A 57,671-nucleotide genomic window follows, 5' to 3' on the forward strand; every position below is an offset into this window, starting at 1 on the left:
GCCAGCCCGAAAACCTGTTTAGCCCATGAATAGCAGTCAGAAAGTAACATTTTAAAATCAAGAATGAGAGGAAATATAAAGAAAGATCAACAGACAGAGAAAAAGTTCAAAAAAATCCCCAACGAATAGGTCGGGGACTTGTGTATAAGAGACAGGTTGAAAAACGGGGTCCAGCCCTTAAGCCGAGAGTTAGCCTGTGAGTAAAAACCTGGAGCCCCGTTTTCATGGGGATGACGAGAGTAGTCACCCGTTGAAAACGGGGTCCAGTCCTTAAGCCGAGAGTTAGCCTGTGAGTGAAAACCTGGCTCCCCGTTTTCACGGGGATGACGAGCAGAGTAATTAACGCCGCTAGTTATAAACTCAGCCAGCATTTATCATCAATTTCAACAAAATAATTTCACTTAAAATGCGCCTATTTCGTCTATTAGTCAGTCAAATAGCGACAATCCTAGTTGCGATTGGTTATGATGGCGACTATGTTTTTACTATACGCGCAGTAAAGTGCGCTGCCGTCTTTAATGGAAGTGAATATGTTGTGGTTTAAAAACTTAATTATCTATCGTCTTAGCCGTGAAACTCACCTGTCTGCCGATGAAATGGAGGCGCAGTTAAAACCATTAACCTTTAGCCCTTGCGGTAGCCAAGATATGGCTAAAACAGGTTGGGTTTCACCAATGGGTTCTCATAGTGATTCACTGACCCATAGCGCTGGCAATCAGATCATGATTAGCGCTCGGAAAGAAGAAAAAATATTACCGGCTCCGGTGATTAAGCAAGCCCTTCAGGCTCGCATCGAAAAACTGGAAGCTGAACAACATAGAAAACTGAAAAAAACTGAAAAAGACGCGCTGAAAGATGAAGTTCTTCACTCCCTACTGCCCCGCGCCTTTAGTCGTTTTAACCAGACCAACGTATGGATCGATACGGTTAATGGCCTGATTATGGTTGATGCAGCCAGCGCCAAACGCGCAGAAGATACGCTGGCATTATTACGTAAAAGCTTAGGATCGCTGCCTGTTGTTCCGCTTACGTTAGAAAGCCCGATTGAGCTGACGCTAACCGAGTGGGTGCGTTCAGGTCAGTTGCCAACCGGCTTTATTTTGCAAGACGAAGCCGAACTAAAAGCGATTCTTGAAGGCGGTGGTGTTATCCGCTGTAAAGCTCAGGAACTGGTTTGTGATGAAATCGCCGCGCATATTGAAGCCGGTAAACTAGTGACTAAGCTGGCACTGGAATGGCAAGAACGCATTCAGTTTGTATTAGCCGACGACGGTAGCCTAAAGCGGCTCAAATTTACCGAGACCGTACGTGACCAAAATCAGGATATCGATAAAGAAGATTTCGCAGCCCGTTTTGACGCCGACTTCACGTTAATGACCGGAGAGTTAGCGGCGTTAATTAAAGATTTAGTTGATGCACTAGGCGGCGAGCAGACGGCTTAGCAGCAAAACGCTAGGGAGGGAGTATCCATTATCCCTCCTCTGGTAATAATAACCTCTCGTTATTTTTATACTTAAATCTCATTTTCACCTGTAAGTTGGCATATTAATGTGTAAAATAGGCTGGAAATTAGTTAAAAATATCATTTGTTTGTTGAGTTACGGGGGGAATGATTGCATAACTATATTATAAATGATCGGGTGCTGTTTAATACGTTCTCAGGCGAATTAAGCCGGTTAGACGATCCCAAGCAACTGATCATTCTAGATAATAATGCTAAACGGCTGTTCCTGCGCCTGATTGATAGTGGCTATCAAATAGTCCCCTTTGAGTATTTGTTATCAGACATTAAAGATAGTCATACCCCGGCCAATACGGCTAAATTAATCACCGCAGAGCTAGACCATATCGTCGAGGCTTTTCGCCATATTAACGAATTTGAACCCGTGCTTGTGACCTACTCTAATGGCGTTCAACTTTCTACCGACGTTGAGCTGAAAGTGGTCACCAGTTATCGAACCTTCGATAATAATAGTGAAGATAAGCCGCATATTGCCAAAGAGTCTCTGTTTAATCCGGCCCTCAGAGAACACAAAGATAACGCGCCTCAGGAACATCATGAGGTCAATCATTTTGTCTGGTATTACACCCGTATTGCGTTAGCCGTTTCCCTGTTTATCTTTGCCCTCTATTTTGCACTCAATCTATTTTCAACCAAGCCAAACTATTTCGCTGATTACCATCCTCAGGGGAAATATGGTGCGTGTAACGTCTTTATCCATAATCAAAAACCTACCGATCTGCCCCATTTAAAAATGCGGCTGGAAGAGTTTGCCATTTCTTGTGATACCCCCAAAAATATCTATTTAGGTTTACCCGCAGATGACAAACGTGAATCAATCCAGGTGTGTACCAGCGATCCTGACAATGATAAAACGCCTTGTACTAACTTCTATGTGGTGAAAGTGAAATGAAAAATAAGATGCTATATACCGTAGCGACGTTAGTTGTCACCGTCGTCTTTTTTAGCGGGCTGTATCTTTTTTATAGCGCACGGCAGCACAATTTTACCTGTTCTGCCAATGTGACATTCCTGTTTGAAAAACCGAATCAGGAGAATGAAGCTCTGTTGTACACCAACATGCGATTCAGCTTCAATAAAGAGAGAGGATTCAACATTATCACCGGGCACTTGGACATTGACGGTCGGGATTATACGGTTGACCGCAAGATACAGTTTAATTACACCAAGAATAAAAATAATAACTATGTGCTTGTGACCTCAGAGATCTTCCTGAATAACAGCGATAATTTACCTAAAGACTTAGCTGAACGTTATCTCTACCGTTTCAGTACCGAACGTCATGAATCTACCCATTTGACCATTATTAATCTGAACAATGGCAAAAAATTATTCTCAAGCGCTACGCTGCCTTACTTTATTTGTGAATAGCGCTATTTATCCGTCGTTTTATTGACCCCCGCCCCCTTTTGTCAATAACCACCGTAGGCCAAGGAAGGCTATCAATTCCCCCGGCCACTTATCCCGCTGACTCTAACCTTACTTATCATTACGTAACTTCCATATTTCCTTCATTATTTTTATAGCCGTACAGGCTATAATCATCCCAATATATACCCTTGATATTTAAAGCTGCATCAACCGTTGACCGTATCCACTGACTGCCTTGATGAAATGCCCATTATTGGGGGGTAACGATACTAATAACACAGTGTAATCGCCTGGTGATTTACTCTGCTTAAGTGAGCCTCTAACTATGACTTCCCCATTTAAACGTCTATTACGTCTGTTACCACTCACCGTAGTGACCATCGTTATAGTTGGTGCTTATATCTTGTATCGTGACGATACATCAAAAGATTCACCCGCAGCGATACCCGCCGCCGGGCAGCAAAAAACCGACAGCCCATCTTCTGGCCGACGCACCATGCCATTGCCGCCGGTTCAGGTTGCCACTGCGCTTAAGCAAGATATTCCGCGTTTTCTCAGCGGATTAGGCACGGTCACTGCCGCCAATACCGTCATCATACGCAACCGTGTTGACGGGCAAATTATGGCGATTCATTTTACTGAAGGCCAAGAGGTTAAAGCCGGTGACTTACTGGTTGAGATCGATCCCCGCCCTTTTGAGGTTCAACTGACGCAGGCCGAAGGCCAGTTGCTTAATGCTAAAGCTACCCTGACCAATGCCAAACGCGATCTGGCCCGCTATCAGCAGTTAGTCAAAAATAATTTGGTTTCCCGTCAACAGTTAGATGCACAGATCGCATTAGTCAGCCAAACGGAAGGAAGCCTGAAATCGGCGCAGGGTGCCGTTGACAGTGCCAATCTACAATTAACCTATAGTCGGGTAACTGCACCGATTTCCGGCAGAGTCGGGCTTAAACTGGCCGATGTCGGTAACTATGTCTCCAGCGGTGACAGTACCGGATTAGTTGTCATTACTCAAACTCACCCTATCGATGTTATTTTTACGCTGCCGGAAACCGAGCTATCTAGCCTGATACCGGCAGAAAAGGCTGACCAAAAGCTAACGGTTGAAGCATGGGACCGAGAAAATAAACAACAAATAGCCACGGGTTACCTGCTCAGTATGGATAACCAGATCGATGTAACAACCGGCACCATTAAGCTCAAAGCCCGCTTTACTAATGACGATAACCGGCTGTTTCCGAATCAGTTCGTTAACACTCAGGTTAAAGTGGCTACTTTAACCGATGCTATTACCATCCCGGCGGCCGCGGTCCAGACCGGCAACAATGGCAGTTTTGTCTGGTTGGTCAACGACGAAAATAAAGTCAGTAAGCAACCGATTACTACCGGTATTCGTTCCGGTGAAGTTATGGTGATCGTTCAGGGTATTGAGGCCGGGCAACGCGTTGTCACTGACGGTCTGGACCGTTTAAAAGAAGACAGTCAGGTTGAGATCGTGACGCCCCAGTCGCTAAATAGCTCAAAAACTGATGCCAACCAGACCCGGCGGGCAGCAAAATGACCGACGTTAAAACGCCATCAGGCGGAGGCCCTTCTCGGATATTTATACTGCGTCCGGTGGCAACAACCTTATTGATGGTCGCTATTCTGCTGGCCGGTATTATCGGTTATAAATTCTTGCCGGTATCCGCATTGCCTGAAGTCGATTATCCGACCATTCAGGTTGTCACACTCTATCCCGGAGCCAGCCCTGATGTCACCATGTCGGCTATCACGGCTCCGCTGGAACAACAGTTAGGACAAATGTCCGGCCTGAAACAGATGTCGTCTCAAAGCTCCGGCGGCGCGTCAGTGATTACCTTACAGTTTCAGCTCAGCCTAGATCTGGATGTGGCAGAACAAGAGGTTCAGGCGGCAATTAATGCCGCCACCAATCTGCTGCCTAACGACCTTCCTTATCCGCCGATTTACAGCAAGATTAATCCGGCCGATGCCCCCATTATGACGCTGGCCGTTACGTCGGATGCGCTACCGATGAGTCAGGTGAGAGATTTAGTTGAAACCCGGGTGGCGCAAAAAATATCGCAAGTGTCAGGCGTAGGGCTGGTTAGCCTGTCGGGCGGCGAGCGCCCGGCCGTTAGAGTTAAGCTAAATTCACAGGCCGTTGCCGCTTACGGACTCGATAGCGAAACCGTTCGTGCGGCCATCGCCGCCGCTAACGTCAACAGTGCTAAAGGCAGCCTTGATGGCCCGACCCGATCGGTAACCCTGTCGACAAACGATCAGATGAAGTCACCGGAAGATTACCGCCAGCTTATCGTGTTTTATAAAGACGGCTCCCCTATTCGCCTGAAAGATATTGCCACCGTTGAAGAAGGGGCAGAAAACGCCCGGCTTGCGGCATGGGCTAACCAGCAACAGGCAATTATTCTCAACGTTCAGCGCCAGCCCGGGGCTAACGTGATTACTAGCGCTGATGAAATTCGTCGGGTATTACCGGCATTAACTGAAAGCCTGCCCCATTCAGTGAACGTGCAAATTCTCACTGACCGTACCGTCACAATTCGCACTTCAATTAATGACGTTCAGATCGAACTGTTGCTGGCCGTCATGTTGGTGGTTATGGTGATTTACCTGTTTTTGCGCAACGTACCGGCTACGATTATTCCCAGCGTTGCCGTACCGCTTTCGCTGATCGGCACCTTTGCGGTGATGTACTTTCTTGATTTCTCAATTAATAACCTGACGCTCATGGCGATGATAATAGCCGCCGGCTTTGTGGTCGATGATGCCATTGTGGTTATTGAGAATATCTCCCGCTATATCGAACAGGGATATAAACCGCTGGATGCTGCGCTAAAAGGCGCTGGCGAGATCGGGTTTACCATTATTTCGTTAACGGTCTCTCTGGTAACCGTGCTTATTCCGTTACTGTTTATGGGCGATGTGGTTGGCCGTCTGTTCCATGAGTTTGCCATGACGCTGACAATCGCCATTCTGATCTCCGGCATAGTGTCATTAACCCTGACACCGATGATGTGTGCACGCCTGCTGAGCCATGAATCACTGCGTAAACAAAACCGCTTCTCTCTTGCCTGTGAACGCTTTTTTGATCGTCTGGTGTCAGGTTATGGCCATTACCTGACCATCGTATTAAGGCATCAATGGATTACGCTGTCAGTGGCATTTGGCACCTTAGCCATTACAGTACTGCTCTATCTGTTTATGCCGAAAGGTTTCTTTCCGGTGCAGGATAACGGGCTGATACAGGGTTCCCTTGAAGCGTCCCAGTCGATCTCCTTTTCCGCAATGGCAAAACGCCAGCAGGAAGTCACGGCTATTATTTTGCAGGATGCGGACGTTGATAATGTCTCTTCATTTATTGGCGTCGATGGCAGTAACTCAACGTTAAACAACGGTCGTTTGCAAATCAGTCTTAAACCATTAAATGAGCGCAGTGCCCGAATTCCGGAAATTATTACCCGGCTACAAAACAGCGTAAAAGATATCCCCGGCCTGACGCTATATCTGCAACCGGTTCAAGACCTGACCATTGAAGATCGGGTCAGTCGTACCCAGTATCAGTTCACGCTACAAACGATGTCGCTGGATGAACTGTCTGAATGGGTACCTAAATTGCTCACCAGATTAAAAGATCTGCCGGAACTGAGCGATGTCACCAGTGACTGGCAAGATCAGGGGCTGGTTGCCTTTGTTAACGTCAATCGGGATGATGCCAGCCGTTTAGGCATTAGCATGAATGACATTGATAATGCGTTATATAACGCATTTGGTCAGCGGTTAATCTCGACTATCTATACTCAGGCTAATCAGTATCGGGTCGTTCTGGAACAGCAAATAGATAAGAATCAGGTGATGGAGGCATTTAACGCCATTTACCTGAAAAACAGCAGCGGGCAATCTATTCGCCTGACGAATATCGCTAAGATTGAGGAGCGTTACGGGCCTTTATCAATCAACCGAATGTCTCAGTTTCCCTCAGCGACTATCTCATTTAACTTGCCTAAAGGGGTTTCACTCGGTGAGGCAACTAAGGCGATTACGCTGGCTGAACAACAGCTAAACTTCCCGACCGATATCTCCACTCAGTTTCAGGGGGCGACGCTGGCTTTTGAAAACTCACTCAGCAGCACCTTGTGGTTAATTCTGGCTGCCATCGTCACTATGTATATTGTGCTGGGCGTACTGTATGAAAGCTTTATCCATCCGATTACGATTCTGTCGACGCTGCCCAGCGCCGGCGTCGGTGCGCTGCTGGCGCTACTGATCTCCGGTAATGATTTAGATATTATTGCCGTTATCGGAATTATTTTACTGATTGGCATAGTGAAGAAAAATGCCATTATGATGATTGACTTTGCCCTTGCCGCCGAGCGAGAAGAAGGCAAAAGTCCTTACGACGCCATTTACCAGGCCTGTTTGCTGCGTTTTCGCCCTATTCTGATGACCACCATGGCTGCGCTATTGGGGGCATTGCCGCTGATGCTCAGTACCGGCATTGGTGCAGAATTGCGCCAACCATTAGGCATCAGCATGGTTGGCGGTTTGTTAGTCAGTCAGATATTAACCCTGTTTACCACGCCGGTTATCTATCTGCTATTTGACCGCCTCAGCCGTTCACTTAAGCGCAAAAATAGCCTTAGTGAAAATCCACAGGCAGGGCTGTGAACATGAGATTTTATGCTCTGTTTATTCACCGGCCGGTAGCAACAACGTTACTGACCTTAGCCATTGTGCTAAGCGGAATGATTGGCTTTAAACTGCTGCCGGTCTCCCCTTTGCCCCAGATCGATTTTCCGGTTATTTCTGTCAGCGCCTCATTGCCCGGTGCATCGCCAGAAACGATGGCGTCCTCAATTGCCACGCCGCTTGAGCGCTCGTTAGGTGCGATCGCCGGCCTTGATGAAATGACATCAAGCAGTTCACTTGGCAGTACCCGTATTATTTTACAGTTCAGTATGGACCGGGATATTAACGGCGCAGCCCGCGACGTTCAGGCCGCAATTAACGCAGCCCAGAATCTGTTACCCAGCGGTATGCCGAAACGGCCAAGCTATCGTAAAGCCAATCCGTCAGACGCACCGATTATGATTTTGACCCTGACCTCCGATGTTTACAGCCAGGGACAGCTCTATGACTTTGCGTCTACTCAGCTTGCCCAAAAAATATCTCAGTTAGACGGCGTTGGTGACGTCAGCGTTGGCGGTAGTTCTCTTCCGGCTGTTCGAGTCGAACTCAATCCTCAGGCGTTATTTAATCAAGGGGTATCCCTTAACGCTGTCAGTTCGGCCATCAGTAATGCCAACGTTCGCAGGCCGCAGGGTTCACTGAATCTGGACCAGCAACACTGGCAGGTTCAGGCTAATGATGAAATTAAAACCGCCGAGGGTTACCGCCCGATTATTGTGCATTACAACAATAATTCACCGGTACGCTTAAGCGATGTGGCAACAATAACCGACTCCGTTCAGGACGTTAGAAATGCCGGTATGGCCAATGGCGTGCCGGCCATTTTGATTATGATCAGGCGCTCTGCCGATGCCAATATTATTGATACCGTAGACCGTATTCGGGCTGAAATTCCTGCTCTTCAGTCGACCATCCCGTCATCAATTAATCTGGCTATTGCACAGGACCGAACGCCAACCATTCGGGCTTCATTATTAGAGGTCGAACGCGCATTAGCTATCGCCGTTGCTTTAGTGATTCTGGTGGTATTTCTGTTTTTACGCTCCGGCCGTGCAACCTTGATACCGGCCGTCGCAGTTCCGGTATCGTTGATAGGTACCTGTGCAGCAATGTACCTGTTTGGCTTTAGCCTGAATAATTTGTCACTGATGGCGCTGACCATTGCCACCGGTTTTGTGGTCGATGATGCCATTGTGGTATTGGAGAATATCTCCCGACATATTGAAGCCGGAATGAAACCCTTTGATGCCGCACTCAAGGGCGTTAGCGAAGTCGGGTTTACCGTGTTATCCATGAGCCTGTCGCTGGTGGCCGTCTTTATTCCGTTACTGTTTATGAGCGGCTTACCCGGTCGATTATTCAGTGAATTCGCCATTACCCTGTCGGTCGCGATAGCGATTTCACTGGTAGTCTCTCTGACGTTAACGCCAATGATGTGCGCCCGGCTGTTGAAATCAAAACAGGTGGCAAATCAGCGCAAGTCTAAAGGATTCGGTCGGGTTATTTTAAGGCTGCAACAGGGCTATGCCCGTTCGCTGAACTGGGTGCTGGACCATGCCCGTTTGGTGATTGTCATATTCCTCGGCACATTAGTATTAAACGTTTGGTTGTATATGAATGTGCCTAAAACGTTCTTCCCGGAGCAGGATACCGGCCGGTTAATGGGGTTTGTACAGGCCGACCAGAGCATCTCATTTCAGGCGATGAAGAAAAAGATGGAAGTCCTGATGAAGATCGTCAACGACGACCCCGACGTTGACAATGTGACCGGATTTACCGGCGGCTCGCGCCCCAACAGCGGCTCGATGTTTATCTCTTTAAATCCGCTGTCTGAACGCCAAGATAACGCCCAACAGGTCATTAACCGATTAAGAGCTAAATTATCAACCGAGCCCGGCGCCACACTGTACTTAATGGCGGTTCAGGACGTTCGGGCCGGAGGCCGGCAGTCTAACGCCGGCTATCAATACACCCTGCTGTCAGACGATCTTTCCAGCCTGCGGGAATGGGAACCAAAGATCAGGGTCGCTTTTGCCAACCTGCCTGAGCTGGCCGATGTAAACTCCGACCAACAGGATAAGGGCTCAGAGATTGCCCTGACTTATAATCGAGAAACCATGTCACGTTTAGGGATCAGCGTGGCCAATGCAAACGCCTTGCTGAATAATGCATTTGGTCAGCGTCAAATTTCAACCATTTACCAAACACTTAATCAATATAAAGTGGTCATGGAAGTGGCTCCCGAATACGCACAGGACCCAACGGCATTAGATAAAATGTTTGTGATTAACGATCGGGGCGGCGCTATCCCGCTCTCCTATTTTGCCCAGTGGGAAGCGTCGAATGCCCCGCTGTCGGTTAATCATCAGGGGCTTTCTGCCGCCTCAACCATTTCATTTAATTTAGCCGACGGTTACTCCCTGTCTGAGGCCACTAATGCCATTGAGCGCACCATGACAGCCTTAGGAGTACCCAATACCGTCAGAGGTTCATTTGCCGGTACCGCTCAGGTGTTTAAGGAGATGTTGCAGTCTCAGCTGATTCTTATCCTTGCGGCTATTGCTACGGTGTATATCGTGTTAGGTATACTGTATGAAAGCTATATTCATCCGCTGACAATTTTATCGACCCTTCCTTCGGCCGGCGTAGGTGCCATACTGGCTTTAGAGCTGTTTAATACGCCGTTTAGTTTGATAGCCCTAATCGGCGTCATGTTGCTGATTGGATTAGTCAAAAAGAACGCCATTATGATGGTCGATTTTGCACTTTCTGCCGAACGGGAAGGAAACTTAACCCCAAGAGAAGCGATATTTCAGGCCTGTTTACTGCGTTTTCGGCCGATTATGATGACCACGCTGGCGGCAATTTTTGGTGCTTTACCATTAGTATTAGGCAGCGGTGACGGTGCCGAACTTCGTCAACCGTTAGGGATCACCATTGTTGGCGGGCTGCTGGTCAGCCAGTTGCTTACCCTATACAGCACGCCGGTTATCTATCTCTATTTTGACCGCCTGAGCCGGTGGCTAAAACAGCGCAAGGAAAAAAAGATGCCCCGGGTGCCCGTGAACTTCATTGATAGTAAACATGACTAATAATACAGCGCAGCATCACGATGCTAAAACTTATCGGTATGTATCGGTATAAAAGAACAATAGTGAGAATATCCCTATGATAAAAGACTCGCCAACTAACGTAAATCTACAGCTGTGGATAGTTGCGCTTGGTTTTTTTATGCAGTCGCTGGATACCACTATTCTGAATACCGCGCTGCCGTCTATGGCGCTGAGCCTGAATGAAAGTCCGCTGCAAATGCAGTCGGTTATTGTCTCCTATATTCTGACCGTTGCTATTGGCCTCCCGGCCAGCGGCTGGCTGGCCGATCGTATCGGCGTTAAGCGCGTGTTCTTATCGGCCATTGTGCTCTTTACGCTTGGCTCTCTGCTTTGTGCCCAGTCTGAATCGCTGTCTGAGTTGATTCGCGCCCGGGTTATTCAAGGTATCGGCGGTGCGATGATGGTGCCTGTCGGCAGGCTTACCGTGATGAAGATTGTCCCGCGCGCCCAGTATATGGCAGCGATGACGTTTGTGACCTTACCCGGTCAGGTGGGGCCATTAATGGGACCGGCTCTGGGCGGTTTTCTGGTTGAATACGCCAGTTGGCACTGGATATTTTTAATTAATCTGCCGGTCGGTATCATCGGTATTGTGTTAACTCTGTTCTTTATGCCTAACTACAAAATGCCGCCGCGTCGTTTCGATATTATTGGCTTTGTATTGCTCGCGGTCGGTATGGCAAGTATCACGCTTTCTCTGGATGGCCATTCCGGTATGGGACTGGCTCCGCTGACCGTAATACTGCTGTGTGCCTGCGGTATCTGTGCTTTGGGCCTCTATTGGCTACACGCCCGCCGCAGCAGTTCCCCGCTGTTCGATTTAAAGATGTTTAAAATCCCGACCTTTTCACTGGGATTAAGCGGCAGCATGTTAGCCCGCATCGGCGGAGGCATGTTGCCTTTTATGACCCCGCTATTCTTACAGATCGGATTAGGCTTTAGTCCGTTCCATGCCGGTTTAATGATGATTCCGATGATTATCGGCAGCATGAGCATCAAACGGCTGGTGGTTCAGATAGTCAACCGCTTTGGCTACCGCGTAGTGCTGACCGGCTCTACGTTATTATTGCCGGTGCTAATCGTGGCTATTCCTATCCTCGGCATGCTCGATCTGTATCCGGGGATCCCGTTTATCTTATTCCTGCTTGGCATGACCAACGCCGTGCGGTTCTCGACCATGAACACCCTGACGCTTAAAGATTTACCTGATGAATTCGCCAGCGGCGGCAACAGTCTGCTATCCATGGTGATGCAACTGTCTATGAGCCTGGGGGTAAGTACCGCGGGTATCCTGCTGGGTCTGTTTTCTCAGCAGCACGTCAGCACCGGCAGCAGCGAGATTCAAACGGCCTTCCTGTATACCTATTTCTGCGTCGGACTCGTCATGCTGATACCGACCTTTATTTTTGCCCGCGTCCCTAAAGACGATGCCCAAAACATACTGCTGAATAAGCGCAACTAGTCAATGATTCAGCGAGGAGAAGGTCATGACCCATAGCAACACAAGCCGGTTCTTATGAAGATAGGCATTACCGGTAAACTGTTTTTAGCCATTATGGCAACCTGTATGTTGGTTCTGATGATCATGAACTGGGGGGTGCGTTTAAGTTTTGAACGCGGATTCACTGATTATATTAAGTCCAGTAATGAACAACGAATCAGTCTGTTAGCCAATGCACTGGCCGATCGCTATCGGACGGAGGGGAACTGGCGCTTCTTAGTTCGTAATGAACGGTTGGTTCATCAGTTATTACGTTCATTTGAGCAAAATGCTGAAGGTGATGATACTGACCAATCACTGCCGCCGCAGGGCTGGCGAGTGCCTTTTTGGGTCTTTGATAACCATAACGTCCGCTTAGCCGGTTCATCCGTAGCAATTCCTGAGCAGGCCACCCGCAAGCCCATCGTTTTAGACGGCAAAACCATCGGCTGGATTGTTGCAATGCCAAGCGAAAAACTCACCCGCAGTGCTGATATCAATTTTGCCAAACAGCAGAGCAGAACCAGTTGGATTTTAGTCGCCCTCTCTACCGTTCTGGCGTCTATTGCCACCCTGCTGCTTTCTCGTAGTTTACTCTCCCGGGTGAAACGATTAGTGGTCGGAACCCACCAGCTTGCCGCCGGTGACTTTTCGGCCAGAGTGCCGGTCACCGGTGGCGATGAGCTGGGTACCTTAGCCAATGACTTTAACCAACTGGCCAATACGCTGGAAAAAAATGAACGTATGCGCCGGGCGTTTATCGCCGACGTTTCTCACGAATTACGCACGCCTCTGGCGGTTTTGCAGGGTGAACTGGAAGCGCTGGAAGACGGCGTTCGCCAGTTAACAACGACGTCTCTTCACTCCCTGCAGGCTGAGGTCAGCTCTCTGACTAAGTTGGTCAATGACCTTCATCAGCTTTCACTATCAGACTTGGGTGCGCTGGCCTACCGTAAAAGTCATATCAACCTATCTGAAATTCTTGGCCAGTCGGTTGCCGCCTACCGCAGCCGTTTTCAGGCTAAAGGGCTGAGCATTGAAACCGACCTGCCGGACAATTCTGCCGTATTTGGCGATCCTGACCGCTTATCACAGCTATTTAATAATCTGTTAGAAAATAGCCTGCGCTATACCGATAGCCAAACTGACGATAGTGCGGGCAAATTACATATCTCCGGCACGCTGAGTAAAAATACCCTGACTTTACTCTGGCAGGATTCAGCGCCCGGCGTTACCGAGGAGCAGCTTAAACAAATTTTTGAACGCTTCTACCGTACCGAAGGTTCCCGCAATCGGGCCAGCGGAGGCTCGGGCCTTGGGCTATCGATCTGCTGGAATATTGTCGATGCCCACGGCGGTGAAATCACGGCGGCGCATTCACCTTTAGGCGGGCTGGAAATTAAGCTAACCTTTCCCCTATTCAATGATGCGGGTGTAACCTCACTATGACCGATATGCCTTTATTTTCCGCCGCTGATTTAGCGCCGATCTTAATCGTGGAGGATGAGCCTAAACTGGGGCAGCTACTGATTGATTACTTACAGGCGGCAGGATACCAAACTCATCTGATTGCTAATGGTAAAGAGGTCATCGCTTATGTCAGACAGCATTCACCGTCGCTTATCCTGCTTGATCTGATGTTGCCGGGCATTGACGGCTTAACCCTATGTCGGGAAATCCGCCGATTCTCAGATGTTCCGATTATTATGGTAACCGCTAAAACAGAAGAAATTGATCGGCTTTCTGGCCTGGAAATCGGAGCGGATGATTATATCTGTAAGCCATACAGCCCGCGTGAAGTCGTCGCCAGGGTTAAGGCTATTTTAAAACGTTGCTATCAGCCCGCCCGAGATCTTCCGCTCCCTATTAATAGCGGGTTACAGCTGGACGAATCCCAGTTTATGGTACGCTATAACCAAATGACGCTGGACTTAACTTCGGCCGAATTCCGGCTGTTAAAAGCACTGTCAGATCATCCCGGTCAGGTATTATCCCGAGAGTCTTTGCTGGATAACCTCTATGATGACTATAGAGTCGTCACTGACCGAACCGTCGACAGCCATATCAAAAATTTACGCCGCAAGCTGGAAACCTTTGCCCCCGAGAAAACCTTTATCCGGTCGGTGTATGGGATGGGATATCGTTGGGAAGGATAGGTCTTTAGGACGAATATAGAATGGAGTCTTTTATTTGATGTCGACCTTCATAAAAAAGCTGACAGGCTCAGCCCTGATCTTGTTTGTTAGCTGTCAGGCAAGCTACGCTAATCAACAGTGTCTCCCGACTAAAGAAATTGTTGAAAGCAATAATTTGATTTTATCCGACGGGACGATAATCCAGCCCGATAATGTTAAAGCTATTCGCGCTGAATTTTATAGTGACGATAATTATATCTATGGCTATCAATATGTTGAATTTGATCGCTGTGAACAGATTAACCTAAACTCACTCAGCTATACCTTCAATACAACGGGAATAACTAATCAAATATATTCCAAACTATTGCAAGTATCTGGCTCTTGGAGCCAAAGCTACGACCTTTTAGCCGAGCAGCCCCTTAACGATCGCAATAAGGCGGAAATCCCTGCTTATCATAAAGAGGGAAATATTGATTATCACATCAATAATCACGGGCTGATTACCTCATCAAACGATTCGTTCACTATAAATGATGGCGATCAGGCCTCGGGTGAAAGCCGTTATTACTTCGATACCGCACAACGATTGACGCATTACACCACTCTCAGCGACGATGGCTATTCCAGCGGTAGCTACTATTTTACCTATGACCATGCGGGAAAACTTATATCATCACAAAGTCCGGGGAGTTATCTCACCTATATTTATGATAATCAGGATAGGATTTTTCAAATATTTCAGCTAACCACTTATTCAAACGGTATATTCAGTCGCCAGTTGAACTGTGTAAAATGGGACAATCGAGGCGGCTGCACTAAATCTGTGACCGATGCGCTGGAAATTTATCCTGATAAAACCAGCCGTCACCAACAGTTTTTCTCTAGCGCAACCTACCAATACTGGGATGAATAAACACCATCGGGACTTAAACCCGATGGTAAGAAAAGGACAGGTGTCGCCGATCGTCAATGCGCCACAGAACATAAATTTTTCTATCGGTTTATAAGGATATTCACATGATTAAAGTCATTACCCTTGCCGCTATCAGCGTACTTTCAATCCCCCAAGCTAACGCGATTACCCCCTGTTCAACAAATAAACAGATAAACAATTTCAATCACAGCATTATATTCAATAACACCGTACGCGGTGATGTTAGAGAGCAAGAGTCAGTGATGACAGGAACCGGTGATAATGGTGACCAGTTATCCGGCCAAACGAAGTATCAATATAATCGTTGCGGTGAGCTCATTGATTTCGCCAGTGAATATCAGTCATTGGGAAAAAACACTGAGTTAAAAATGATATTTACCGCGGCTAAAACCACTGACGGCTGGCAGGTTAAATATGATGTATCGGTGCTCGGCACCAAAGAGGGTAAGAACGAAGTGGTTTATCAAAAAATCGGTAGTCCGCAGTATTACACCGATAAAACAGGAAAAATCACCCATTCAGAAGATAATTTCATCGAGAACGGCAAACAGGGCGTGACTAAAATGAACTTCTATTCAGATAGTCAGGATCGCCTAATCAGCTATACCACTCGCGGCGATGATAAATTGATGAATGGTAAACACCGCTATTTCTATCAGCCTGAGGGACCGCTGTTTTCAGTGATCGCACCAAACACCAGCGCTTCTTATGTTTACGACCAACAGGGTCGAGATTTACAGTTTATCGGTTTGGCCGTAAATGACTATAGCCTGCGCAGCACTCGGGTTGACTGCCAGAAATGGGATAGTGACGGTAGTTGTTTGTATGCGGTTTCTAGCGAAATCGAAATTTATCCGTACTCGGTCGTGAAGCGCGACTCGGTGATAAAAACGAATATCAATTACTGGAACGATTAATTCCTGCCAATATTGCCATTAGCCCCGTCGAAGACTACAATCCCCGCCCGGGGATTTTCCCCAAACCGTACCCTGTGTGGTGCGGTTCTGACCTGTGATCAGACTGAGAGAATACACTATGTTTAAACCGGAACTCCTATCTCCGGCCGGAACGCTGAAAAATATGCGTTACGCCTTTGCCTATGGCGCCGACGCCGTTTATGCCGGCCAGCCTCGTTACAGCCTTCGGGTGCGTAATAATGAATTTAACCACCAGAATTTAGCCTTAGGCATTAATGAAGCTCACGCTCAGGGTAAGAAGTTCTACGTGGTGGTAAATATTGCCCCGCATAACTCTAAGTTAAAAACCTTTATCCGCGACCTGACGCCGGTGGTTGAAATGGGTCCTGATGCGTTAATCATGTCCGATCCGGGCCTGATTATGATGGTACGCGAAGCCTTCCCTCAGATTGATATTCATTTATCCGTTCAGGCCAATGCGGTTAACTGGGCGACGGTGAAGTTCTGGAAACAAATGGGACTTACCCGCGTTATTTTATCCCGCGAGCTATCGCTGGATGAGATCGAAGAAATTCGCCAGCAAGTGCCGGACATGGAACTAGAAACCTTTGTTCACGGTGCATTATGTATGGCCTACTCCGGTCGCTGCCTGCTCTCCGGCTATATTAACAAGCGAGATCCAAATCAGGGTACCTGTACGAACGCCTGCCGCTGGGAATATAAAGTCGAAGAAGGTAAAGAAGACGATACCGGCAATATTGTACATATTCATGAGCCGATAGCGGTTAAAAACGTCGAGCCTACGCTGGGTGAAGGCCAGCCAACCGATAAGCTGTTTATGATCGAAGAAGCCCTTCGCCCGGGCGAATATATGAGCGCTTTTGAAGATGAGCACGGCACTTATATTATGAACTCTAAAGATCTGCGCGCCATCCAGCACGTAGAGAAGCTGACTGAGTTAGGCGTTCACTCGCTTAAAATTGAAGGTCGTACTAAATCATTTTACTACTGTGCCCGTACTGCACAGGTCTACCGTCGTGCAATTGACGATGCCGTTGCCGGTAAACCTTTCGATGAAGAATTAATGACAACGCTGGAATCCCTTGCCCACAGAGGCTATACCGAAGGGTTCTTACGCCGCCATGTGCATGATGAACACCAGAACTACGACTATGGTTACTCCATTTCTGAGCGCCAGCAGTTTGTCGGGGAATTTACCGGTGAACGCCGCAACGGATTAGCCGCCGTTGATGTAAAAAATAAGTTTTCAGTAGGCGATAGCGTAGAAATGATGACCCCGCAGGGTAATATCCATTTCACCATTGAATCCATGGAAACCTCTAAAGGTCAGCCCACAGAGGTTGCACCGGGTAACGGACACATCGTTTATCTGCCGGTGCCTGAAGATATTCATCTGGAATATGCGTTATTGATGCGAAACCTTAACGGTGGCAACAATACCCGTAACCCGCACACAGCATAATTTTTCTTTTTCGCCATTAATTTTTAGAAATAACTTATTTTAATGGCGAATATTAGAATCAGATCACATCTCTAGGGTAATAAATGGACTACTATCTCAACCCTAAAGATTAATAACTAGTTGTGTTCCTATTAACTTTTTAATAGAAACCACCTCCTTACCAGTCCAATCTCCCTTGGACTGGTTTCTTTTTTATATAAGCTTTATTTTTCTTACAATTCATTTACTTATCCCTCACAATAAATCAAAAACACGTTTTCCTTATGCTATTTAGCCATGAATGCAACGGCTATCTTCCGGCGCCTGTAATCTGTCATTCATACCATAATCGCGAATAACCCCGGCAATTCTTAAACGATAATCTTTAAAAATAAACGCCTGCCCTTTGGTCTGAGCATCCCGATGTAAATGCAGGGTCCGCCATTTTTCAATCGCTGATTCATCCTGCCAGAATGACAGAGAAAGTACTTTTCCCGGCGATGACAGGCTTTCAAACCGTTCTATTGAGATAAACCCGTCGATCTCATCCAGTAACGGGCGCAGCCTGGCCGCAAATTCAAAATATTCATTTTTATGTTCAGGATGAATTTCTACTTCAAAAATAACTGCAATCATGCCGCTTCCCCCATTAATCATTCAGATATTCCATTTAGTTATGGCGTGAATATTTCCCGCTGTCAGAGACTTTTCTGGCTCTAATCCTACCGAATAAGATTAACCCGTTATACTTATTATATTTAGTAATATCTTCGGAGAGACAATGAATTCAGCATCTTCCGCACTAATTATCCTTAATGGCAAAGGGGCTAACCACCCGGATATCCGTTCTGCAATCACTCAGCTAAGGGAGCGGGGCCATAAAATTCTGGTCAGAGTAACCTGGGAGCATGGTGACGCTAAGCGATATGTTGAAGAAGGCTATAAGTTAAATATTGATACGATTGTCGCCGGCGGCGGTGACGGCACTATTAATGAAGTGGCCGCTGCAATTGCCGCTTTACAACTAAATCATCACCCGCTTCCTACACTGGGTATTCTTCCCTTGGGAACCGCCAATGATTTTGCTACAGCCTGTCAGATTCCGGCCGATCTGCACAACGCGTTAGAGTTAGCCATTAATGGCACTGCGGTTGCTATCGATTTGGCAATGGTGAATCATCAACACATATTTATTAATATGGCGACCGGCGGGTTTGGCACGAAAATTACCACTGAAACGCCCGCCGCCCTAAAAGCGGCTTTCGGCGGTTTCTCTTATCTGCTGCATGGAATTAGTCAGGTTGATAGTTTAAAAGCCGATACCTGCACCATTACCTCTGATGGTTTTCACTGGTCGGGCGAAGCGTTAGTTATCGGTATCGGTAACGGCAAACAGGCCGGTGGCGGTCATCCAATTTGCCCGGAGGCGAAAATTAATGACGGACAGTTACAACTGTCGATAATGATGACCGCGGATTCTTTGCAAAGCTTTTTATCCAGCCTGTTTAGCGGCAAAGATAACGAGAATATTGTTTTTAGTAACATGCCCGCACTGGAAATAACGGCACCTCATGAAATGATTCTTAACCTTGACGGAGAACCGCTAAAAGGCAATAAATTCTCTATCGAAGTGATGCCTTGCGCAATCAAATGTCGCTTGCCGCCGGACTGTCCACTATTAATTTAGCGGCTCATTTATTTAGTGACAACGTCACGAAGATACAGCAGGACCAACTTAAAGCACTCATCGTTCAACGTGCTTGAGCTGCTTTGAGTTGCCCTCATCAGTGCAATAGAGCGGCTAAGTTGAGGCTGTTGTAACGTCAGCACCACCAGTTCAGGATCGCAAAGCGTCGTGGTGTATAGCCGGGGTAATATTGCCACCGCCAGCTTTGAACGCACCAAGCCATACAGCGTCTCTAAAAAGTCGACGTGGTAATAAGCTTTAATCGATAGCCTGTGGGTCTCCGCCATGGAAGAGACCATCCGGCTGATATTGCCTTTAGAGAAAATGGCAATATGTCGCTGAGTCAGCTGACGCCAGGGTAAATGTAGTGACTCGGCCAGCGCATCGTCCCGACGTGTGACCACCACAAACTCATCCTCAAGCAGCGGAAAAACATCCAGTCCTGCGGGTAAACTGCTGTCTACCGCGCCGATGCCAAAATCAAGCTCCCCGGCTTCTAAGCCTTTTAACAACCCGTCATTGGTACGATCATGAAATTCTATGCGCAGCGTAGGAAAGCGTTCGGCAATAAGCTCCGGCACCGAAGGGAAAATCAGTGAGCTCACCGACGGCACCAGCCCGATTTTTACCGCCCCGTCCCCGCCTTCCGCCACAATGCGTTGTACATCATCAAATACGCTATGAGCTACATTTAATAAACGCTCTGCATGGGGTAAAACCGCCAGCCCCAGTTCGGTTAAGGTCAAGGCCTGAGCAGTACGATGAATCAGCTTGCCCCCCAGCACTATTTCAATTTGCCGAATCGAGCTGCTCAACGCCGGTTGACTGATGGCTAATTTATTTGCTGTGTCAGTAAAGTGGCGCAAAGAGGCCAGCGTGACAAAATATTGAATTTGTTTTAACGACAGTGCCGGTAAGCGACGCCATGGTTCAGACATAGTCACAACCTTTAATTACAAGCCTCTTAGAGAGGTCAATAAAAGTAAAAACGGAAACGTTTGCTTCACTATAAGTTTTTCTTATCAGGCTATAAATTTATTCACCTGTGCAAAAGCATTTAAGCCCCCTACATTAGCAGAATATTGCTTTTACAGGGTGACTTATGTGTACTTCAATTGCTCCACAGCAAACCAAACTTCGTCGTCGCGCAGTCGATGCTGCCTTAGGGAAAATTCCTTTTGATTTATTGCTGATCAACGGCCAGATAGTCGATATGGTGACCGGTGAAATCCGGGCGGTCGATATTGGTATCGTGGGCCATATGATTGCCAGCGTGCATCCAAGGGGCCAGTTTTCTCAGGCAGCCACCACGCATGACCTTAAACAGCAGTTTCTTAGCCCCGGATTAATTGATACCCACGTTCACCTTGAAAGTTCTCATCTGCCGGCCGAACGCTATGCCGGCATCGTTGTTGCTCAGGGTACCACCACCGTATTCTGGGACCCCCATGAGTTGGCGAATGTCCTTGGTCTGGACGGCGTACGTTATGCCATTGAATCGAGCCGCGGATTACCGCTAAAAGTGATCTGCGCAGCCCCATCAAGCGTTCCATCAACGCCGGGGTTAGAGATGTCGGGTGCAGACTTCCACGGTGAAGAGATGAAGACCATGCTGAGCTGGCCGGAAGTGGCCGGTGTCGCTGAGGTTATGGACATGCACGGTGTGCTGAACGGCAGCGATCGCATGCTCGAAATTATGCAAGCCGGCCTGGACAGCGGAAAAGTCATTGAGGGCCATGCCCGCGGACTTAGCGGCGAACGGTTACAGGCTTATCTGGCTGCCGGTGTCACCTCCGACCATGAGCTCACTTCCGCCGCCGATGCGCTGGAAAAATTACGCGCCGGATTAACGCTGGAAATTCGAGGCTCTCACCCTTACCTGTTGCCTGAAATAGTTGAAGCCCTTAACGGCCTGCCTCATTTGTCATCTCAAATAACGCTGTGCACAGATGATGTCTCTCCTGACATGCTGTTGGAAAAAGGCGGCATTCTGCAATTAGTCAGATTACTGGTCAGCCACGGGCTACCGGTAACGGACGTATTACGTATGGCAACGCTGAATGGTGCCATTCGCTTACAGCGTCCTGATTTAGGCCTGATTGCTGCGGGAAGAACCGCTGATTTAGTGGTGTTTGATAATCTGGAAAATCTTGAACCTCAGTCGGTATTTGTTAACGGTGAATTGGTTGCGACCGGTGGAAAAATGCACTCTGCGGTTAAGGCGGTTAGCGGTGTCTTACCACCGCGAGAGACTATTCGGCTCACTCCCCGTAGATTGCAAGATTTTGAATTGCGTATTCCCGATATTATTAACGGCAAAGCCAAACTGCGCATTATTAAAGGCGCCCGCTTCACCCAATGGAGTGAAATTACGCTGGATGTCAGAAATGGCATTGCGCTAGTCCCTGAAGGCTACAGCCTGATTTACGTTCAGCACCGTCATGGCAGACACCAGCTAGGTGCTCAACTGGCGGTTCTTGAAGATTGGGGGGAAATGAAAGGCGCTATCGCCACAACCTACTCTCATGATTCCCATAACTTGGTGGTTTTAGGTCGTACACCTGCTGATATGTTGCTGGCCGCCAATACATTAATCGCCAGTGGCGGCGGTATGGCACTGACCCAAAACGGCCAAGTTATTGCCCATGTCGCCATGCCGATTGCCGGAATGCTATCAGATGCCGAACCTGAAGTTCTGGCCCGTGATTTTAAGGCCCTGCGGGATATCAGTGCACAGGTTGCCGATTGGCAGGCTCCCTATCGCGTATTTAAAGCGATTGAAGGCACGTGCCTTGCCTGTAATGCCGGGCCACATCTGACTGATTTAGGCCTGACTGATGGCACAACCCGAGAAATTGTTAACCCGCTGATTGAAGCCTGGTCTATACAGACAGATGCCCTTTAATTAGCCATATATTGATAAAAATAAGGGCGCAATAAAACGCCAGCGTTGTCATTTAAATTAATCCCAGGATCGGGAATATAGGTGAAATAATGTCACACAGTCAGTCTCAGCCTTCTACAGGCGGAATATTGCAGCGAATATTTAAACTCCATGAGCGTAATACCAATGTCAGAACCGAGACCCTTGCAGGGATTACCGGTTTTTTGGCTGCGGCATATTTGTTAGTGGTCATTCCGGGCTTATTGGCTGCCGGCGGCATGGATAAAGGCGCGGTGACTACCGGTACTATTCTGGTATTCGTGTTTAGTTCCTTGCTGATGGCTTTTTATGGCAACCTGCCGTTTATCGTCGGACCCGGTATTGGCGGTTCGGTACTGGTGGGTATTACGCTGGCGAGCAACGACGGTATCGGCTGGCAAATTGGCTTAGGCATAGCCTGCTGGTCAGGCATTCTGTTCTTTCTCCTTACGGTATTAGGGCTACGGGAAGTTGTTACCCGTTCGGTGCCTCAGTCGATAAAGCTCGGGCTGACGGCGTCAATCGGGCTGTTTGTAGCCGTACTCGGTTTTCGTAATGCCGGTCTGGTTCTGGCCAATGCCAAAAATAATTCATTTATGCTGGGTGACTTTACCTCCCCGGCAGCGTTGGTGGCACTATCCGGATTATTGATTGCTATTGCATTACAGGCCCGTCGCTTTCCTGGGGCTATCTTATGGGCGATTTTAATTGCTACCGCAATCGGAATCCCGTTGGGTGTCACTAAGCTGCCGGCCAGTCCGTTTGCGATGCCGAGCTCTTTAGAGCCGGTATTCGGCCATGTGGATTTAGTCGGTGCGATTAATATCGCCTTCCTGCCCTATCTGTTTGTTTTCTTTGCTGCAGAATTCTTTTCTACCATGGGCACGACGCTGGCCGTTGGCGGCAAAGCCGGCCTGCTCGACGAACACGGCAATATGAAAAATATCAACCGGCCGTTTGTGGTTGACTCTATCGCTGCTGCTCTCGGGCCGATTGTTGGTATTCCGGCTGCAACGGCATTGATCGAGTCGTCGGCAAGCGCTGAAGCCGGCGGCAAAACCGGCCTGACCGCGCTGGCCGCCGCGGTGATGTTCTTATTGATGCTGTTATTTACCCCTATCGCCCTAATGATTCCAAAAGAAGCCACCGCACCGGCCCTGATCCTTATCGGTTTAAGCATGTTTAGCGGCTTGCGTAAGGTTGATCTGGATAACTTTACCGAAGGGTTGCCGGTATTGATGATGGTGATGATCACGCTGATAGCCAACAGCTTTGGTACCGGTATTGCCGGCGGTTTACTGTTTTATATCATCGTCAAAGTACTGGCCGGCAAATGGAAGGAAATTCCATTCAGTCTGTATGTACTGGCTGTGCCGTTGGGTTATTACTTTGCTACGCTGGTGAAACATTGATTCCAAGCAACGCATGCTAGTATTGAAAGCATGACAAATGGAAAAGGCGCTGAATTCAGCGCCTTTTTATATCTGGATTGTTTATATCTGGCGTTCAAACCACTATTTAGCGTCGGCTAAATCACGCGGCATATTGCTCTGCATATTGTGCCAGATGGCTCCGCTTGCCTTACCGTAGTGGCGAACGCAGTCCATGACCTGATCGTGGAGTTTTTCATGACAAATCTCAGACAGCTTACTGTAAAAATTCATCGCCAGCTGGCGGGCTTCCGGATTAGAGAAGTAGTAGCGCCCTACTCGCATATACAGACCTTTAATACCGTTTAGTATCAGGCCATAAATCGGGTTACCCGATGCAAACGCTAAGCCGCGAAAAATATTGTAGTCCAGTTCAGTAAAAGCATCCGGACGCTCTTCGATACCATCTGCCAACGCAAGCACTTCACGAGCTTTTTCAGGGTTCTGGCGCACCGCGGCACGAATAAAGATCGATGCAATGTTAGTACGAACCGCTAACAGGTTATCAATCAGTTGAGGAACACTGTCGTGATCTAGCCGGGCTAATGTCTCTAACAGGCTTAAGCTCGACGTTTCCCAAACGTTATTCACTTTAGTCGGTTTACCATGTTGAATGGTTAACCAGCCGTCTCTGGCTAAACGCTGAAGTACTTCACGCAGCGTTGTCCGGGTCACACCAATAAGCTCAGATAATTCACGCTCTGCGGGCAGAATTGTTCCCGGCGGAAACCGATTATTCCAAATGCTTTCGATTAAATACTCTTCCGCAAAACCGGCAGGACTCTGCGCCTTAATGACCATATTTGTATTATTCCGTTAGGATCGTAATGCTGAAAACAATGGGCTCATCATATCAGAAGCCAATAGCACGATATACCACCGATGAATATTCATTGAATCAAACTGTGGTTTAGGTTACAAAAAATCGGTTAATGGTTGATTTTCGACTATAAGAACAACCTGTTTTATCGCTAATATCGTAAAACTTATCGATAAAATACATTTGATTGATGGCAGAGAAATGAAACTAGTTTACACTAGCCGCGACAGGAAACGGCCTGTATGAACTAAAGTGAACTTATCATGTTATGTTTTCTGAATAGTTGTTCAAAAGGAAGAGGCGCGTGGCTATTACTGGCCATTAGTGTAGTGATACTCGAATTGGCTGCACTCTATTTTCAACACGTTATGCTGTTAAGACCCTGCGTGTTGTGCATTTATGAGCGCTGTGCACTATTTGGTATTCTTGCCGCCGCCTTGATTGGCATCATCTCGCCATCGTCAGCGTTTGTTCGTTACGCTGCCATTTTGCTATGGATATATAGCTCAATCGAAGGTTTATTACTGACGTGGAAACACACCATGATTCAGTTTTTCCCTTCACCGGCAAATACCTGTGATATTTTTGTCAGGTTCCCCGACTGGTTACCGCTGGACAAATGGTTGCCTTCAGTCTTTGTCGCCAACGGTGACTGTTCTGAAAAGCAGTGGTCATTTCTGTCACTGGAAATGCCTCAGTGGTTATTAGCGATTTTTGCAGTGTATTTTATTCTTGGTCTGTTGGTTCTGATCTCTCAGTTTGTAAAACCTAAGGCAAGACGCTTCTTCTCTTAATCTACACACACCTCTTTATAAACAAAAAGGCATCAATCCAGATGCCTTTTTGCCGTTTATGCGCTGAAATGCACTCATTGCTTAGCAGTATAACCAAATTATTATTTACTTTTATTTAAGATTTGATACTCCAATGTCGCTTTATTAAGTTATTCCCAATTAATGGATAACGGAGGACAAGCATGGAGCTCAACGGTTATACAATTACAGTTTTTGAAGGAGATGTCACCGGCACTCCAAAAGAAGGCTTTATCGTCTTCGGTCCGGAACATCATCACAAAATAGCCAGAGTTTATGGCGGCACTATTACCGAGCTGACTAAAGATTCATTTACCCGTCTTTATGATGCGGTGGATGAGTTAACCAAGCTAACCGAAGATCTTTTCTATTCATGGCATCGTTGATAAGCCGCGGCATCAACCAAGAATGGCAATATTGACCATTCTTGGAAATATTTTAGCTTTGCCATGCAGTACCAACAGTGACTGGAGCCAATGACTCGCGCGACCGATAACGTTAACTAACTCTCTTGCTAAGGTGCCTGACAATGAGAATAACTAAATTTGAAAAGACATTTATCATCGTTATCGGCCTTTGCTTATGCCTCAGCGTTGTCATGGGTAGCTTTATTATTACTGAGTTCGTTCCGATATAAGTCATGACAAAACCTACCCGTTTCACCAATCTTAATGCTGCTGCTTAATGTATTAAGTACGGTACTAACATTTAAATAGAGACTTAAACGTTAGCAGATAATTTATTAGGCAAAACGATCAACATTTATTGCTAGATATAGAATCAAGCCGGGTTTAACAGGCTCTATTTTCGCTGCTTATAATATAAAAATGAATTCCCTTATCAGGCTTAACCTATTTTTGAATCACACCCTATCGACAATGAATAAAAATTGTCTGTTTCTGCATGGTGATTTTTTATCTCGGTATATTTAATACGCAGTCTTTCTATTATCCCAAAAATTACATATAAAAATCAGATAACCTCCCGCCCTCTAATTTTTAACTCACTTAAATTGCCAGATAAATATAAGCATCAGTGTTATGACCAACCCAATTCAAATCCATTATAAGCCGGCTTTATATAATGGCTAAGCTTTAGGGTTGTAATCACGTAACTCACCAACAACTTGACATCCGTACGACATCCCCAAAAATTTGAAGCTCCGTACCATGCCAATTTTCTCGTAACGTTCGCCTGGCTTAATCTCATCAAGACTACAAGCCGGAGACCATGACTCCAACTCACCCAAATAAAATAATTCTTCAAACACCACCTCTTCAGTCACAAAGCGAGGTAGGCAGAAATCTAAAAGCCTCTTAAGCAACATACCCATTACTCCAATTTACGCAAAAAGCTTTTGATAAATTTAGCGTAGTCGTGGTTGGTATTCTCCGCCTTACTAAAAAGTGTAAATAATTATGGCAACGCTGCTCTCTATAATAACCTCAACTTTGACAGGGATTTGTTTATTGAGATTCACTGGTCAGCTATGGCTGTTTATCAATATTAAGGCTTTTATATTTCATCCCCAAAAGGCATCAATGACTCAAAAACAATCAATCAGGTGGCGCACAATTACCTGAACTCAATCAGCAGGAGAATATGATGCCGTCATTTTCAGGCAAGATAGCTTTAGTTACAGGTGCTTCAACAGGGCTAGGCGAAGGAATCGCAAAGCACTTATTTCAGCTCGGCGCGACAGTCATTATAACCGGTCGAAATAGAGCGTCTTTGGAACATACGGCTAAATCGATTGATCAATCTGGAGAACGTGTCATTCCATTTGTTGTTGATGTAAAAAAGCCAGACGACGTTAAACGGTCTATCCAGTTTATTATTGAAAAGTATGGTGCCCTGCACTATTTGGTCAACAATGCCGGAATTACCGGGCCACACGGAGTATTGATTGAAGATTACCCACTCGATGAATGGCAAGCAGTAATAGACACGGATATTAGTGGTACCTTCTATGGATTAAAATACGGGATCCCTGCCATTGTTCAAAGCGGAGGCGGTGCAGTTGTTAATATATCTGCCTGTAATGGTATTACCGGGATTGCAGGAATTGCGCCCTACACGGCAGCAAAACACGCCGTTCTGGGCCTTACCCGAGCCTCCGCCCTTGAATATGCGGAGAAAGGCGTCAGAATTAACGCCGTCGGCCCGGGTTATATAGAGACCCCTAACATCCAATCATTACCCGCAGAAACACAGCAATGGATGGCATCAACTCACCCGATGGGACGCATGGCAAAACGGGGCGAAGTGGCCAACGTAGTGGCATTTTTACTGTCCGAAGACAGTAGTTTTATTACCGGTGCTTTTATTGCGGTAGACGGTGGCTATACGGCCCAATAGATAGAATAAACGATGTTCATAATCCACCGTTCGGCAGGTGGATTACTATAAGAAAAAGACTGAATGCAACGCTAAGAGCGCCATAGTTCTCCAATAACTTCGCGGCTATTTTTTTAGTACCCTTTTCCAACATAATTAATATTACCAACAGTCTCCATAAGCACTTAGCTATGCTTACTGAATGCGTTTTTATCTGGCTTTATGTACAACTCAAACGATACAATAATTAAAACTAAAAATATGAGAATAAACAATGAGAAGGCTCTTTATTTCATTATCGTTCTTAACCATAAGTCTAACGGCGTGTACCGAAGCGTCTCCCTATACCATTGATGAAAAAGCGACAGCCAATGCTTCGTGGAAAGTTAATGATGTCATTTCACAGGATATGTGTTTAGGCGATGCTTACAACGCAATAGAATCCTGTGATAGACAGTTTTTAGGTATCACGACACAAAGATTAGTACTGGTTCAAAATTTTCATTCTTCTGGAACAAAAGCGACAGATCCTTATTTAATCAATGATGCCCATAAATTACCTTCCGATCCGGATTTCAAAATTTATGGCACTTTAATTTCATGGTACAAAAATGGTCAAAAGGCCATAGAAACTCACTTTCAAGAAGGCCAGCCACAGGGACTTTCACTTGAATGGTTTGAAACCGGTCAAAAAAGATCGGAAGGTCGCTTTGAAAATGGACAAGAACAAGGCTCGTGGATAATTTGGCATAAAAATGGCCAAAAACAAGAAGAAGGTCAATATCAAAACGGCCGCCACCAAGGGTTATGGACGTATTGGTATAACCATGGACAAAAAGCTATGGAGGGACATTATCTAAACGACCAGCGACAAGGCGTATGGCGCTATTGGGATAAGAACGGGCAACGAATAAAATAATCGCCTCAAAATGATTAACATGGAAAGGTTATGTAAATAAATATCTTACACAGCTTAGACTAAGGACAAAATTAGATGCGAACCCGCTCCGCCGCCAGATTATTGCTCATTGACTCAACCAACCGCGTATTGCTTTTCCGTTTTACACATATTAACGACGCTTTAGCCGGTAAATCCTACTGGGCTACACCAGGTGGTGGCCTTGAACATGGTGAATCTTTTGAACAAGCCGCCATCAGAGAACTGCACGAAGAAACAGGGATATCTCGCCATGATATAGGTAACGTTATTATGGAGAGGTCGTTCGAAATGCTACTTCCGGATGGAGAAAAAGTTCTAGCGCAAGAGCGGTTTTTTACCCTAAAGATCGACAATATGGATATCAATATCGAAGGTTGGAGCCGCCACGAAAGAACCGTTATTAGCCATCATCATTGGTGGACAGTCGACGAACTTCTAGCGACAACAGAAACTATTTACCCGCCGGATATTCCGGCAATACTGTCAAGATTAAGCGTTGAGTAATACTCACTATTGACAAATAAGTAGCCCATATACAGATAATCATTAAGTCGTTATCATTCCCCTCTTAATAGCTGAAGCTTACTATTCGATGAAAAATAAAAGTAAATTGCGATACCTTCTAATCATTCTCATGATATTTCCCCTAATGAGTTGTGAAGATAATGGGCCGAGCAGATAACTCATATGGAATGACTCCATTAATCGTTTTTAGATCTGTAACATGACCAGTGATAATTTACACCGCATCTCAGCCCGCGCAGTGCGGGCTTTTTTGTTGCTGTAATCTGGTGGTTAATGCGCCTAGGTAAGAATCGGGCGGATGCGCTATAGATATCAGCCCACTGAAGCGTGTATTTAGTGAAATCAGGAAGTGTAAGAAGTTATGAACTATTGCGCTTCATGAACGTTATTACATATATGAAATACGTAATAAAAACCCCGTAATTTCGAGGTTTATTATTTTTACATATGTTTGCGTAATTGCTCTTCTAATTTATCTATATAGATTCTAGTAGCAGCAGCATCTTGGCACTCGGCCGTCTTCGATTGATCAGAACCAGCAGCCTTTAACGAGTTACAAAGCATGAAAGCATCATCTCGATTCTTCACCAAAACAATTAGAGAATTAGCCAATAATATGCATGAGTCCTTTTTAGGGTGATATAGGCAAAGAGAAGTAACCCCTCTCTCAATTTGCTCTGGCCCTGCAACTGCTCCCCAGAATGGAATCATTAGCAAACATGCAATCAATATTCTCTTCATTAGAGCACTCCTACCGTTCGCATTCATAAACTATATCGGAAATCCCCAGAAATCTGGATTGAACAGCTGCTGTATCAGCTTTCCTGAACCCTTTACTTTTACAATATTCGTTTGCCTGTCGCTTCATTTTCTTCATATCAACAATGACCGGGTCGTATCTGTAAGTTATCATTTCATCGTCAGTTTCTTCTGGAATGACTTGAAATCCACCTTCCCAATTAAAAGTGCATCCCGTCAAACTCAATGCGCATAGCGCCATGATTAATTGCTTCACCCTAGATCCCCATTAGTATTATTTTATTCAGCTTATCAATAAATAAGGCAAGTAAGTACCTGATAATTTCCCCAGTAATGAGCAAATAGGAAGTCCACTACAGAGCATTTAGTCGAGTGTAAGAAGTTATGAATCTTTACTCAAAGCATCAAGCCGGGCTTCAAGTTCTTCTATAAACCTATGTATGCTAACAGCCCCTATAAACAGGAAATGATTGTATCTGTTCTCTTATCAATCCTAAATTGAGCCGTCATAGCTCCGCCGCGCTGTAAATAATATTTAATAAACGAACCATTTTCAGCTTCATATACATCAGCGACCTCAGCATAATTAGGAGTATAAACTGAGTAACCACCATTAATAAAATTGATCGCTGCATCAAAAGATTGCCCAATAACCAATGGTTCTTTTTCCCATCCAGCCATAATACAAGTAGCTAACGACTTAGCATCTTTCGAACTAGAGTATTCAGCATACGGGCCAGCAGCTCTCATGTCCGTTACAGTTTGGCATCCTATCAATCCAACCATAGCCAGAAGTAAAAATAGATTTTTCATTTTTTTCCCTATCAGTTTTTTTAAGCATCTTATCAACAAGCCTCGCACCAATCATTTTTATCGACAACTTTGAGCATTAAAAATCCCTCCAGAGAGGGTTAGGTAAGTATTTAATCTGCCTATGCGGCAGTTAACCAGAAATTTGCATCTCGCCGATTTCTTTTAACTTTCTAAGCTATCTATACGATGGTTAACACACTATTTTTTCTTAACTCCAATTATTTCATCAGCGGTTTTACCGCCCAGACTCTTCTTTAACTCAGCCATATATAGTGGATCATCATATATATATTTATTCATGACTTTACGATATGTATCCTCATCCCCCAAAAAATAGGCATTCTGGGCAACGTCATACATTTTCTCGTTCGATGATTCAGGCAATGGAATATTACTTATTACTGTTGAAATCAAAGTGGTATATTGAATATGTTCAATAGCACGCATGAATTCATGTTTTTTCTCTTCAGGCATGCTTTCGCTCATCGTATTTATTGATTTTAAATAAGCATCTTTTCCAGATGTATCAATTTTATTTTGAGCGCAGCCAACAAGAGAAAAACCAAGTATTAGAACAAATATCAATCGCTTCATGATGTAACTCATTATAAATTAAAGCTAAATATTATCATGTTTAATTTTAGCTTGCAGCCGCATTTACATTCTCATCAGAGCCTTGTGTCTCAGCACTTTTATTGTCCTCTCTCGCCAATGATATTTTCCCCGAATAACGCCGGTAGCATCTCGCTTTTTAATCCAGTTAATGTGATAGGCCAGCTTTGCGTTTCAGGATTAAGTCCATCACCAACAATCTGCTTATACCCATCACCAAACTGTGCTGTTCTGGTTTTATAGGCATATAATTTCCTTAGGCAACAAAAAACCCGCACTAGGCGGGCTGATAAATTGATTCTATCTCTTCTTGTTTGAATACGTATCGCTTAGCAAGTAAAAGCAACTATGGTAAGTGGATGAGTGAAAACAATTCGGATCAGATTGGTATATTAAACTCTAAATTTAGCGAATATGCCCCACTCATGCCCCAAGAGATTAAGTCACTTGTAAAATCATATTACAAATCAACTACTACCGTGCCCACGCAGGCTTATTCATAATATGATCCTGCCAGTCAATCACTTCACTTTCAGGTACCGCAATATGCCGAACAGAAATTCTGGCGGCGTGCATCGCTGACTTTGAACCACTACGCAGCGGGTGCCATGCTGGCAGCGGCTTCTCTTCATGGATTAAGCGGTAAGCACAGGTGGCCGGCAACCATTCAAAGGTCAACAGGTTCTCTCGGGTTAACTTAATGCAGTCTTCTTCCAACTCAAAGCGACGATCGTAGTTTCTGCACTGGCAGCTTTTTATATTCAACTGATCGCAGGCCACGTTAGTAAAGTAGATCTCATCCGTGTCTTCATCAATCAGCTTATTTAAACAACACTGACCGCATCCGTCACATAACGACTCCCACTCTTCATCAGTCATATCAGACAGCTTCTTTTGCTGCCAAAAAGGTGATTGGGTCATAACGGTATTCCGGTTTTTACTGAGAAAATGAATAATCCAAACGTAAACGCCTGCGACACAGGTCGCAGGCGTCTGTTCAGACGGTATTAAATGATTATAACACGCGGCTGGATATTTCTTTACCACTAAGGGCCACGGTAAAGGTATCACCGTGTTCAATCGGACCAACGCCGGATGGCGTACCGGTTAAAATGATATCGCCCGGGCGCAAAGTAAAGAAGCGGCTCATATAAGAGATCAACGGTAGAATCGGCGTAATCATATCTTTGGTATTGCCGTTTTGACGCACTTCACCATTGATAGACAGGGATAAAGTGGTCTGTTGTGCATCACCAAACTGGCCTACCGGAATAAAGCCAGAAATCGGGCAAGAGGCATCAAAAGCTTTGGCTTTTTCCCATGGCTCCCCTGACTTTTTCAGCTCAGCCTGTAGGTCGCGCAGGGTCAGGTCAATAGCAATACCATAACCTACAATTGCATTAGCGACCCGGCCTTCATCTGCATTTTTCAATGGCAAGCCAATAAGCACTGCCAGTTCCACTTCGTAATGTACTGAACCAAAACCATCTGGAATTGCAATCGGTTGTTTAATATCACATAGCGCCGTTTCAGGCTTAATGAACAGCAGCGGTTGCTTTGGAGTATTGTCACCCATTTCTTTTATATGATCAGAATAGTTTTTACCAATACACACAACCTTGCCAACGGGTAACTCTAATAAATCGCCCTGCCAATCCCGATGTTGATACATATGCTTACGACTCCTTAACCTAACCATTAGATGGTTTTATTTGTTATTTAATAACCGAGTGTCTTGCCGTACTTTTACGTTAATCAACCATGCTATCACTTATACAACGCATTAAACTTAGATTAAACGCTCAATTTTGAGCAACACTTTCTGCCAAAGTGCCAATACTGATAGCGAAATATAGTGACCGGTTCCAATGCATAATAGTACGGAAGTTGTTATACACCATAAAGGTTCTCCCCTGCGCATCATCCGGCTGAATAATCCAGGCCTTCTGCCCCGGAGCCGCCTTCTTACTGGTTACGATGCCCAGTTTTCGCCATTGAGCAACCGTTTTAGCTTTATCATCCTCCAAACCTATTCGCGCCGGATTTATCGCCTTAGTCAGCTTAACTTCCTCCCCCCAGCCCTCATTTTTATTCCAGCCTTCCGTGGCCAGATAGTTGGCGGTTGAAGCAAATACATCGTCGATGTTATTCCAGATATCAATACGCTCGTCACCATCACCGTCAGCCCCGTAGGTAATAAACGACGTCGGCATAAACTGGCACTGCCCCATTGCTCCGGCCCATGAGCCTTTCAATTGGTCTGCACTGATATGTTTTTGCTGGATGATAAGTAATGCAGCCATCAATTGTTTGGTAAAAAAAGCTTCCCGGCGGCCTTCAAAAGCCAGCGTGGCCATGGCTGAAATAATATCTTCCTTACCCTGATATTTTCCGAAGCCGCTTTCCATCCCCCACAGCGCGACAATATAGCTGGCCGGAACGCCGGAACGTTGGCTGGCTCGCTCTAATTGGCTGTGATAGGTCCGATACATTTGGCGGGCGAGCCTGATTTTTTTCTCAGGTAACACCCGTTGAAGATAAATATCCAGCGTGATTTTTTTCTCTAACTGATTTTTATCTGACTGAATAACCCGACTGAGGAAATAAATATTAGCGAAGGCTTCATCAATAGTTGCCTGATTGATTCCCTCAGCTAACGCTTTTACCTTTAACCGTTCAACATAGGCAGGAAATTGAGATTCATCCACCACAGAAGAATCTACCGGGGGAGTTGTTGTAACCGACGAGGGAGCAACATTCGTTTGAGTCGCCCCTGCCGTTCCGGTTAGGAGAAATGCACCGATTAGCCATGCTACTGCTGATAATTTCACTGCTATCATCCGAAATATGAAGATATAAAAAAATATTTTTGCATAGTAAAAACCACTGCTGAGGATGGAATTAATAAGCCTGGTTTAGTCAATGCTTTCGGGCGTTTGCAATAAGCTTTCTATCGGTGGTGGCACCTGTAAATAGAAGCCTTGTTCCGTTAACGAAACCCTGACCTTATTGATATCAGCGGATGCCAGCCTGTCGCGCTTATCCAGAGAAAGCATCATAACAAACACCGGCTTACCAAAATTTTTGATTAACTCTGGCGGAACCTTAGAAAAATCATCTCGAATTTCAACATAAAGATAGGTCTGATCTCGTTTGGTACTTCGATAAATTGCACATAACATCGGTATTTACGCTCTAATTAATTTAGTCAGTGACTTGCCTAGATATGCCGCTAACTATAACATGCATAAGTTACATTCGTGTATTTCACAATATTGCACATTTAAGCGGTGCTTTGATGATAATCGAAGCCAACATGAGTCATGTATAGATGTCACAATCGCCAGTTGAATTGAAAGGCAGTAGTTTTACTCTGTCAGTTGTTCATTTACATCATTCAGAACCCAATATTATTCGCGAAGCGCTAAGCGAAAAGGTCCGACAGGCTCCGACTTTTTTACAAAATGCGCCCGTGGTTCTGAACGTTTCTACTCTTCCTGAAGATACGGATTGGTTACAGCTACAGCAGGTAGTGACCGAAGCTGGCCTGCGAGTTGTTGGCGTCAGTGGCGTACAAAACGATATTCAGAAGCTTTCTATTCAGGCCGCCGGGCTTCCTTTATTAACTGAAGGTAAAGTCAGTAAAGCAGCCAAAGTCGTTACTCCCCCGCCACCAGCGGTAGCAAAAACCCGAATTATCAGCAATCCTATCCGCACCGGGCAACAAATTTATGCGCGTGATTCTGATCTGATCGTCACCAGCCATGTCAGTGCAGGCGCTGAACTTATTGCCGATGGCAATATTCATATTTACGGCATGATGCGCGGGCGAGCTTTAGCCGGTGCCAGCGGTGATACCGCAAGCCAAATTTTTTGTACTCAGTTAGCCGCAGAGCTGGTATCAATTGCCGGTCAATATTGGTTAAGTGAAAGAATTCCAACTACATTTTATGAACACAGCGCTCGACTGTTTTTAAAAGGTAATATTTTAACAATCGAATCATTAAATTAAGCCCTTTAACAAGGAACCTGCTATGGCACGTATTATTGTTGTTACTTCCGGTAAAGGAGGCGTTGGTAAAACCACTTCTAGCGCTGCCATTGCGACCGGTCTAGCACAGAAAGGCAAGAAAACCGTCGTTATCGATTTTGACATTGGACTGCGTAATCTTGATTTGATCATGGGCTGTGAGCGCCGTGTTGTTTATGACTTCGTTAACGTTATTCAGGGAGATGCCACGCTTAATCAGGCTCTGATTAAAGATAAGCGTACGGATAATTTATATATCCTGCCTGCCTCCCAAACCCGCGATAAAGACGCGCTTACTCGCGAAGGCGTAGAAAAAGTTCTCGATACCCTAGATGAAATGGGCTACGACTTTATTGTTTGTGACTCTCCGGCCGGTATTGAAAGCGGCGCATTAATGGCGCTGTACTTCGCTGATGAAGCGATTATCACCACTAACCCTGAAGTCTCATCCGTTCGTGACTCTGACCGCATTTTGGGCATTCTGGCCTCTAAATCACGTCGTGCTGAGCGTGGCGAAGACCCGATTAAAGAACATTTGCTGGTAACGCGTTATAACCCAGAGCGCGTTAACCGCGGTGATATGCTAAGCGTTGAAGACGTAGTAGAAATTCTGCGTATTCCGCTATTAGGTGTTATTCCTGAAAGCCCGTCCGTATTGCGCGCATCTAACCAAGGCGAACCTGTTATTCTGGATCTTGAGTCAGATGCAGGATTGGCCTACGGTGATACCATTGAACGCCTGTTGGGTGAAGAACGACCTTTCCGCTTCCTGAATGAAGAGAAGAAAGGTTTCTTAAAGCGACTGTTCGGGGGATAAGTCATGGCATTATTAGATTTCTTTCTGTCGCGTAAAAAACCAACGGCCAATATTGCCAAGGAGCGGCTCCAGATCATCGTTGCAGAACGCCGCCGCGGAGACAATGAACCACATTATTTGCCTCAGCTAAAGCGGGAAATTCTCGAAGTTATCTGCAAATATGTACAAATTGATCCTGATATGGTGACCGTGCAGTTAGAGCATAAAGGGGATGATATCTCAGTATTAGAGCTAAACGTCACCCTGCCGGAAACTGACGACGGGAAATAGATGACTCGACGCGATGAGTGATTGATCAAAAAGGGCCAGCATATTGCTGGCCCTTTTTGTATAACGTCAGGCAAATGCCTGAGCTTCCTGTTCCAGATACTCGGTCAGAACGTTCCCCATCAACTCGCCTCTCCAACCTTGGAAAAGCTCAGGCTGTTGTTGTTTACCCTGCCAGTAACACTTAAGCAGCTGATTAATTTGACGACGAGAAGCCAGTAATTCAACGTTCAAACCGCTGTTATCTGATACATTCTGAATCAGCGCCTTAATATCTTTAAACACTTTTTTATAACCGGCGTGGTCAACAATGCGCTCTATTTTCTTCGGCAGTTCGCTGTCATCCAATGTCAGGCTTTCAGCCACTAATCTCAGCATCGTTCTGCCATGAAAGCGTACCTCCGGGCCACTCAGGCCAAGAGGCTCAAGCTCAGCTAAAGAGCTTGGCTGATAACGAGCAACCTGCCATAGGTTTTCTTCTCTGACAACAAAGTTAACCGCCATATCCCGTTCACGGGCATAGGTTAAACGCCATGCTGCAAGGTTACGTAAGCAGGCTAACTGGCGCTCATTCAACTGCCAGGCATTGGTGATATCGCGATAAGCATCTTGCGGATCGGTAATTTCACAGCGGCGTTTACTCATCATAATGCATTCATTCTGTGCTGCATCAGACCAGCCTAAAGCGTCAGTTTCCCGAATAATGGTATCGGCCATCGGTAATAAATAGAAAACGTCAGCCGTCGCATAAACACACTGCCGCTCAGTTAGCGGACGCGCCAGCCAATCGGTACGGGATTCACTTTTATCTAAATCTATATGAAGATATTCACTGACCAGTGCAGCAAATCCGGTAGATAAAGAGCGTTTATTAAAGGCGGCAAAGATTTGCGTATCGATTAACGGTTGAGGCAGAACGTCAAACTCATGCTGGAAAACTTCAAGATCTTCGCTGCAAGCATGCAGGAGTTTAGTCACATCAGCATTTGCTAACAGGTCTTTAAAGGGTTGCCAGTCGGTAATATTTAGCGGGTCGACTAGCGTCGCCTGTTCTCCATCATAAATCTGAATTAAACCCAGTTTGGGATAATAAGTGCGGGTACGAACAAATTCGGTATCTAGCGCAACTCGGGCAAAGCGGCTGGCACGTTCGCAAACAACCTGTAACTCTTCATCTGTAGTAATCAGTTGATAATCCAAAACGGTATCTCTTATATAAGTGTCGTAGTACAAGTAACGCCGGTCATTACCGGCGTTACTGATAGCCATATTTAAGGCTTATTACTGTTTAGCGTTAGCCGCATCTTGTTGTTGTTTTAGTGCTTCATTGCGTAAATCTTTTCGTAGAATTTTGCCCACGTTAGATTTCGGTAACTCATCTCTAAACTCTACAATGCGTGGAATCTTATAGCCGGTTAATGCACTGCGACAATGAATGAGTAGCTCATCTTTAGTTAACGAAGGGTCTTTTTTTACAACATAGATTTTAACCGTTTCGCCGGAAGACTCACTCGGTACACCAATGGCGGCAACTTCCAGCACCTTGGGATGATGCGAGACAACTTCTTCAATTTCGTTGGGATAAACGTTAAAACCGGAAACCAGAATCATATCTTTTTTCCGATCGACGATGCGCATAAAGCCTTGCTCGTCCATCTGAACGATATCACCGGTTGCCAGCCAGCCATCTTTAATCATTTCGCTGGTTGCTTCCGGGCGGTTCCAATAACCTAGCATCACCTGAGGGCCTTTTACCCATAGCTCACCGGGTTCACCCTTGGGAACATCTTCACCCAGATCGTTGACCAAGCGGATATCCGTTGATGCTACAGGTAACCCAATACTGCCACTGTAGTGCTGTAAATCATAAGGGTTACCGGAAACCAGCGGTGAACACTCAGTCAGGCCATAGCCTTCCAGAATATGAGTTCCAGTCAGTTGCTGCCAGCGTTCAGCAACGCTGCGCTGGACTGACATTCCACCGCCAACGGTGATATGCAAATGGCTAAAATCCAGCTCACGGAAGTCTTCATCGTTAATCAGTGCATTAAACAGCGTATTTACCCCGGTTAACGCAGTAAATGAGTAGCGAGAAAGCTCTTTAACCAGGCCTTTAAGATCCCGTGGATTAGTAATTAATAGATTACAGCCACCGACCTCAAGGAATAACAGACAGTTCACCGTTAGCGCGAAAATATGATACAGCGGCAGTGCGGTAACCACTAACTCACGCCCTTCTTCAAGCAGTGGAATATAAGCCGCTCTGGCCTGCTCCATATTTGCCAGCATATTACGGTGGGTTAACATCGCCCCTTTAGCTACGCCGGTAGTACCACCGGTATATTGTAATAACGCTAAATCGCCCGGCTGGATATCCGGTTTCACATACTGCTGAGTTTTGCCCTTAGACAGCGCGGCGCGAAAAGAAGTCGCACCCGGCAGATGATATTTCGGTACCAGCTTCTTAATATACTTCACAACAAAATTAACCAACGGGCGTTTTGCCGCTGACAGCTGATCGCCAAGCCCGGTTAAAATAACGTGTTTTATCTCTGTATTGGCCACCACTTTTTCCAGGGTATGGGCAAAGTTGGAGACGATAACAATGGCTTTAGCACCACAGTCATTAAGTTGATGCTCGAGTTCTCTGGGGGTATACAGTGGATTAACGTTAACGACCACCATTCCGGCCCGTAAAATACCGAACAGAGCCACCGGGTATTGCAACAGATTCGGCATCATTAACGCGACTCTGTCACCTTTTTTTAATCCCAACGTATTTTGTAAATAGGAAGCAAACGCCCGGCTGCGTTTCTCAAGCCGGCGGAAAGTCATGACTTTCCCTTGGTTAATATAAGCTGGCTGATCGGCAAAACGTTTAGCGGAATTTTCAAACATGTCAGCTAATGACGGATACCGCTCAGGATCAATCTCAGTTGGTACATCTTTCGGATAGCGGGATAACCAAACCTTGTCCACTTATTTACTCCTGTCTCTTTCCGACTTTACTCCTTCCCCTGGCTGATGATTCAGCCGGGAAAGGAAATATTTTTAATAGCGCACCACACCCATAATGAACGCTATGGTTATCACAGCTTCATGTACCACAGTTAATGAAATCACTATTATTTACACTGTATTACATAACATTAAGGTACTTTTGCTGGCTATTTTCCCGGCAGAGTCACTCACGGCCGGGAAGCTTTTTCCATGTTACTTCATTGCGCAGGTAAACCGGTTGGGTCTCTTCCACTGCCTGTACTTGATTATTCTTCCAGCACTCAAGTGCCAGAGGCAACATATCTTCAGCCTGAGGTAACGGCATATTTCCGTCACATAGCGTCACGTCGGTATTGGCAGCCATATCAGGATAAGTGTGCCACCCGGTACCGACACAGGCCCATTCACCCTGAACTAATTTTAGCTGATTATTAACCTGTTCCGGCAATAAGACCTGTTCATCACCAATAAGTTGCCAAACTCCGCCAGCGTTACGCTGATATTGGCCCCAATAGACCTCGCCCATCCGCGCATCGATAGCCGCCAGTACTTTACTGCTGCCGGTCATTCTAAATGCCCCTTCAGCCAGCGTATTTAAAGTTGAGATACCAATCATCGGTAAATCAGCCCCTAAAGCCAGTCCTTGAGCAACACCGATACCAATACGCACGCCGGTAAAGCTGCCCGGTCCGCGGCCAAAAGCCAGTGCGTCAAGCTGTGATAATTTCAGCCCTGAATCGTTGAGAACTTGCTGAACCATAGGTAACAGGCGTTGCGTATGTTCACGCGGGCATAGTTCGTACAAAGCATGTTTTTGTCCGTTATCCCAAATGGCAACGGAGCACGCTTCGGTGGATGCATCAAGCGCAAGAATTCGCGTTGACATAGATAACCTCAGGCGGGAATGTTAAAAATAAAGAGAATTCCGCGATGATACCATACTGGCGATCGCAGAGATAAATGTTGTTCTTAATGGTCTTTTGCTGCTCAGGCGTCATTGATTGGCCGCTGCTTTAGGAAATCAATCGCCTTCTGAAGATCCCGTGTTCTCGGGGTTGGCGGTAAACTATTCAGGAATACTGCACCGTACGGGCGCATCACCAATCGGTTATCACAAATCACTAAAACACCGCGGTCGTCAGTATCTCGGATTAACCGGCCTACGCCCTGTTTTAAGGTAATAACCGCGTCAGGCAGTTGTACTTCATTAAACGGATCTCCACCGCGTAACCGGCAGTCTTCCATTCGGGCTTTAAGCAACGGATCATCCGGCGAAGTAAAAGGTAATTTATCAATGATAACGCAAGAGAGAGCATCTCCGCGCACATCGACCCCTTCCCAGAAGCTATTGGTTGCCACCAATAATGCATTACCGGACTCAACAAACTGTGACAGTAATTTAGCCTTACTGGTTTCACCCTGCATCATCACCGGTAAGGTCATGGTTTCGCGAAATGCTTCGGTTAAATCCCGCATCATCTGATGGGAGGTACAGAGAAAGAAACAGCGCCCGTCATTAGCTTCAATTAAAGGCTGTAACATAGCGGCCAACTGTTTAGCGCCGCCGTATTGATTGGGAGAAGGTAAAAATCGTGGCACGCAGAGCAAAGCCTGCGTTGCATAATCAAACGGACTGGCCAACAGCAGCGTTTCGGCTTTATCTAATCCTAAACGTTGGGTGAAGTGCTCGAGTTGGTCATTGACTGACAGCGTCGCGGAGGTAAATATCCATGTCCCGGCTTTTTCTTTCATTAAATCGCGAAATTTATCGGATACGGATAACGGAGTCAGGGCCAGTACAAAATGGCGGGCAGAACATTCATACCAATAGCTATACCCCGGAATAGAGACGTCTTTCAGCCGCGTCAGCCGCGCTCGATATTGAGTTGCACGTTCAAAGGCAGCATCCAATAACGCCGAGCGGCCTAAGGCCATTTTGATAACGTCATAGCATAGGCTTAAGGCATCATCAACCAACAACAGTGCTCGTTGAACGTTAGTCTGTTCCAAAACCTGGCGTAAATTGCCTCTAAAACCGGGCTCGCCTAATGCCAGTCTGAAGTCCTGAGTACTTTGTGATAAACGGTCGGCACTTTTTTGTAGCTGGGCCATATCCCGAACTTCGGTGCGGTAGGCAATAGCAATATCTTTGGCGAGATCCAATAACTGTCGGCTGGTGACCTGCTGACCAAAATACTGGCTGGCAATATCAGGTAACTGATGGGCTTCATCAAAAATCATCACGTCAGCGTCAGGGATCAGCTCGGCAAAGCCCGTCTCTTTAACCACGATATCGGCAAGAAACAGATGATGATTCACCACAACTACGTCGGCATCCATAGCCTTACGACGTGCTTTAACCACAAAGCACTCTTTATAATAAGGGCAATCACTGCCTAAGCAGTTGTCATTGGTACTGGTCACCAATGGCCAAATAAAGCTGTCTTCTGCCACCTGATTACAGGTGCTGGTATCGCCGTCGTTGGTTACTGATGACCAGCGGCGTAAATTGACTAAATCATTCAGGGTAGAGTTAGACAGCTCACCGCCGGTCATCGATTGCTGTTCCATCCGCTCCAGGCACAGGTAGTTCGACCGCCCTTTTAGCAGCGCCAGTTTGCCGGTAAATTCCAGCGCCGTTGCAACCGTGGGTAAATCCCGGGCAAAAAGCTGATCCTGTAACGCCTTTGACCCCGTCGAGATAATGACCTTACGCTTGGAGCGTAAAGCGGGTACCAGATAAGCATAGGTCTTACCCGTCCCTGTTCCGGCTTCAACCACTAACGCATGTTTTTTCTTAATTGCGCTGGTAATAGCTTTGGCCATTAAACGCTGTGGCTCACGTGGCTTAAAACCTTTAATTGCCTGAGCTAATGCACCTTTGGGTGCGAAATCATCCGCCAAGTCGAGTGTCCGTTGTTTTAAAATGGTCCGCAGACATCAGTGATGCCACAACGGATACGCGAGGAATGCGTCTATTATGCCTTTCCTCCCTTCTCATCACCAACAGAAATGCATCCCGTGGGCAGGTTATGTTAACCTTGTGCTGAGATTGAAATTTTCTGAGACATAATAGAACCGGAGTTCCTATGAGTATTGAACGTATTAATCCTGAAAAGCGCTGGTCTGATGCCGTTGTTTTTAACGACACAATTTATTATACCAGCGTACCTGAAAATCTGGAGGCCGACGCAACGGCTCAAACGGCTAATGCATTGGCTGCAATTGATATTATTTTAAACCAATTAGGTTCAAGCAAAGACCGAATCTTAGATGCCACTATCTTCCTGGCCGATAAAAGCGATTTTGCTGCCATGAACGCAGCATGGGATGCTTGGGTTTCTGACGGTAATGCGCCGGTACGCTGTACCGTTCAGGCGATTTTAATGAAACCAGAATATAAAGTAGAAATTAAGATTATAGCTGCACGCTGATCGGGCTCATTCAGGAGATAACCTGAATGTCATACGGCATAAGTTATAAAAAAGCCGTCAGTGTGAATGACCCTGACGGCTTTTCGATAATTACGCTGCCAGCTTAAGCATAATCATCCCAATGAGGAGTAATCCTAAGCCGCACCAGCCTCGGATATTCAAACGCTGACCAAACATAATCCAGCCGGCAGCAATCGTTGCTGCAATACCAAATCCGCCCCATAGTGCATAGGCAATGGATAGATCCATACCTTTTACCGCCTGGGCCAACGCACTAAACGCGCCTAAAACGGCTAACAGCGACAATATCCCCAGCCAATAACGCTTGAATCCATTGGATAGCTTAAGCAGGATATTAGCAACAATCTCAAGAACGATAGCTAAGCCTAAAAAAGCCACATGGTAAAACTCAAGCTGCTGCATGATGGCCCTCTATTTTATCAGTGCCTTCGGCATGGGAACGAACCTGCTTCGGCTTATAGGTTCCTGACTTAATCAGCACGATACCCAGCAATAAGATGGCAAGCCCCACCGCTTTAAACAGTGAAACATCCTCACCAAACAGCATTACGCTGGATAGCGTAATCAATACTACACCGATGCCTTCCCACAATGCGTAAGCTACGCCAAGCGCAACACGTTTAATGGATACTGATAATAAAATATAGGATAGGGTTATCATAAAATACATTAAAACATGGCCGTAAATATTACCGGTCTCACTTGCATATTTCATGGATAATGTACCAATAACTTCGGTCACGATAGCCATCAATAAAAATAGCCAATAAATCATTTTATTTCTCCGGATTATTTTTTATAACAATAATTCCAACTGCCGGATAATATTAAGATTCCCAGTTAGATTCGCTAAATAATAAACGAACGGAACTCAGCTTAATAATAAACCAGTAATGGTAAATAATTATTGCGGTTTTATACGCCCTGAAGGACGATCCTCGGAGAGTGCGCTAACGCGCGTTTGTCCAATTTAGTACGCTGGCAAGAATAGCTGAAATGAAAAAAACGAATGTTGATGTTTGTAGCAATGAACGTTGTATGTTCGCCATAATAATTTAGTTGTCAGTCGTGCAACAATCACACGATTTGCCCTTACCCCTCCGATGAATGTCGTTATGCCGTCATTTTTATCATGCCGAGCACATAAAAGTAAACCCACACCAATAAATATAATTTTATTTTGTCGGCCCCTTCTCAAACTCGCAGTAGATATATAATATCAGCAAGCATAAATATCAACCCCACCCTTAACTACTTTATGCTGATAATATGCATGGCGATGCATAACGTGGCTAATAGCATTTAGTAAAATAATAAACCCTATTATATTAAATTAAAAAAGCCGATGCGTTTAAAAGGCATCGGCTTTTATCATCTTTTTGTCATACCTGAATTTAGCCTTTTGCGTGAGCGACTGCTTCACGGGCTAATTGTGTGATACGGTCAAAATCACCGTTAGCAATGGCATCTGCCGGTACTAACCATGATCCACCCACACAAAGAACGCTGCTTAGCGCCAGGTAGTCACGACAGTTGTTTAGCGTAATTCCGCCCGTCGGGCAAAAACGCACTTGTGAGACGGCGCTACAGATGGCCTGAAGGGCTTTTACGCCACCGTTAGCTTCCGCCGGGAAGAATTTAAATTCACGTAAACCGTAATCCATACCCAGCATTAATTCAGAAACGCTGCTGATACCCGGAATTAACGGGATATTACCCTCAACCGCCGCTTTTAATAACGGCTCGGTCAGGCCCGGGCTGATAGCAAACTGGCCACCTGCGGCTACCACATCGGCTAACTGCTGGGGGTTAAGTACCGTACCGGCACCAATAATGGCTTCAGGTACCTCTTTGGCTATCGCGCGGATAGCGTCAATGGCACAAGGTGTACGCAGGGTAACTTCCAGAACGCGAACACCGCCGGCAACCAGAGCTTTAGCCAATGGAACTGCATCTTTTAGCTCTTTAATCACAATAACCGGAACAACCGGCCCATCAGACAGAATTTTTTCAGCGCTTACTTTCCAGTTTTTCATTTACTCAAATCTCCATGTGGCCAATCAACATCGATTATCGCTATCGGATAGCGGCGAGCATCAAAGCCGTTCTAAATTAACGTGTGATCGGTTACACGCGGGATATTAAATTGTTTTTTATGCAGACCAGAACACGTCTACCGGCGTCTTATTTTGATGTAATACCGAACGCACTGGCATTTCGTTCACGTCATCACCTTCCTGCGCCTGCTGATAAACAGCCCGTTTCCCCTCGCCCACTAAGTGCAGGAAGATTTGGCGGCTATTAAGCAACGCAGGTAATGTCAGCGTAATTCGGTCTAACGGAGCCGTCAGCGGTGTCATTCCCATGCACAAATGGCCGGACTTCATATCCAGAGCTGGGAATAAATCCGTCGCACCGGGAAATAGTGAAGCCGTATGCCCGTCATCACCCATACCTAAAATGACAACGTCAAATGGCTTAGCCATTGCATTAAGCCTCGGCTCAATATCAGATGCGCCTTCGAACGGCGTTTGTGCCGGGCTTTTTAGTGAAACAAAGTTTGCCGTTGCCGCTTTGCCCTGTAATAGGTTTTCACGCACCAGCTTTTCATTACTCGATTCATTATGGAGATCAACCCAGCGCTCATCGGCTAAGGTGATGGTCACTTTGTCCCAGTCCAGCGTTTGTTGGCTAAGCAATTTAAATAGGCCTAACGGTGTTCTTCCGCCAGAAACTACCAGACTTGCTTTTCCTTTTGTTTCTAGCCCTTTTTGCAACTCTTGAGTAATTCGCTGCGCTAAGCGGCTATTTAATTCATCGGTTGAGGGGAAATTGATAAAGTTTGCCATGGTAGTCACCTTCATTACGGACATTAATTATACTGAGATTATTATGCCGCCTGAAGTGCTCGGGCGGCATACTGAGCAAGTTTAAACAGGGTAAAATACCTTACTCAAATTCGCTCCATGAACGACCATCACGCGTAATCATAGCAACAGAGGCAACCGGCCCCCAGGTGCCAGCCTGATACGGCTTAGGCGGCTCATTATCGGCAGCCCATGCGTTCATGATTGAATCAACCCACTTCCAGGCTTCTTCGACTTCATCACGGCGAACAAACAGCGCCTGAATACCACGCATAGTTTCAAGTAACAGACGCTCATAAGCATCTGCTACGTGTTGCTCATGGAAGGTATCGCTGAAACTTAAATCCAGCTTGGTTGTTTGCAGGCGGTGTTTGTGATCTAAGCCCGGTACTTTATTCAGAATTTGAACTTCAACGCCTTCATCAGGCTGAAGACGAATCGTCAGCGTATTTGGTGGTAGTTGTTGATAGGACTCACTGAACAGATTTAACGGCGGGTTTTTAAAATAGATAACCACTTCAGAACATTTAGATGGCAAACGCTTACCGGTTCTCAGGTAGAAAGGGACGCCGGCCCAGCGCCAGTTATCGATATCAACGCGGATAGAAACGAAGGTTTCGGTATTACTGCGCTTGTTAGCCCCCTCTTCATCCAAATAGCCCGGTACTTTTTGCCCCTGAACAAAACCGGCCGTGTACTGGCCACGAACCGTTGTTTCACGAATATTGGTATGGTCAATACGGCGCAGAGAGCGCAGAATTTTGACTTTCTCATCGCGGATGCGATCGGCACTTAAGTCAGCAGGAGGTGACATGGCAATCATGGTCAAAATTTGCAACAGGTGATTTTGCACCATATCACGCATTTGACCGGCTTTATCAAAATAGCCCCAACGGCCTTCAATACCAACTTCTTCTGAAACGGTAATTTGTACGTGGTCAATAGCACTGTTGTCCCACTTCGCCGCAAACAGCGAGTTCGCAAAACGCAGCGCTAACAGATTCAGTACCGTCTCTTTACCCAAATAGTGGTCGATACGGTAAACCTGAGACTCATCAAAATACTCAGCAACCTGGTCGTTAATTTCCCGTGAGGACTTTAAATCTGTTCCTAACGGTTTTTCCATTACAACCCGGCTCGGATATTTATTCAGCCCGGCTTCGCCTAAACCACGGCAAATAGCCCCGAAGGTATTAGGTGGCATGGCAAAGTAATTGATGGTTGCACGATTTTCTTGGTCGAGCATTGCACCTAGCTGCTTGAACGCAGCGCTGTCATTCACATCCAGATTACAAAAATCTAAACGGCTGCTCAGCTTCTGCCAAACTTCCGGCACAATCTCTTCTTTCATAAAGGTGGAGAGCGCTTTTTCGATGACGGCAGTATAAGCCACCTTATCCCACTCAGCCCGGCCAACGCCAAGAATTCGGGTGTTGGGATGAATGTGCCCCGCTTTTTCCAGTTGATAAAGTGATGGTAATAGCTTCCGGCGAGCTAGGTCACCTTTGGCACCAAAAATAACTAAATCACAGGCCTGAGCTATTGAGTCATCGACCATATCTATCTCCTCAAAACCACGTCTGATATTAAAACGCAGTTTTATAATTCATGTAATTTTATTACATAAGTAATGTACCTGTTTAAATGCCCGCCGTAAACAGTCAGGATAAAAAGGAACAAACTTGATAATAAATTCTCGTTTATTTTCGCTTAACCAGTTAAATAAAAAGAAGTTATGCGATAAATAATTTTCGTGATGTTACTAAAAACAATAAAAATCAGATGTCGATCAAAGTTAGTGAAAAAAAATTACAAAATCATTCTCTCTTACTGCATCGCCCGATATCCCGTAGTATATTTCCACAGATCGACTATCGATTTCACCTTTGGATGCAATAGGCAAAAAGCAGCGGGATAAAAATATGCTGGAACGAATTCATAATTTTCGAGAAAAACTAAGCAAATCCGAGCAAAAAGTTGCCGATGCTATTCTGGCTGCGCCCCAAACGGCGATCCATTCAAGTATCGCTACCTTAGCGAAAATCGCGAATGTTAGCGAGCCTACGGTGAATCGCTTTTGCCGCCGTTTAAATACCAAAGGCTTTCCTGATTTTAAACTGGCGTTGGCCCAAAGTCTGGCCAACGGAACGCCTTACGTTAATCGCAACGTCGATGAAAACGACACGACGGATGCATTTACCTATAAAATATTTGAATCTGCCGTTGCCAGCCTGAATATGGCGAAGAATAGTCTGGACATTATAGCCATTAATCGTACCGTCGACCTGTTGACCGTGGCGAAAAAAATCTCTTTTTTTGGTTATGGCGCCTCTTCCGTTGTCGCTCACGATGCCATGAATAAATTCTTTCGCTTTAATATTCCTGTCATCTATTTTGACGATCTGGTGATGCAGCGCATGAGCTGCATAAATTCTAATGAAGGTGACGTCGTCATTTTGATCTCTCACAGCGGCAGAACCAAGAGTCTGGTTGAGCTGGCTGAACTCGCCCGGAAAAACGGTGCAACCGTAATAGCCATTACCTCTCAGGGGACGCCACTGGCAAAAGTGGCAAATCTATCTATTCTGTTAGACGTTCCTGAAGATACTGACATCTATATGCCAATGGTATCCCGGCTTGCCCAACTCACCATTATTGATGTACTGGCGACAGGATTTACGCTTCGCAGCGGTTCGAGCTTTAGAGATAACTTAAAGCGCGTAAAAGAGGCGTTAAAAGAGTCTCGCTTCGATAAATTTTCATAGTTTTGCCCATCCTCCCCGAATGAGGTAGGCCATATTTGAGAACCTTGTCATATAATGGTATAAATCCCCCCAAGAATTTTAGAGACCGGTGTTTATTTAGAGCATGGGTTGTGAAGGCGAGGCGTTATTTAAGCAGTAAAATAATAGAAATGGCGTTGGTATCAATGCCCCTGTTTTCAGACATACCATGGTTTGAAGACAGTACTGATTAAGTAAAAACTTTATCATGTTTTCAATGGAGTTATACATGTCCAGAAGGCTTAGAAGAACCAAGATAGTTACAACGTTAGGTCCGGCAACCGATCGCGACAATAATTTAGAAAAAATTATCGCAGCTGGTGCCAACGTAGTCCGCTTAAACTTCTCCCACGGTACCCCCGAAGATCACCAACTCCGCGCAAACAAAGTTCGAGAAATCTCTGCAAAATTAGGTAAGCATGTTGCCATTCTAGGTGATTTACAGGGCCCTAAAATTCGTGTTTCAACCTTTAAAGAAGGCAAAGTCTTCCTTAACGTTGGCGATAAATTTTTATTAGACGCTAATTTATCTATCGGTGACGGCGATAAAGAAAAAGTCGGAATCGACTACAAAGGTTTGCCTGCTGATGTTGTTCCCGGCGATATCCTGTTATTAGATGATGGCCGTGTTCAACTGAAAGTTATCGAAGTTCAAGGTATGAAGGTGTTTACCGAAGTTACCGTCGGCGGGCCGCTCTCCAATAATAAAGGCATCAATAAACTAGGCGGCGGCCTTTCTGCTGAAGCCCTGACTGAAAAAGATAAAGCCGATATTTTAACCGCCGCTAAGATTAACGTGGATTATTTAGCCATTTCTTTCCCGCGTACCGGTGAAGATCTGAACTATGCCCGCCGCTTAGCCCGGGATGCGGGCTGTAATGCCAAGATTGTAGCAAAAGTCGAGCGTGCAGAAGCGGTAGCAACAGACGCAGCGATTGATGACATCATCCTTGCTTCCGATTCAATTATGGTTGCCCGCGGCGATTTAGGCGTAGAGATTGGCGATCCTGAACTGGTTGCCGTACAGAAAAAACTGATTCTGCGTGCCCGCCAGCTTAACCGCACGGTGATCACCGCGACCCAAATGATGGAGTCGATGATCACCAATCCAATGCCAACCCGCGCCGAAGTGATGGACGTGGCAAACGCCGTATTAGACGGAACCGATGCGGTAATGTTATCGGCTGAAACGGCCGCTGGCCAATACCCGGCTGAAACCGTCGCAGCCATGGCCGGTGTTTGCCTTGGTGCAGAAAAAATGCCACGCCTTAACGTGTCTAAGCACCGTTTAGACGTCGAGTTCGATAATATCGAAGACACTATCGCTATGTCGACGATGTATGCAGCGAACCATCTGAAAGGAATTAAAGCCATTATCGCTATGACTGAGTCTGGCCGCACGGCATTGATGATGTCGCGTATCAGCTCAGGCTTACCGATTTTTGCGATGTCACGCCACGAGCATACTTTAACGCTGTGCGCTCTTTACCGCGGCGTAACTCCGGTAAAATTCAACGGTGACTGTGATGGTTTACCGGCGGCAACCTTAGCCACCAATCAACTGCGTGATAATGGGTTCCTGATGTCCGGGGATTTGGTTATTGTTACCCAAGGTGACGTAATGGCGCTGGTAGGCAGTACCAATACCTGTCGCATACTGCGGGTTGAATAATTTATTGATGATCGGTAATCGATAAATAGCATCCAGCAAAAAGGGCCTTTAAAAGGCCCTTTTCTATTTTAACTATTACTGGATTATTTTTTATTTTCCGGCCAGAGATCTTTTCTTTTATACGGTTCTGTATCGCCGTCTTTCCGGGTTTTAAGAAACTTAAGCACCCAAACGTATTGCTCAGGATTAGGGCGAACCAGTTTCTCAACTTCTTCATTCATCCTGCGGGCAATCGTGTGATTATCGGCATCGGCGATATCATCCATTTCAGGATTAATATAGATGTCCAGCATCCCTTCATCGGCTCTATAGACCGGAAATAACGGCACAATTGCCGCATTACAAACTTTCATCAGGCGGCCTACTGCCGGCAGTGTCGCTTTATAGGTTGCAAAGAAATCGACAAACTCACTGTGCTCAGCGCCGTGGTCCTGATCGGGAAGATAGTATCCCCAATACCCCTGACGAACTGAGCTGATAAACGGCTTAATACCGTTCTGACGGGCATGCATACGGCCGCCGAAACGACGACGGACAGTATTCCACATCCAGTCAATCAGTTCATTTTTCTGGTGGTGAAACATCGCGGCCATTGGCTGCCCGCGATCGGCCATCATCATGGCAGGAATATCGACGCTCCAACCATGCGGAACCATAAAGATCACATTACGTCCGGACGCTCTGATCTCATCTAGTATCTCATCGCCGTGCCAGCGAATGCGCTTTCTTAAAAATTCAGGGCTACGAACGCTTTGCTCCACCATCAGCATGGTTGAATGAATCGCTGTAATCAGCATTTGTTCAATGATCTTTTCCCGCTGTTGTTCACTCATTTCGGGAAAACAATAATATAGATTAATCCTCGCCCTGCGCTTAGCGCTGCCGATAAAACGCCCGGCAAACTGACCTAACTTATTCAGCATCGGATTTCTAATTTTAACCGGAACATAAGCTAGCAATAGCATAACCCCGACGCCGGCCCAGACTCCCCAATACTTTGGAAGAAGGAAAGCGCGCTTAAATTGAGGAATAAACTCGCTGGTTGCACGTTTTTGTTTTTGCATGCCATGACTCATTAGGTAAAGAAGCGAACGATTCGGTGTCGATATACAGGCAACGAATTCAATTAAAGGAAATAAAAAGTTACTCAGAGTTTAGCTTAAAGTAAAACGCTACTGACTGACTATCAGTAGCGTTTTATTTGCCTATCAGAGATGAAGCTGTGGGATAACTTCTTTAGCCAGGGTCAGATAGTCTGAACGATCTTTACCAATCAGACCTTCTGAGCGAGGCAAGGTCGCCGTTAATGGATTAACCGCCTGTTCGTTGACCCATAACTCATAGTGCAGATGTGGCCCGGTAGAACGGCCGGTATTACCCGATAGAGCAATACGGTCACCACGTTTAATCTTCTGCCCCTGCTTAACTAAAATTTTATTCAGGTGCATATAACGCGTGCTGTACTGACGTCCATGACGAATAGCAACATAGTTACCGGCAGCACCGCTAAACTTAGCAACGACCACTTCCCCGTCACCCACAGCCAGAACGGGAGAACCGATTGGCATAGAGAAATCGACGCCTTTATGCGGAGCAACTCGGCCGGTAATCGGATGTAATCTGCGCGGATTAAACGGAGAAGAAACTTTGTATTGTTTTGGCGTAGGGAAACGTAAGAAACCTTTAGCCAGGCCAGAACCTTCACGATCGTAAAACTTACCGTCACCGGAGCGAATGGCATAATAATCTTTGCCTGAGCTTTGCATTCTTACGCCGACCAGTTCGCTCTGTTCATTTTTGCCATCTAAAACTTCTCTGGATAATAGAACAGAAAAACGATCGCCTTTACGTAACTTCCGAAAGTCCAGTTGCCACTGCAGTGCTTTAGTCACTGCGTGAATCTCACTGTTGGTTAACCCTGCCGCTCTGGCGCTTGATACAAAACTGCCGTCAAGCGTACCGGTTAGCACACTATTCTTCCACTCACCTTTCAGGGTATTGATGGTTTCAGCAAAACCGTTCTCACCACGTTGATAGGTGCGGGTTTCGCGTCGGGAAACAGCCCAAGTGAGGCTTTGTAAATTCCCTTCATCATTCAGCGTCCAGTTCAGTTGCTGACCAATTTTCAGATTAGCTAACGCCGGGTTCTTATTGGTTAATAAGTAGACCTCGGATGAATCAAGACCAAACTGGTTCAAAATAGAACTTAACGTGTCGCCACTGGAGACCACATATTCATTAGGAACAACTTCATCACCGATCTTTTCGTCCAGCTCATCTTTCGGAATATCATCATCCGGCGTTGGCTGGTCCATGGGTTCCGAGTTGTCCGCTATCTGCGTATCTTCAGCGGTTGATGTCGTTGATATGGGGGGTATGGTATTTTCAGCATTTGGATTATAAATGGCCGCTTGCCATACCAGCATGCCCCATGTGAGAAACAACAGGGCCCCGAACGTTAGCCGTTGGGACCGTGACAAATTGTTATACTTAAGCGCGATAACTCTAACCACTTGGAGCACTACTCAAATTCCTCGTTCTGTTACTCCAGGCAGTCCGTAAACTGTTGGGATAGCTGAGTCAAAAACTGTATATAGCTATCTTTACCTAACGTGATATTGCTGCCTAACGGGTCTAATATTCCGGTGCGTACATCGGTTCCCTTGGCGACAGCATTAATTACGGCTGGCTGGAATTGTGGCTCAGCAAAAACACACTCTGCTTTATGCTCAACCAACTGTGTTCTGATATTGTGTAAACGTTGCGCTCCCGGCTGGATTTCTGGATTTACGGTAAAGTGCCCAGATTGGCGTAAACCAAAGGCTTTCTCAAAATAACCATAAGCATCGTGAAATACAAAATACCCTTTGCCTTGCAACGGCTGCATTATATTAACAATTTTTTCTTTTGTCTGCTCAAGATCTTGCTCAAACTTCCGAAGATTAGCATCTAATTTGTCTTTATTTTGAGGCATAAGTTCCAATAATTTGTCATGAATCGCAATTGCTGACTGTTTTGCAATCTCCGGCGACATCCATATATGCATATCATAATCGCCATGATCATGATTATGTTCTTCATTATCAGCATGTTGATGAGCATTATCTTGAGCGTGCTCATGTTCATGGTCGTGGTCATCATCCGTCCCTTTCGATAATAAAGGCTTAACAGAATTTAACCCTGACAGCGCGATTTTTTTCTTTTCATCAATATTATTTAGTGGTTTTGTCAGAAATGACTCCATATCAGGTCCAATCCAGATAACTAAATCGGCTGAACGTAAACGCTGGACATCTGACGGACGAAGAGCATAATCATGCGGCGATGCGCCATCCGGAAGCAAAACTTCGGTCGGAATAACGCCTTCAGTAATGGCTGAAGCAATAAATCCAAGAGGTTTCGTTGAGGTTAAAACAGCAGCCGATGCCTGAGTGGCAATACAGGCCAAAAAAGTACTTGCCAGCACCATTCGGTTTAACCATTTTGTATTTTTTGATGTATGTTGCATTGGTTTTATTCTCATCGTCATAGTAATTGCCATTGGTATGTTATAATATAACACATCAGGAATTCTGCAAGAAAAAATGAATATGTCCACATTGCTTAATTTAGAACATATCTCTGTTGTGTTTGGTAGCCGCAAGGTTTTGTCCAACGTATCTCTAACGCTGAACGCAGGGCAGATACTAACGCTGCTTGGGCCAAATGGTGCCGGTAAATCAACCTTGGTGCGCGTTGTACTTGGCCTGATTAAACCCTCCTCTGGTAAGATGAGCAGCCCGCCCGGATTACGTATCGGCTATGTCCCGCAAAAACTTCATCTTGACCCCACGCTGCCTTTAACCGTTGAACGATTCATGCGCTTGCGCCCCGGTGTAAAAAAAGCCGATATCATCCCTGCCCTGACTCGCGTACAGGCCAAGCACCTGATAAAAATGCCGATGCAAAAATTATCCGGCGGTGAAACACAGCGGGTACTACTGGCCAGAGCATTATTAAACAGTCCGCAGCTTTTAGTGTTAGATGAACCAACGCAGGGCGTGGATGTTAACGGCCAGCTTGCGTTATACGATCTCATCGAAAAATTACGTTCAGAGCTGAACTGCGGCGTTCTTATGGTTTCTCACGATCTTCATTTAGTCATGGCTAAAACTGACGAAGTCCTGTGCCTCAATCAGCATATTTGTTGTTCCGGCGCACCCGAGGCGGTTTCAGAGCATCCGGAGTTTATTGCGATGTTTGGCCATCGGGGTGCTAAAAAGCTTGCGGTTTATCACCATCATCATAATCATCAGCACGATCTGAAGGGTCGTATTGTTCTCAAGAATTCAGGCAGTAATCAGCATGATTGAATTGTTATTTCCCGGTTGGATGGCAGGTGTTTTACTGGCATTGGCAGCAGGTCCGCTGGGCTCGTTTGTTGTCTGGCGCCGTATGTCTTATTTTGGTGATACTCTGGCTCACTCGTCTTTATTAGGCGTCGCCTTTGGCCTGTTACTGAATATTAATCCGTTTTATGCCGTTATTGTTATTACCCTGCTTTTGGCTATCGGATTGGTCTGGTTAGAACGTCGCCCGCAGTTTGCCGTAGACACATTACTCGGCATTCTGGCCCACAGTTCACTCTCTCTGGGTTTGGTAACGATCAGTTTAATGTCCAACGTGCGGGTTGATTTAATGGCCTATCTGTTTGGCGATCTGCTGTCTGTGACCATAACGGACCTGTGGATGATTGGTGCCGGCGTGGTTATTGTATTGCTCACCTTGTGGTGGCAATGGCGTCCGCTGCTTTCCGTAACGGTTAGCCCTGAGCTTGCCCACGTTGATGGCATTAATCCTGAGCGGGTAAGACTATTGTTAATGTTGGTCACTGCGTTAACTATCGGTCTGGCTATGAAGTTTGTCGGCGCGTTGATTATTACTTCGCTACTGATTATCCCGGCGGCGACTGCCCGTAGGTTCTCACGAACGCCGGAACAAATGTCGGGTTTTGCTGTAATTATTGGTATTATCGCCGTTACCGGCGGGCTGACTTTCTCTGCCTTCCATGACACTCCTGCCGGCCCTTCTGTTGTTCTTTGCTCTTGCTGCCTGTTTATTCTGAGCTTGGTAAAAAAACAGTCAGACTAACTGATTGATTTATTATGAAAAAAACCAGAGTTTATGTTTATTATATAAAACAAAATATTTTAGTATAAATCGGATCCCAATAGCGTCTAAAATAGCGTCGATAAAAGTCTTGCCTGCGATAATTTGTCGATAGAGCAAGACTCTTTTTATATATGGGTCTATGACACCGCATTCTCTCTTCATCAACAGCAGATAACCTTAAAGTTAACATTGTGAATATTGATATTATCGCCCTACTGAATAGCAACTATATTCTTCTATTATTCGTGGTATTGGCCCTGGGTTTATGTTTAGGAAAGATACGTTTAGGTAGTATTCAGCTAGGTGGTTCGATTGGCGTTTTAGTGGTATCTCTGCTGCTTGGACAACAACATTTCGAGATGAATACCGAAGCGCTGAGTCTAGGCTTCATGCTGTTTATTTTCTGCGTCGGCGTAGAAGCCGGGCCTAACTTCTTTGCCATTTTCTTCCGAGACGGTAAAAACTATTTTATGCTGGCTTTAGTGTTAGTTGGCAGCGCAATGTGTATTGCCCTTGGTATCGGAAAACTGCTCAATTGGGATATCGGCTTAACCGCCGGTATGCTGGCCGGTTCGATGACCTCAACGCCAGTATTGGTTGGTGCCGGCGATACCCTACGCCATACTTCAGTCGATGCCCAACAGCTTGCCATTGCTCAAGACCACCTGAGCCTCGGCTATGCCCTAACCTATCTGGTCGGGCTAGTTAGTTTGATTTTTGCCGCACGATATCTACCTAAATTACAGCGTCAGGATCTTCCCACCTGTGCACAGCAGATTGCCAGAGAGCGTGGTTTAGACCATGACAGCCAGCGTAAAGTCTATCTTCCCGTTATTAGAGCCTATCGTGTTGGACCGGAACTGGTTGAATGGGCTGGTGGAAAAAATCTGCGTGAATTAGGCATCTATCGCCAAACCGGCTGCTATATAGAACGTATTCGTCGTAATGGCATTATTGCGTCTCCCGATGGCGATGCGGTATTACAGATCAATGATGAAATCTCACTGGTTGGCTATCCGGATGCGCATGCCCGTTTAGACCCAAGCTTTAGAAACGGTAAAGAAGTGTTTGAGCGTGACCTGTTGGACACCCGCATCGTGACTGAAGAGATCGTAGTAAAAAATAATAGCGCAGTTGGAAAACGCCTTAGCCAGATTAATTTAACCGACCACGGCTGTTTTCTTAACCGAGTTATTCGCAGCCAGATTGAAATGCCGATCGATGACAATATCGTGCTCAATAAAGGCGATGTATTACAGATCAGTGGTGATGCCCATCGGGTAAAAGGCGTCGCGGACCGGATTGGATTTATCTCCATTCACAGTCAGGTCACTGACCTGCTGGCCTTCTGTGCCTTCTTTATTCTTGGCCTGATGATTGGTCAAATCACTATTCAGTTTAGTAACTTTTCATTCGGTATTGGCAATGCCGCGGGCTTACTGTTCGCAGGTATCATGCTGGGCTTTATGCGGGCTAACCACCCCACCTTCGGTTATATCCCTCAGGGTGCGCTGAATATGGTCAAAGAGTTTGGATTGATGGTCTTTATGGCCGGAGTCGGGCTCAGTGCCGGTAGCAGTATAGGTAATAATCTAGGCTTGGTTGGCGGCCAGATACTGGTAGCCGGCCTGATTGTCAGCTTAGTTCCGGTGGTCATTTGTTATCTGTTCGGAGCCTATATATTAAAGATGAACCGCGCGTTATTATTTGGTGCCATCATGGGGGCAAGAACCTGTGCACCGGCCATGGAAATCATTAGTGATACATCCAGAAGTAACATTCCGGCCCTTGGCTATGCAGGAACTTATGCCATCGCCAACGTATTACTCACGCTTGCCGGCTCTTTGATCATAATCATTTGGCCGGGGATCCTATAAAATTATCTTTATAATTAATTGGTTAAAAATTTTTTTGAATTTTTTAATAAATTAATTGTATTTCAGATGAACTATTTGATGTGGTTAACGTCTTACTTAGTGCCACTGCTTTACTTTTGAACTCCCTCATTGAGGTTGGCCCGATAAGCCCTTATTTACGTTTCATGCTTATCGGGCTTTTTATTGCCTGAAATTCCAGCTCTTTCATTTTTCCTCATGCATGTAATGCAACAATGACATACAATGTTCCTGTGCATTATTCGGCATAAGCCATCCTAATTCGTCGGTAAAAGTGAATCCCTATGTCATTAATGAAAAAAATTTTTATAGCCTACATCGTCTGTTTTGCTATCGGTACAGCGATTCTGTTTAGCTATTATTTACCCTCTACAGATATCGTTAAAATCACTGGCTCAGAAGTAAAACGCGTCGATAATGACGGTC

53 protein-coding genes and 1 pseudogene (1 of these 54 running past the window's edge) are annotated in these 57,671 nt (G+C 45.8%); 30 read left to right on the top strand and 24 right to left on the bottom strand.

Annotation, left to right across the window (positions count from 1 at the left end; all coding sequences use genetic code 11):
• The first annotated feature begins 530 nt into the window (after nucleotides 1–530).
• The 12 genes from rdgC (at nucleotide 531) to trhP (ending at nucleotide 17,671) form a co-directional block, all read left to right on the top strand.
• Nucleotides 531–1,442 carry a recombination-associated protein RdgC gene (gene rdgC / locus YWE_RS0108755; protein ID WP_029094182.1) on the top strand — a complete coding sequence of 304 codons (912 nt, stop codon included), beginning with the start codon at nucleotides 531–533 and terminating at the stop codon, nucleotides 1,440–1,442.
• A gap of 171 nt (nucleotides 1,443–1,613) precedes the next feature.
• Nucleotides 1,614–2,414 (top strand): hypothetical protein, encoded by an 801-nt coding sequence (locus YWE_RS0108760; protein ID WP_029094183.1) that lies wholly within the window; start codon nucleotides 1,614–1,616, stop codon nucleotides 2,412–2,414.
• Nucleotides 2,411–2,893, top strand: a complete 483-nt coding sequence (locus YWE_RS0108765; RefSeq protein ID WP_029094184.1) for a FidL-like protein — start codon at nucleotides 2,411–2,413, stop codon at nucleotides 2,891–2,893. Before YWE_RS0108760 ends, YWE_RS0108765 begins: the two co-directional genes overlap by 4 nt.
• Nucleotides 2,894–3,218: 325 nt before the next feature.
• Nucleotides 3,219–4,457 (top strand): MdtA/MuxA family multidrug efflux RND transporter periplasmic adaptor subunit, encoded by a 1,239-nt coding sequence (locus YWE_RS0108770; protein WP_029094185.1) that lies wholly within the window; start codon nucleotides 3,219–3,221, stop codon nucleotides 4,455–4,457.
• Entirely contained in the window at nucleotides 4,454–7,585 is a 3,132-nt protein-coding gene (locus tag YWE_RS0108775; RefSeq protein ID WP_029094186.1) for an MdtB/MuxB family multidrug efflux RND transporter permease subunit, read from the top strand. The genes YWE_RS0108770 and YWE_RS0108775 overlap by 4 nt, the downstream gene beginning before the upstream one ends.
• A gap of 2 nt (nucleotides 7,586–7,587) precedes the next feature.
• Nucleotides 7,588–10,698, top strand: coding sequence for a multidrug efflux RND transporter permease subunit MdtC (mdtC, locus tag YWE_RS0108780; RefSeq protein WP_029094187.1), 3,111 nt, complete (start codon nucleotides 7,588–7,590; stop codon nucleotides 10,696–10,698).
• 76 nt (nucleotides 10,699–10,774) lie between these two features.
• On the top strand, nucleotides 10,775–12,181 hold the full coding sequence (gene mdtD / locus YWE_RS0108785) for a multidrug transporter subunit MdtD (RefSeq protein ID WP_029094188.1): 1,407 nt from the start codon (nucleotides 10,775–10,777) through the stop codon (nucleotides 12,179–12,181).
• Between the two features lie 54 nt (nucleotides 12,182–12,235).
• On the top strand, nucleotides 12,236–13,648 hold the full coding sequence (gene baeS / locus YWE_RS0108790; protein ID WP_029094189.1) for an envelope stress sensor histidine kinase BaeS: 1,413 nt from the start codon (nucleotides 12,236–12,238) through the stop codon (nucleotides 13,646–13,648).
• Nucleotides 13,645–14,355, top strand: a complete 711-nt coding sequence (gene baeR, locus YWE_RS0108795) for an envelope stress response regulator BaeR (protein WP_029094190.1) — start codon at nucleotides 13,645–13,647, stop codon at nucleotides 14,353–14,355. Before baeS ends, baeR begins: the two co-directional genes overlap by 4 nt.
• A 37-nt stretch (nucleotides 14,356–14,392) precedes the next feature.
• Nucleotides 14,393–15,250: a hypothetical protein gene (locus tag YWE_RS0108800; protein WP_029094191.1), complete on the top strand. Its 858-nt coding sequence runs from the start codon at nucleotides 14,393–14,395 to the stop codon at nucleotides 15,248–15,250.
• Nucleotides 15,251–15,354: 104 nt separating this feature from the next.
• Nucleotides 15,355–16,188: a hypothetical protein gene (locus YWE_RS0108805; RefSeq protein ID WP_029094192.1), complete on the top strand. Its 834-nt coding sequence runs from the start codon at nucleotides 15,355–15,357 to the stop codon at nucleotides 16,186–16,188.
• Between the two features lie 118 nt (nucleotides 16,189–16,306).
• Nucleotides 16,307–17,671, top strand: a complete 1,365-nt coding sequence (gene trhP / locus YWE_RS0108810; RefSeq protein WP_029094193.1) for a prephenate-dependent tRNA uridine(34) hydroxylase TrhP — start codon at nucleotides 16,307–16,309, stop codon at nucleotides 17,669–17,671.
• Between the two features lie 270 nt (nucleotides 17,672–17,941).
• On the opposite strand, the gene YWE_RS0108815 is transcribed toward trhP, so the two are convergent.
• Nucleotides 17,942–18,286, bottom strand: coding sequence for an antibiotic biosynthesis monooxygenase family protein (locus YWE_RS0108815; RefSeq protein WP_029094194.1), 345 nt, complete (start codon nucleotides 18,284–18,286; stop codon nucleotides 17,942–17,944).
• Nucleotides 18,287–18,431: 145 nt separating this feature from the next.
• Between YWE_RS0108815 and yegS the strand changes: the two genes are divergently transcribed.
• Complete coding sequence (gene yegS / locus YWE_RS0108820) at nucleotides 18,432–19,337, top strand: lipid kinase YegS (protein WP_029094195.1); 906 nt, start codon at nucleotides 18,432–18,434, stop codon at nucleotides 19,335–19,337.
• 8 nt (nucleotides 19,338–19,345) lie between these two features.
• Here the strand turns inward: yegS and YWE_RS0108825 are convergent, their stop codons facing one another.
• The gene (locus YWE_RS0108825) at nucleotides 19,346–20,275 is read right to left on the bottom strand and encodes a LysR family transcriptional regulator (protein WP_029094196.1); all 930 of its coding nucleotides are present in this window, start codon (nucleotides 20,273–20,275) and stop codon (nucleotides 19,346–19,348) included.
• Between the two features lie 164 nt (nucleotides 20,276–20,439).
• Between YWE_RS0108825 and YWE_RS0108830 the strand changes: the two genes are divergently transcribed.
• Together YWE_RS0108830 and YWE_RS0108835 are read left to right on the top strand one after the other, a co-directional pair.
• Complete coding sequence (locus YWE_RS0108830) at nucleotides 20,440–22,242, top strand: adenine deaminase (RefSeq protein ID WP_029094197.1); 1,803 nt, start codon at nucleotides 20,440–20,442, stop codon at nucleotides 22,240–22,242.
• Between the two features lie 89 nt (nucleotides 22,243–22,331).
• Nucleotides 22,332–23,672, top strand: a complete 1,341-nt coding sequence (locus YWE_RS0108835) for an NCS2 family permease (protein WP_029094198.1) — start codon at nucleotides 22,332–22,334, stop codon at nucleotides 23,670–23,672.
• 102 nt (nucleotides 23,673–23,774) lie between these two features.
• On the opposite strand, the gene fadR is transcribed toward YWE_RS0108835, so the two are convergent.
• Nucleotides 23,775–24,491, bottom strand: coding sequence for a fatty acid metabolism transcriptional regulator FadR (gene fadR, locus YWE_RS0108840; RefSeq protein ID WP_029094199.1), 717 nt, complete (start codon nucleotides 24,489–24,491; stop codon nucleotides 23,775–23,777).
• Nucleotides 24,492–24,773: 282 nt separating this feature from the next.
• Here fadR and dsbB point away from each other — a divergent pair, with 282 nt between their 5' ends.
• The 5 genes from dsbB to YWE_RS0108875 all read left to right on the top strand — a co-directional run bounded on the left by dsbB (nucleotide 24,774) and on the right by YWE_RS0108875 (nucleotide 29,103).
• Nucleotides 24,774–25,304: a disulfide bond formation protein DsbB gene (gene dsbB, locus YWE_RS0108845; RefSeq protein WP_029094200.1), complete on the top strand. Its 531-nt coding sequence runs from the start codon at nucleotides 24,774–24,776 to the stop codon at nucleotides 25,302–25,304.
• A gap of 182 nt (nucleotides 25,305–25,486) precedes the next feature.
• A complete protein-coding gene (locus tag YWE_RS0108850) occupies nucleotides 25,487–25,708 on the top strand; it encodes a hypothetical protein (RefSeq protein WP_029094201.1) in 222 nt (73 codons plus the stop codon).
• Between the two features lie 1,219 nt (nucleotides 25,709–26,927).
• The gene (locus tag YWE_RS0108860) at nucleotides 26,928–27,680 is read left to right on the top strand and encodes an SDR family NAD(P)-dependent oxidoreductase (RefSeq protein ID WP_029094203.1); all 753 of its coding nucleotides are present in this window, start codon (nucleotides 26,928–26,930) and stop codon (nucleotides 27,678–27,680) included.
• A 253-nt stretch (nucleotides 27,681–27,933) separates the two neighbouring features.
• Nucleotides 27,934–28,578, top strand: coding sequence for a toxin-antitoxin system YwqK family antitoxin (locus YWE_RS28960; protein WP_051323260.1), 645 nt, complete (start codon nucleotides 27,934–27,936; stop codon nucleotides 28,576–28,578).
• Between the two features lie 75 nt (nucleotides 28,579–28,653).
• Nucleotides 28,654–29,103 (top strand): NUDIX hydrolase, encoded by a 450-nt coding sequence (locus YWE_RS0108875; protein WP_029094204.1) that lies wholly within the window; start codon nucleotides 28,654–28,656, stop codon nucleotides 29,101–29,103.
• Between the two features lie 462 nt (nucleotides 29,104–29,565).
• Here the strand turns inward: YWE_RS0108875 and YWE_RS0108880 are convergent, their stop codons facing one another.
• The 9 genes and pseudogenes from YWE_RS0108880 to YWE_RS0108915 form a co-directional block, all read right to left on the bottom strand.
• A complete protein-coding gene (locus tag YWE_RS0108880) occupies nucleotides 29,566–29,865 on the bottom strand; it encodes a hypothetical protein (RefSeq protein WP_029094205.1) in 300 nt (99 codons plus the stop codon).
• 10 nt (nucleotides 29,866–29,875) lie between these two features.
• Nucleotides 29,876–30,139: a hypothetical protein gene (locus tag YWE_RS0108885; protein ID WP_029094206.1), complete on the bottom strand. Its 264-nt coding sequence runs from the start codon at nucleotides 30,137–30,139 to the stop codon at nucleotides 29,876–29,878.
• Between the two features lie 197 nt (nucleotides 30,140–30,336).
• A complete protein-coding gene (locus tag YWE_RS0108890) occupies nucleotides 30,337–30,696 on the bottom strand; it encodes a hypothetical protein (protein WP_051323261.1) in 360 nt (119 codons plus the stop codon).
• A 198-nt stretch (nucleotides 30,697–30,894) separates the two neighbouring features.
• Nucleotides 30,895–31,290 carry a DUF6694 family lipoprotein gene (locus YWE_RS0108895; RefSeq protein ID WP_029094208.1) on the bottom strand — a complete coding sequence of 132 codons (396 nt, stop codon included), beginning with the start codon at nucleotides 31,288–31,290 and terminating at the stop codon, nucleotides 30,895–30,897.
• A gap of 134 nt (nucleotides 31,291–31,424) precedes the next feature.
• Nucleotides 31,425–31,586, bottom strand: a pseudogene (locus YWE_RS29565) (phage tail protein); the annotation flags it as partial.
• 196 nt (nucleotides 31,587–31,782) lie between these two features.
• Nucleotides 31,783–32,229: a YcgN family cysteine cluster protein gene (locus tag YWE_RS0108900; RefSeq protein ID WP_029094209.1), complete on the bottom strand. Its 447-nt coding sequence runs from the start codon at nucleotides 32,227–32,229 to the stop codon at nucleotides 31,783–31,785.
• Nucleotides 32,230–32,323: 94 nt separating this feature from the next.
• Nucleotides 32,324–32,980, bottom strand: coding sequence for a fumarylacetoacetate hydrolase family protein (locus YWE_RS0108905; protein ID WP_029094210.1), 657 nt, complete (start codon nucleotides 32,978–32,980; stop codon nucleotides 32,324–32,326).
• Between the two features lie 130 nt (nucleotides 32,981–33,110).
• A complete protein-coding gene (locus YWE_RS0108910) occupies nucleotides 33,111–34,148 on the bottom strand; it encodes a lytic murein transglycosylase (RefSeq protein ID WP_084167031.1) in 1,038 nt (345 codons plus the stop codon).
• Between the two features lie 75 nt (nucleotides 34,149–34,223).
• The gene (locus YWE_RS0108915; RefSeq protein ID WP_029094212.1) at nucleotides 34,224–34,490 is read right to left on the bottom strand and encodes a YcgL domain-containing protein; all 267 of its coding nucleotides are present in this window, start codon (nucleotides 34,488–34,490) and stop codon (nucleotides 34,224–34,226) included.
• Nucleotides 34,491–34,639: 149 nt separating this feature from the next.
• Between YWE_RS0108915 and minC the strand changes: the two genes are divergently transcribed.
• Genes minC through minE form a run of 3 tightly spaced genes read left to right on the top strand, consistent with a single transcriptional unit; the run spans nucleotide 34,640 to nucleotide 36,425 of the window.
• The gene (minC, locus tag YWE_RS0108920; protein WP_029094213.1) at nucleotides 34,640–35,320 is read left to right on the top strand and encodes a septum site-determining protein MinC; all 681 of its coding nucleotides are present in this window, start codon (nucleotides 34,640–34,642) and stop codon (nucleotides 35,318–35,320) included.
• Between the two features lie 22 nt (nucleotides 35,321–35,342).
• The gene (minD, locus tag YWE_RS0108925) at nucleotides 35,343–36,155 is read left to right on the top strand and encodes a septum site-determining protein MinD (RefSeq protein WP_029094214.1); all 813 of its coding nucleotides are present in this window, start codon (nucleotides 35,343–35,345) and stop codon (nucleotides 36,153–36,155) included.
• Nucleotides 36,156–36,158: 3 nt separating this feature from the next.
• Nucleotides 36,159–36,425, top strand: a complete 267-nt coding sequence (minE, locus tag YWE_RS0108930; RefSeq protein ID WP_029094215.1) for a cell division topological specificity factor MinE — start codon at nucleotides 36,159–36,161, stop codon at nucleotides 36,423–36,425.
• A gap of 66 nt (nucleotides 36,426–36,491) precedes the next feature.
• Here minE and rnd read toward each other — a convergent pair whose 3' ends face one another.
• The 4 genes from rnd to yoaA form a co-directional block, all read right to left on the bottom strand.
• A complete protein-coding gene (gene rnd, locus YWE_RS0108935) occupies nucleotides 36,492–37,622 on the bottom strand; it encodes a ribonuclease D (RefSeq protein WP_029094216.1) in 1,131 nt (376 codons plus the stop codon).
• 81 nt (nucleotides 37,623–37,703) lie between these two features.
• A complete protein-coding gene (gene fadD, locus YWE_RS0108940; RefSeq protein WP_029094217.1) occupies nucleotides 37,704–39,401 on the bottom strand; it encodes a long-chain-fatty-acid--CoA ligase FadD in 1,698 nt (565 codons plus the stop codon).
• A 205-nt stretch (nucleotides 39,402–39,606) separates the two neighbouring features.
• Nucleotides 39,607–40,308, bottom strand: coding sequence for a tRNA (adenosine(37)-N6)-threonylcarbamoyltransferase complex dimerization subunit type 1 TsaB (gene tsaB, locus YWE_RS0108945; RefSeq protein WP_029094218.1), 702 nt, complete (start codon nucleotides 40,306–40,308; stop codon nucleotides 39,607–39,609).
• 101 nt (nucleotides 40,309–40,409) lie between these two features.
• Nucleotides 40,410–42,326, bottom strand: a complete 1,917-nt coding sequence (gene yoaA, locus YWE_RS0108950) for a DNA repair helicase YoaA (protein WP_029094219.1) — start codon at nucleotides 42,324–42,326, stop codon at nucleotides 40,410–40,412.
• Between the two features lie 185 nt (nucleotides 42,327–42,511).
• Here yoaA and YWE_RS0108955 point away from each other — a divergent pair, with 185 nt between their 5' ends.
• A complete protein-coding gene (locus YWE_RS0108955; protein ID WP_029094220.1) occupies nucleotides 42,512–42,856 on the top strand; it encodes a RidA family protein in 345 nt (114 codons plus the stop codon).
• Between the two features lie 90 nt (nucleotides 42,857–42,946).
• Here the strand turns inward: YWE_RS0108955 and mdtI are convergent, their stop codons facing one another.
• The 5 genes from mdtI to zwf form a co-directional block, all read right to left on the bottom strand.
• Entirely contained in the window at nucleotides 42,947–43,279 is a 333-nt protein-coding gene (gene mdtI / locus YWE_RS0108960; RefSeq protein ID WP_029094221.1) for a multidrug/spermidine efflux SMR transporter subunit MdtI, read from the bottom strand.
• Nucleotides 43,266–43,652: a multidrug/spermidine efflux SMR transporter subunit MdtJ gene (mdtJ, locus tag YWE_RS0108965; protein WP_029094222.1), complete on the bottom strand. Its 387-nt coding sequence runs from the start codon at nucleotides 43,650–43,652 to the stop codon at nucleotides 43,266–43,268. Before mdtJ ends, mdtI begins: the two co-directional genes overlap by 14 nt.
• 619 nt (nucleotides 43,653–44,271) lie before the next feature.
• Nucleotides 44,272–44,913 (bottom strand): bifunctional 4-hydroxy-2-oxoglutarate aldolase/2-dehydro-3-deoxy-phosphogluconate aldolase, encoded by a 642-nt coding sequence (locus YWE_RS0108970; protein ID WP_029094223.1) that lies wholly within the window; start codon nucleotides 44,911–44,913, stop codon nucleotides 44,272–44,274.
• Between the two features lie 117 nt (nucleotides 44,914–45,030).
• Nucleotides 45,031–45,726: a 6-phosphogluconolactonase gene (pgl, locus tag YWE_RS0108975; RefSeq protein ID WP_029094224.1), complete on the bottom strand. Its 696-nt coding sequence runs from the start codon at nucleotides 45,724–45,726 to the stop codon at nucleotides 45,031–45,033.
• A gap of 100 nt (nucleotides 45,727–45,826) precedes the next feature.
• On the bottom strand, nucleotides 45,827–47,302 hold the full coding sequence (gene zwf, locus YWE_RS0108980; RefSeq protein ID WP_029094225.1) for a glucose-6-phosphate dehydrogenase: 1,476 nt from the start codon (nucleotides 47,300–47,302) through the stop codon (nucleotides 45,827–45,829).
• A 364-nt stretch (nucleotides 47,303–47,666) separates the two neighbouring features.
• On the opposite strand from zwf, the gene YWE_RS0108985 reads away from it, so the two are divergent.
• Together YWE_RS0108985 and pyk are read left to right on the top strand one after the other, a co-directional pair.
• On the top strand, nucleotides 47,667–48,509 hold the full coding sequence (locus YWE_RS0108985) for a MurR/RpiR family transcriptional regulator (RefSeq protein ID WP_036015561.1): 843 nt from the start codon (nucleotides 47,667–47,669) through the stop codon (nucleotides 48,507–48,509).
• Between the two features lie 247 nt (nucleotides 48,510–48,756).
• Nucleotides 48,757–50,199, top strand: a complete 1,443-nt coding sequence (gene pyk / locus YWE_RS0108990) for a pyruvate kinase (protein ID WP_029094227.1) — start codon at nucleotides 48,757–48,759, stop codon at nucleotides 50,197–50,199.
• 83 nt (nucleotides 50,200–50,282) lie between these two features.
• Here the strand turns inward: pyk and lpxM are convergent, their stop codons facing one another.
• The 3 genes from lpxM to znuA form a co-directional block, all read right to left on the bottom strand.
• Nucleotides 50,283–51,263: a lauroyl-Kdo(2)-lipid IV(A) myristoyltransferase gene (lpxM, locus tag YWE_RS0108995; protein ID WP_029094228.1), complete on the bottom strand. Its 981-nt coding sequence runs from the start codon at nucleotides 51,261–51,263 to the stop codon at nucleotides 50,283–50,285.
• Nucleotides 51,264–51,407: 144 nt separating this feature from the next.
• Nucleotides 51,408–52,721 carry a murein DD-endopeptidase MepM gene (mepM, locus tag YWE_RS0109000; RefSeq protein ID WP_029094229.1) on the bottom strand — a complete coding sequence of 438 codons (1,314 nt, stop codon included), beginning with the start codon at nucleotides 52,719–52,721 and terminating at the stop codon, nucleotides 51,408–51,410.
• A gap of 20 nt (nucleotides 52,722–52,741) precedes the next feature.
• Nucleotides 52,742–53,707 (bottom strand): zinc ABC transporter substrate-binding protein ZnuA, encoded by a 966-nt coding sequence (gene znuA, locus YWE_RS0109005; protein ID WP_029094230.1) that lies wholly within the window; start codon nucleotides 53,705–53,707, stop codon nucleotides 52,742–52,744.
• Nucleotides 53,708–53,789: 82 nt separating this feature from the next.
• Here znuA and znuC point away from each other — a divergent pair, with 82 nt between their 5' ends.
• The 4 genes from znuC to YWE_RS0109030 all read left to right on the top strand — a co-directional run.
• Nucleotides 53,790–54,551: a zinc ABC transporter ATP-binding protein ZnuC gene (gene znuC, locus YWE_RS0109010; protein WP_029094231.1), complete on the top strand. Its 762-nt coding sequence runs from the start codon at nucleotides 53,790–53,792 to the stop codon at nucleotides 54,549–54,551.
• The gene (gene znuB / locus YWE_RS0109015) at nucleotides 54,544–55,329 is read left to right on the top strand and encodes a zinc ABC transporter permease subunit ZnuB (protein ID WP_029094232.1); all 786 of its coding nucleotides are present in this window, start codon (nucleotides 54,544–54,546) and stop codon (nucleotides 55,327–55,329) included. Before znuC ends, znuB begins: the two co-directional genes overlap by 8 nt.
• 212 nt (nucleotides 55,330–55,541) lie before the next feature.
• A complete protein-coding gene (locus YWE_RS0109025) occupies nucleotides 55,542–57,227 on the top strand; it encodes an aspartate:alanine antiporter (RefSeq protein WP_029094233.1) in 1,686 nt (561 codons plus the stop codon).
• Between the two features lie 302 nt (nucleotides 57,228–57,529).
• Nucleotides 57,530–57,671 carry the 5' portion of a DUF1523 family protein gene (locus YWE_RS0109030; protein ID WP_029094234.1) on the top strand. The gene runs 428 nt beyond the window's last position, so only the first 142 of its 570 coding nucleotides appear in the window; its start codon is at nucleotides 57,530–57,532; its stop codon lies off the right edge, out of view.

It is taken from the genome of Budvicia aquatica DSM 5075 = ATCC 35567 (assembly GCF_000427805.1).
GTDB lineage: Bacteria > Pseudomonadota > Gammaproteobacteria > Enterobacterales > Enterobacteriaceae > Budvicia > Budvicia aquatica.

Bases quoted from the DNA above. Each gene is read 5' to 3' on its own strand.
- minD (WP_029094214.1), top strand. From the start codon at position 35,343: ATGGCACGTATTATTGTTGTTACTTCCGGTAAAGGAGGCGTTGGTAAA.
- YWE_RS0108985 (WP_036015561.1), top strand. From the start codon at position 47,667: ATGCTGGAACGAATTCATAATTTTCGAGAAAAACTAAGCAAATCCGAG.
- YWE_RS0108910 (WP_084167031.1), bottom strand. From the start codon at position 34,148: ATGATAGCAGTGAAATTATCAGCAGTAGCATGGCTAATCGGTGCATTT.
- YWE_RS0108805 (WP_029094192.1), top strand. From the start codon at position 15,355: ATGATTAAAGTCATTACCCTTGCCGCTATCAGCGTACTTTCAATCCCC.
- baeS (WP_029094189.1), top strand. From the start codon at position 12,236: ATGAAGATAGGCATTACCGGTAAACTGTTTTTAGCCATTATGGCAACC.
- tsaB (WP_029094218.1), bottom strand. From the start codon at position 40,308: ATGTCAACGCGAATTCTTGCGCTTGATGCATCCACCGAAGCGTGCTCC.
- YWE_RS0108905 (WP_029094210.1), bottom strand. From the start codon at position 32,980: ATGTATCAACATCGGGATTGGCAGGGCGATTTATTAGAGTTACCCGTT.
- pgl (WP_029094224.1), bottom strand. From the start codon at position 45,726: ATGGCAAACTTTATCAATTTCCCCTCAACCGATGAATTAAATAGCCGC.
- mdtI (WP_029094221.1), bottom strand. From the start codon at position 43,279: ATGCAGCAGCTTGAGTTTTACCATGTGGCTTTTTTAGGCTTAGCTATC.
- YWE_RS0108775 (WP_029094186.1), top strand. From the start codon at position 4,454: ATGACCGACGTTAAAACGCCATCAGGCGGAGGCCCTTCTCGGATATTT.
- YWE_RS0108955 (WP_029094220.1), top strand. From the start codon at position 42,512: ATGAGTATTGAACGTATTAATCCTGAAAAGCGCTGGTCTGATGCCGTT.
- znuC (WP_029094231.1), top strand. From the start codon at position 53,790: ATGTCCACATTGCTTAATTTAGAACATATCTCTGTTGTGTTTGGTAGC.
- minC (WP_029094213.1), top strand. From the start codon at position 34,640: ATGTCACAATCGCCAGTTGAATTGAAAGGCAGTAGTTTTACTCTGTCA.
- mdtC (WP_029094187.1), top strand. From the start codon at position 7,588: ATGAGATTTTATGCTCTGTTTATTCACCGGCCGGTAGCAACAACGTTA.
- pyk (WP_029094227.1), top strand. From the start codon at position 48,757: ATGTCCAGAAGGCTTAGAAGAACCAAGATAGTTACAACGTTAGGTCCG.
- rdgC (WP_029094182.1), top strand. From the start codon at position 531: ATGTTGTGGTTTAAAAACTTAATTATCTATCGTCTTAGCCGTGAAACT.
- baeR (WP_029094190.1), top strand. From the start codon at position 13,645: ATGACCGATATGCCTTTATTTTCCGCCGCTGATTTAGCGCCGATCTTA.
- YWE_RS0108880 (WP_029094205.1), bottom strand. From the start codon at position 29,865: ATGAAGAGAATATTGATTGCATGTTTGCTAATGATTCCATTCTGGGGA.
- minE (WP_029094215.1), top strand. From the start codon at position 36,159: ATGGCATTATTAGATTTCTTTCTGTCGCGTAAAAAACCAACGGCCAAT.
- YWE_RS0108825 (WP_029094196.1), bottom strand. From the start codon at position 20,275: ATGTCTGAACCATGGCGTCGCTTACCGGCACTGTCGTTAAAACAAATT.
- YWE_RS0108850 (WP_029094201.1), top strand. From the start codon at position 25,487: ATGGAGCTCAACGGTTATACAATTACAGTTTTTGAAGGAGATGTCACC.
- mdtJ (WP_029094222.1), bottom strand. From the start codon at position 43,652: ATGATTTATTGGCTATTTTTATTGATGGCTATCGTGACCGAAGTTATT.
- YWE_RS0108900 (WP_029094209.1), bottom strand. From the start codon at position 32,229: ATGACCCAATCACCTTTTTGGCAGCAAAAGAAGCTGTCTGATATGACT.
- mdtD (WP_029094188.1), top strand. From the start codon at position 10,775: ATGATAAAAGACTCGCCAACTAACGTAAATCTACAGCTGTGGATAGTT.
- yegS (WP_029094195.1), top strand. From the start codon at position 18,432: ATGAATTCAGCATCTTCCGCACTAATTATCCTTAATGGCAAAGGGGCT.
- YWE_RS28960 (WP_051323260.1), top strand. From the start codon at position 27,934: ATGAGAAGGCTCTTTATTTCATTATCGTTCTTAACCATAAGTCTAACG.
- YWE_RS0108915 (WP_029094212.1), bottom strand. From the start codon at position 34,490: ATGTTATGTGCAATTTATCGAAGTACCAAACGAGATCAGACCTATCTT.
- YWE_RS0108890 (WP_051323261.1), bottom strand. From the start codon at position 30,696: ATGAAAAATCTATTTTTACTTCTGGCTATGGTTGGATTGATAGGATGC.
- YWE_RS0108800 (WP_029094191.1), top strand. From the start codon at position 14,393: ATGTCGACCTTCATAAAAAAGCTGACAGGCTCAGCCCTGATCTTGTTT.
- lpxM (WP_029094228.1), bottom strand. From the start codon at position 51,263: ATGCAAAAACAAAAACGTGCAACCAGCGAGTTTATTCCTCAATTTAAG.
- YWE_RS0108835 (WP_029094198.1), top strand. From the start codon at position 22,332: ATGTCACACAGTCAGTCTCAGCCTTCTACAGGCGGAATATTGCAGCGA.
- YWE_RS0108875 (WP_029094204.1), top strand. From the start codon at position 28,654: ATGCGAACCCGCTCCGCCGCCAGATTATTGCTCATTGACTCAACCAAC.
- YWE_RS0108770 (WP_029094185.1), top strand. From the start codon at position 3,219: ATGACTTCCCCATTTAAACGTCTATTACGTCTGTTACCACTCACCGTA.
- YWE_RS0108895 (WP_029094208.1), bottom strand. From the start codon at position 31,290: ATGAAGCGATTGATATTTGTTCTAATACTTGGTTTTTCTCTTGTTGGC.
- YWE_RS0108765 (WP_029094184.1), top strand. From the start codon at position 2,411: ATGAAAAATAAGATGCTATATACCGTAGCGACGTTAGTTGTCACCGTC.
- znuA (WP_029094230.1), bottom strand. From the start codon at position 53,707: ATGCAACATACATCAAAAAATACAAAATGGTTAAACCGAATGGTGCTG.
- YWE_RS0108860 (WP_029094203.1), top strand. From the start codon at position 26,928: ATGCCGTCATTTTCAGGCAAGATAGCTTTAGTTACAGGTGCTTCAACA.
- YWE_RS0108970 (WP_029094223.1), bottom strand. From the start codon at position 44,913: ATGAAAAACTGGAAAGTAAGCGCTGAAAAAATTCTGTCTGATGGGCCG.
- znuB (WP_029094232.1), top strand. From the start codon at position 54,544: ATGATTGAATTGTTATTTCCCGGTTGGATGGCAGGTGTTTTACTGGCA.
- trhP (WP_029094193.1), top strand. From the start codon at position 16,307: ATGTTTAAACCGGAACTCCTATCTCCGGCCGGAACGCTGAAAAATATG.
- fadR (WP_029094199.1), bottom strand. From the start codon at position 24,491: ATGGTCATTAAGGCGCAGAGTCCTGCCGGTTTTGCGGAAGAGTATTTA.
- dsbB (WP_029094200.1), top strand. From the start codon at position 24,774: ATGTTATGTTTTCTGAATAGTTGTTCAAAAGGAAGAGGCGCGTGGCTA.
- YWE_RS0108830 (WP_029094197.1), top strand. From the start codon at position 20,440: ATGTGTACTTCAATTGCTCCACAGCAAACCAAACTTCGTCGTCGCGCA.
- YWE_RS0108815 (WP_029094194.1), bottom strand. From the start codon at position 18,286: ATGATTGCAGTTATTTTTGAAGTAGAAATTCATCCTGAACATAAAAAT.
- zwf (WP_029094225.1), bottom strand. From the start codon at position 47,302: ATGGTCGATGACTCAATAGCTCAGGCCTGTGATTTAGTTATTTTTGGT.